Here is a 57671-nt window from a genome sequence, read left to right as displayed (position 1 = left end):
ATCTCATGTGGTTGTGGCGGTTTTTTACTTAGCATGACCGAAAAGATTAGGGAGCTAACAAATATTTCGTACTACGATATTTATAGGGACATAATATTCGGCATAGATATAGCGGAATATAGTGTTAACAGATCAAAGATATTACTGTCATTAAATGCATTGTGCAATGGTGAAGATAGAGAGCTTTTCGAGTTTAATATTTATACTGGTAATTCACTGATTTTTGACTGGCGAGCCGAATCAGCAGTAATAGCTGAGAACAACGGATTTGATATAATTGTTGGTAACCCTCCATATGTCTGCTCAAGGAATATGGACGAGCAAACGCGGGAACAAGTGCAACAGTGGGAGGTGGCTCATTCAGGGCATCCAGACCTCTATATACCATTCTTTCAGATAGGGCTTGAAAACCTAAATGCAAATGGCATTCTTGGGTATATCACCGTAAATACTTTCATAAAAAGTATAAATGGAAGAGCTTTAAGAAATTACTTTAGCAATAGAGGGACCAATGTGATGTTATTAAGCTTTGGAGGTGAACAAGTCTTTGCGGATAGAAATACGTACACCTGTATCTGTTTTCTTCGAAATGGCCCGGCTGAGGTTAATTTTCTTCGCACGACAAGTGATAAAATTGATCACATAGATTTAAATAATCTTCAAACCTTTCATTACAACGAACTCAATCATCAAGATGGCTGGAGCCTTGTAAACAGCCAGCAGCTTGTAGACTTTATCAATACGGTAGAGCGGACCGGAACTCCTTTTAAGGATCTTTATAATACGAAAAATGGTATAGCTACATTGATGAACGACGTATTTAAGTTCAAACCGATAAAAACTGATGAGCAATTTCACTATCTCGAAGACGCTGGAATGATCTTTCCGATCGAGATAGGTGTTTGTAAATCCATCATAAACGCTAATAAGGTTAAGGTAGAGGAAGATCTTGAGCGATTGATCGAGCAGATTATTTTTCCCTACAATGAAAAGACGGAAATTATCTCCAAAGAACAGATGAAGTCTGACTATCCGAAAGCTTATACTTACCTCAAGACAAAAAAAGATTTACTCAGCACTCGAGACAAAGGTAAGCGCAAATATGAGGCTTGGTATGCTTTCGGGCGGAGACAGTCGATGGACATAAATAAATATAAACTTTTCTTCCCCCATATATGTGATCGTCCAAGGTTTGTACTTTGTAAGGACAAGGACCTCCTATTCTATAATGGGATGGCTATAGTGTCCAACGATCTCGAAGAACTGATGGTAATCAAAAGGATCATGGAGTCTGATCTTTTCTTCAAGTATATTAAGAACACAACCAAAGACTATACATCTGGCTACATCTCCATGAGTAGGAACTACCTCAAAAATTTTGGCGTAGTCCAGCTCGATGAACAGCAGAAGGCTGTTTTTTTAGCTTCCGACGATCCACAATTTATGTTAAATGAGATATACGGTATTATGGATCTAGTATAGGAGGGGGAGGATTAATGACTATGCGAGCTTTACTAACTTTTCTGGTCTCTTAGTATGATTTTCTTCCCCTGATAATACGGTGATTCCCGCAAGCGGTGTATTATTGAAGCCTTAAGTTCCATTTTTTTGTAGAGCGAGGTTAAAGAGATCAAAAGTTCTTTAATAGCACCGCGGACGCTATCATCAAATAGCGGTCCCATAAGTGATAGTAGTATCTCACCCTTGCCTATGTTACCGTGGCAAATCACTCCATCTCGTGAAATATTAATCTTTACCTCATTTGATCCCTCAGTATCCAATAGCATAAAATTACAGAACGAATTTTCTGAAAACTCGACTATAAACTCCCTTATAGTCATCGGTTTGCCTTTTTGAGACAAAAAAGGAATGTCAATCTTTTTAAGGTTCTCTGATAGAACAAAAGAAGCGATTGGATCTTCTCTTTGGTATTTTTTTTTGCTATGGCTAATCTTTGTAAAAGGAAGTAACGAGGATAATTTTATTGCTTGGGTTGCTGCCTCAAAATGAGATGAATCAATTTCTGCCACTTGATAAAGCTCATCTGAAAAAAGGCAGTACTCCACGCGTAAGTGCGTCGAGCGAGAATAATACCATAGATTGTATAACAATGTAATAGACTCAACCGCCTGTTTATCAAAGTCACTATAACTGTCCATATCCCTCACAACCAAAATCGCCTTTTTTGTACTCACTTTTAAATCCAATATCTCAAAACCCTTAGAATTGATTGGCACGGTAAAATCTAGTAGCATCACCTCCTCCCGAAGCATCGGATGCTCGATTTTGTAAGTTCTAATCTGCTCAAGATTGTCGAAAATGAAAAATGTATGGGATAGCTTCAGTATAGAAAAGATATTTATCGCCCTTATCATTACATCTGCCAGCTCATCCCTAGATAGTTCAAACTCATAATTTCCACCATCTTTCTTGCACCAGCAGAAGATCCGTCCACCGTCCAGCCTTGAGTTATGGTGATAGGCAATGTTTCGCCACTGACTAATCCTGATCCCGTGTACCCCGATGATCAACAACTCATCCATGATTTTGGTATTCAAGAGCTCATCAACCAATATGCCTAGATCTTTTCCTTCGATCTCAGAAAAGGAAATAGTCTTTCTTGACCTTATCCTATTGATCTGTACTAAAACCCGTAAATAAGGTTTGATCATACCCTCAATAACCTGTCCAATCACCTTTAGAGATTCTTCCAGGAAATCCTCTATTTGCAATGTCTTATAATTTAACTGATTATTGTGTAAGCTCCAAAATCTAGTCAACACCTGTAATAATCTTGGATTCTGTTCAGCAGTCTGCAAGAGACAACTCTCCTCATCACGGTCTTTGGCCTCATTATAAAATTTCAATAACGAAAAAATCGAATCGGTGACATGAGGGTCTTTGGCCTCTAGGGAAAGGAATGCTAACCAATCCGTCGCCAATGTAGTCATGGAATATTTTTTCAGGATATTTTGATCACTAAAAAAAGGAGAGAGACTGTCCAGTATAGAGGCCTGGATATCCTCGGCGGTCATCCCGAACTTGTAAAAATGGGAGAGGGGATCAATCTTTTGGAGTTTCTTAAGTTTTCGCTTATGACTTTTCATATAATAGAGCGCTTATTGCCATAAAGATATTAAATCCTAAACGAGTCTCATCTCATAAGGTACCGAAAAGCCACGTCATAAAAAAACAAATTGTTAAGGATGCATAGCACACATTCCGGAATGAGGCAATATCTTGTAGAGACAAATGGCTCAATTCATAGATTGATAGAAAATAAGAATTATATAATAGTTAGAAGATTCAGTACAAAGGATGATAACCGCCGGTTAACTGCTGCGTCCAACCTTAGCAATCTTCCTAGGACATGGTAGGTATCGAGAACCATCTTAAAATATACATCACCCTAGTGGATTGATATCAAAGATAAATACTGTAGGCCTGTCGGCGCTTTTGAATAGCAGACTTTTCGATCTTTACTTTCGCACCTTTAATGGTAACATAAATGTTAGCGCGACAGAGCTGAGAAGTTTTCCACTTCCGGGGTTAATGTTGATTTCAACACTCGGTCAACGTATCATTAACTGCGAAAATGACAGAGTGGAATACGATATTGATAAAATGATTTCTGAAATATTTAATTTAACCTTAGATTTATCTTTTACATATGGATAAGATACAAGAAGCACAGGATATTCTTAAGGCATTTAAATTGCCAGAGCAGCAGCAGAATAAAGTTTCAGCACTTTCCCTACTTGCATTATGTGATATAAAACCAGGTGATGATTGGGGAAAGGCTAGACGGTCGAATAAAATACTTTCGACTGACCTGATGGAATTTGTCAATCAGTATTATTTTGGCTATAAACCTGGTTCAAGAGAATTGTTCAAGACTCAGGCACTTAATTCTTTCGTCGAGCATGGAATTGCAGAAATGAATCCCGATGATCCTGATCTCCCACCTCGGAGTCGAAAGACAAATTATGCCATCTCAACGTTAGCACTTTCAACCATCAGAAAATTTCAGACGGAGGAGTGGGAGGTAGCTTTAGATAATTATCTTAAATATCGTAAATCAATACACGCCGGTCCTACTCCAGAAATATATATTAACAAATTATTAATCAATAGTTATAAGTCGATTCTGAATGACCAGATAGAGCTTGGTAGATTCAACGTATTTATCGGTGCAAATGGTTGTGGCAAAACAAATATTTTAGAAGCGCTTGCAACGGTTGGTGCTGAACGTGTAAACGATGTTACTTACGAGGGGCTTTATAGTAGGGGAGTCAGAGTTGCCAGACCAGACCTTATTCTGAGTTCCTTTTTAAATGATGATCAGCAAAACAGTATTGAGATTGCATTGCAGATTGATAATGATGGACAAGTTGAGACACATAAGTGCTCCCTGACTCCAGACAATCTAAATGATATCTATACTCGGTGGATAAACTTAGCAGAGGATGAAGATTACGGAAATATCATTCTTGATCGATTTCAGGAACTTACTAAATCAAATCCTGGACTATCGGGCCGAGATCTCTTGGACAAACTAAATGAAACTATAATCGAAAAGCCATTGCGTAAAACAAATAGTTTCGATAATCTGCTTTCTGAATACGCAATATTTGACCTCAGTACAAAATCCCTCAGGGGGATTACCCCAGCTGAAAGCAAGAAAACACCTCTGGGGATTAATGGTGAAGGACTAGATCTATTAATTGCTACTTTTAACAAGACAGAGCGCTTACAATTAAATAATGGTATCAAGTTTTTTGACTGGCTCGGAGAGATCATCGCGGATCGAGAGGATAAGTTCAAGCTTAGTGGCCTTAAACCCGCAAGAAGCAAGAGTACACTTTATTTCCGTGACAAGTATATGAGAAATGAAAACAATGTGTTCTCAGCTGAGAATTCCAACGAGGGCATACTTCACGTACTATTTTATTTAGCACTATTCATCAGTACAAAGACTCCTAAGCTTTTTGCCATCGATAACATTGAAACGGCTCTGAACCCACTGTTATGTCGTACGCTTATACCTGAGCTGGTTAAGCTTTCTAAAGATACTAAAAGGCAGGTGCTCATTACCACGCATAACCCCGCTATATTAGACGGACTCAACTTACTAGATGATGAACAACGTCTATTTGAAGTGTTTAGGGACTTGGATGGAAGGACTAGAACAAGACGGATCAATTTCAAAAAAGATCTGTCCGATAAAAAATTCAAACTGTCAGAGCTTTGGCTGAAAGGCGTAATGGGCGCGATACCAAAACCTTTTTAACATATGAGGATCGGTATAATATCAGAAGGACATGCAGATAGGGCAGTTATTACTAATATTTTATGTGGACATATTCCCATGGAAAGAGGTGATATCATTGCGTTAAGGCCATCATTAATTACAGATGAGACAGACAAAGTACATAGAGCGGCCGAAACTTTTTCTTCATGGACAGTGGTAAAAACTGAATGTGAGGAAAGACAGCTTGTTGACGCATTCCTTGCATTCGAAGGACAAGATTATATTGTGATCCACATTGACACTGCGGAGGCTGACGAATATGGTGTTAAACGGCCTGAAAAGACTGAAACCTATTGTGAAGAGCTTTATTCCTTGGTTAGGGCTGAAATGGATAACTGGCTTGGCGAGGAGGATAGTGATAATATCTTATATGCTATTGCCATCGAGGAGATAGAGGCATGGTTGCTAACAATGTTTGTTGCGAGAGACACTGCTAAAATAGGGGATCCAAAAAAACAATTTGATAGATTACTGGGGAAGTATGAGATAGATACTACGAGTAATTATGAGAATTTTCTAAAGATAGGCAAACCATTATCCAAGGAAAAAGAGATAAAAAAAGGGAAATATTTAAACTACAACTGTAGCCTTCGGGCATTTTTTGAAGAGATAGATGCAAAAATCATCTCAAAAATTTAATTTAATTTAATGAAAAGACAACCAACGCCTCAACATCTTACATGGTTTTTGGATATGTACAGAAATGGGCAACTAGTACTTAACCCACCTTATCAACGAAAAAGTGTCTGGGCCCCAAAAGATCGTGCATTCTTTCTAGATACCATCTTTAGAAACTATCCAGCCCCACCTGTATTTGTACATCGTGAGATTGACGATAAAGGATATACTACATTTAACGTCGTTGATGGTAAACAGCGGCTAGAAACCATTATAATGTTTGCTGAGAATAAAATTTCGATTAGCAAAACCTTTGGAGATGAAAATATAAATGGTAAGAAATTCAAGGATATTCCAATTGAATATAGAAGGAAGTTCTGGGATTATGTCTTGGTAGTTGACTTCATTGAAAGTATAGAGGGTACTAACATTGATGAAGTTTTTGATAGGGTAAACAGAAATTCAAAGAACCTTCAACCTCAGGAACTTAGACATGCGCGTTTTGATGGGTGGTTCATACTGGAATCCGAGAAAGAAAGTGAACAGGAATTTTGGTGGAAATTGAAGGTGAGTACGAAAGCTCGAGATAAGCGCATGCGTAATGTTCAGTTTATTTCGGAATTATTAGCAGTCCTTTTGGAGAATGACATACATGGCTTTAGCCATGAATATCTAGATGAAATATATGCAAAATATGACAGTCCGGAGGAAACTGAAGACTTTCCAGATACTGAACTTTTTGACCAACGGAAAGAACGGATAAAAACTATAATTACAGAGATGAATGAAGTGAATTCTTGTATCGATCTCTATTGTCAGACTTCCAATAATATCTATAGCCTTTGGGCATTTCTTGCTCTCAATGAGTCCGATCTTCCAGATGTAGCCACCATCGCGAATAAATATCTTCACTTTATGGTAGGTGTACAGCATGAGATTGAGTATCCAACGCGGGCTGAAAAGCCAATGACGGTTACTATAGAGGAAGGCCGAAATTTAGCGCAAGAAAATATCTACTTAGTAAATTCAAAAGGCGCCTCTACCGATTATCCCCAGCGACTCAATCGGATCACAGCACTTAAATCAATTCTTTAAAATGAAAGTAATTCAGTCCATTGAATCAGCATATGAATTTCAAAAGGAATTGAATATAGTGCTGAAAAATCGAGTTGATGAAATTATGGGACTGTTGCGCAGAGATAACATTTCTTGGCACTATTTCAGCCGTATCAAACAGCTAGAGAGTTTTGCTTTAAAATTGGAAACAGGTAGATTTGAACAACCAACTAAGTTAGAGGACTTTTTCGCGTGTACCTTAGTGGTTGAGAATCTGGATCAGATCAATAGAGCAAAGACACTTTTGGCAACACGTTTTGAAATTGTCTCTCAAAAACCAAAGGAATCCGCTCAGACCCACAAGTCTCCCTTTTCTTTTGAGTTTGATGACTTAAGGATTTATGTGAAATTGAAAAGCCCAGAATATTTGCCGCCTGAGCCGATTGAGGATATTATTTTCGAAATTCAGATAAAGACTTTCCTACAACACGCATGGGGATTAGCTACACATGACCTTATCTACAAAGCAGATGAGATTAATTGGTCGAAAGAAAGAGTTGCTTTTCAGATCAAGGCCATGCTCGAACAGGCGGAGGTAGCAATAAGTGGTATCAATGGGTTGGTGATGCTTCCTGAAATTCTAAAGGAAAGCCATGAAACCACCTCACTCAAAGAGATCATGCACTTCTATAAAGTGAATTTTAAAGATGAGGAACTCCCAAGAGATGTGGTTAGGCTATGCAAAAATACGCACTCACTTTTACAGGCACTTAGGCTTAACTCAACTGATCTCGCCAATATTCTGAGTACTGAAACCAGTTTGGGAAAGGGGACAAATCTTAGGAATTTATCGCCTTATTTACTTATTGTGCAGTCAATCATAAACCAAAGAAAATTGCTGGTTGAACGATTCTTTAGTGGAAAGAAACAGCGATTCAAGGTTCTTGTTCCGAAAGAACTAAGTTTAGATGGGATTAAGATAGGGGCTGGAGAGAATATGGTTAAATTGTAATCACGTGCGCCAAATATTGTAAAATCAAATCATTAAAACTGACTGATCATTATTGAGGCTTGTTCTCAGTTTCGCTATCCCTGAATACGCTAAATGTATATCGCATAAAGTGTATATTAAACTGTTAGTTTCTTAAAAGTCATTATTGTTAATAAATATTATCTTAATATTTAAATTAAATTCCTTTTTAGTCTGTATATTAGACCTGCGATTAATGAATATACTATGCTAATATTGAACGAAATAATTAAAATCATAGCCTGGTGGAGGTTGGGTGAAAGTCCCGAACATTTCAGTGTATTTGTTACTCGCGGCACCATCAGGCTCCTTAAAAACTATATTTATGCGAGTAGCAAAAAAGAACAAAGTCAGAACTCAAAAAGTCGTTAGGTCACTAAAAGTCCAACCACAAATCCGTTTCAATCGTAACAGCAGAACCATCTATCCTCAAATCATACTCTCTGGAAATTGGTTGAATAGTTTAGGTTTTGCTCCCAATTCACATGTATGGATAACCACTAGTAACAGGAAACTAGTCATTATACCGATGAGTTATCGCTGATGAAATTAATTCCAGGATATATCTTTATGAACTAAAACCTCATAGAGATATATCCTAAATAATAAAAATTTATCCACCTTTGATATATGTAATTAGTTGTGTTTTATTGAACAGGGACAGCAACTGGTAGCTCATCTGACGGGATGTGCCTATATATTGCTCCATTATCTAAATCCTTCAAATGGCTCAGTTGTTTGTTTTTATCATAGATAATTTTTAAAGACATGGTTTTCTCCCCCTTGAGTATTACAACGCCATTTAAAATTTCTGCATCGTAGTAACCAACCCTGGTGATCATCTTCGGAATTTTGCTTTCCAAAACAGCCTTACCTGGCTTTGTTTTTTTTAGTGTCAATGGCTGCAGGCTATAATCACCATTAACTTCGGTCTGTCCGTAAGTAAGCTTAATCAATTCTTTAAAAACGGTGCCAGGTTTAAGGGTTGTATCTGCATTCATTTTCCATTGGAATAAAATCGGTAATGCGTATTGCTGCAGTGACAGTGTATCCCTGGAAAATTCTATCATACCTGATTTGGGCAGGGGAGGTGGAATAGGCCTTGTTTTTTTCTTTTGACTGTAGCCGCTGAAGTGAAGGCACATCAAAGCTAAAAAAATGACTAAGTTTCTCATGGTTAATTTTTAGGTGTTCCCAATGGCAAAGTAGCGGTAAATGTTCATATTTTAAAATTGATGACTTAGATATAGGTAAAAATACCTGTTTTTAAAAAAAGAGGATTTCTACCTACAAAAATTCTTTTTTATTTCCATAACTTTATGATAGATCTAAGGAGAATAACAACTCATTAGAAGTATTAACGCATAAATCTCAAAAAATGAAAACGCCTCTCTCAGCCATTTTTCATGATGGTGATTCTATTTTCGCTTTTTCTCAGACATTCATTAAAGCAGTTTGTCCGGTTTTTTCCGGATCAGCTAAAGGCCTTTGCAAGGAGCAGATGCTGGCAAGCTTTTATTTGTCATTTGTTTTTAACGGTTTTTTATGCGGGCCAATACGCCAAAAATGCGCCTATTACAAATAAAACCAATCATAAAACATTTAAAACTTAAAAACAATCATCATGGCAAATCCAACAATCAACCAGAATGGTACTGCAACCATTACACCTTCACAGAATTGTACAATTACAACTTCTAACGGAGCTTCGAGTACCATTAACACGGTAAATACTTCAAATTCAAATAACCTCATGGTGGTTATTTCCGGTGTGCCTACATCACCAGGTGTAGCTGTATTTGTGAATGGTCAACCTTCTCCATATTTAAATGGCCTGTTTACGATTCCTGCAAATTCACCTGGATTTGCAGTTGTTATATTCGGTAACCTGTTGGGAGCTGTGATCACGATCCAGAACAACACCAGTACAGCGGTGCCTGCAAGCGCTTCAATTACCTGTGTAACTGCTTAAGTATTAAACTTTAGTAGTTGAACTTTTCAAGAAAGACGGTAAAAGGAGGAGTATGTATCCTTGTTTTCTTTCTGACGATGTTGAGTTGGACCCTGGTATCAAGTCAGAGTCCAACAAAACAACAACAGAAAACAATTACGCTATTGCCCTTTCAATACACTCAACTGAAGACCAATAATGGTACATCTTGTGTGTATTATATGCGAAATGCAAGCCTTTCCAATATTGCAGTCGCCGTGAATACCGGAGCACCCGATTCCATTAAATACGACAATGGGTCACTTTTTAACGGTATTCATAGATTAGCACCAGGGCAACAAATCATTGTAGTTGGAGACTTTAAAGGAAAACAGCTGAATACCATTAACCTGTCTGCACAAAATGTAGCAATTACCACGATGCTCTTTTGTCCTGGTCATTGATTTTTAATTATCCCTATTAAATCAACCTATTTTGAGCCAGATCACCAGTGGCGTTACTTTTAGTAATGCAAAATTCGGAGGAGGAAGTTTATATGTTGCCGAAGCACAAGGCAGCGAATTTGCCGCGGTATTGTTACCTGCTGGCTCAACATATACAGAAAGCCTCATTGATTTGCCCACTGCTTTTCAGCAGCAGGTATATTTCCTTTTTAGCAGGGTAGAACTGTCGAATACCGTCGCCAGCGACTACCAAAAGTATCTATCGACCTTTAGAACAGGGACAGGCATCGCAGGTTATCTCGGCCTCGCCTGGATTCTGGATACGACTTTACCGCTTTCTACCAGCAATACTACCGTCATCAATCTGGTTCAATACACCCCGGGAAGTAGTTTTGTGGTGGCGATAACCACCAATCTCTCTATCGGGAACAATTTCGCCACTTTAAACATAGACAATAATACCGTTGTGTTCTACAGTCCGCTGGATGCACCAACAAACCTGGAATTTGCCTTTAACAACAGGTATCCGAACATCAGTTTCGCAAATAAAACCATTGGCACCCAATCCCTTTTCAACAGCAATATGACCATTCCATTTGGTGTTGCCGGGACCGGAAGTTTCAGGTTTTCCCTTGGATTCAATCTCAAAATGGATTTCCAGGGATATGGACTTCAAAATAACTATTACTACCTCAGTGGCAGTGCATTGAACGTTTTTACGTATCCAATACTTAAGCCAGGTAGTAATGTGAATGAATATGCAATCACACAGGCTCAGATAGACTTGCTGGACATCGGCAATGCTGCTCAGCTCAACACTTATTTTGCCCTTACCGGTAAAATATATAACAGCGATTCAGGCAATAACAGGGCCGCTATATTCCCAAGTTACAACGCCATTAACACGGGATATCCCATTGGATTGGTCCCTTTTATAGATTTAGTAGTAACGACTGAACTGATCAATAATCTATATCCGACCACCAATACGGCGAGGTTTGTCATTTCTCCATCGCCCCGTAATGCAAAAGATCAGGTGTATTATATGGTTCCTGAAGGGGATTTTTACCTCGACATGAGTGCCAGTCCGACTGCCATTCCTGATGAGAACGGGCAGTTTGATTTTCTGCCAGGGCTTTCAGGTACAGAGGTGATCACTTTCAGTCCATATGTGAATACCGGGGGAAACCCCGTTGGGGATCGGTTAAGGTTTATTAGTCGCCAGCCCGCATATGCACCCAATTTCCCAAGTGAACCGGTTTCTTTGGCGCAACCGGGCACAGACAACCCGGTGCTGACTTCGGAATACCTGACTTCCTGGGCCAATATTGTTTCTTCCAGTACAGCAAATGTCCAATATGCCTGTCAGCCGCAAGGCGCTTCCTTATATGCAAAAGGACATGGGATTGCTTCGGAAGACAGCAATTCCAGTTTTCTTGGCTTTTTTGAGCCCTCAGTTGATATGCCTCAAAATGACAGTTTTTATGTACCTATGGTTCCATACCTGGGAATTCCGGCAATTTTGCCTCCCGGAACCGGTGATATTAAGTCCTTTGAATCGAAAGTGCTGAGTGCCGAAAGGAAAACCAAGATTACAAACAGCTTTTCAGCGCCCAATGCCAGTAAAAGCAGGGCCAAAAGGGCAATGCTTTCTGCCGGGGCTAATGGCTCAGAAGGTTATACGCCATCAACTACTCCGCAAGGCCTGGTGGCCAATGTGATGGATACGGGGAGCTGGAGCTTGCTCAACCTCGCTCAGAATACTGTAGACGAAAACCCAGCTGCACATTGGTATGTGAGTCCTGTTGGTCAGGTTCCTGATCCTGCACCTGAATATCAGCTGAGCTTTATCAACCTGAGTTCGGAACTGCAATCTGCCTTTCTCACCAATCAGCAATTTGTGGTGATGACGAATAATCAATACCTGGGCACCTTGTTTTCTACGATCCAGGATCAGGAGGGAGGCACAAGCGCAGAGGCGATCTTCAACAACAAAATGTCGATTGAAGACTGGCCATTTGATTTTAATGTAGGCACCAAAAATACTTACGCCGATTACAACAACGTACTCCTTTTTAAATTTTGTCAGGGGACGGTGTTGGATAGGGTGAAGAACCCGAAAGACTGGACGCAGGCCAATGCTTTCAATATTGCTCCGGATGCCTTAGATGGCTCCTATACTCAATTGGTTGCCATTTCTTCCTGGCTGCAAAGTTACCTGCAATCTGCCGAAGACGCTTATTACGCTGCTGCAAATGGAGCACAAAGCGCTGATGAAGTGAATTATTATGAAAAATTCCACCAGATCATTAACGATCCCAACTGGAATGGCATCCTTGCCCTGAAAGCGGACATCAATCTGCAGGAATTCCCGCAGCAGTTAAAAGGGCTGATCAGCGGAATCAATCTTAAAAATTTCAATGCACACCATGTGGGCGTAGAGGTAAACAGGGTAGATGCAACCGGTACGATTACCATGGGACCAGTCAGTTCTATTTTCGGGCTGATCAATTACATCGATCCGGCTTATGGGGTACAGGTGGCACAAGGATTAAGTGTAGACAAGCCGATTCCGCCTTTGGTGAATGCCACCTATGATTTTAAAGTACTTTCCTTACAGGTATTGTTCGAGAATACGGCCATTAAAAGCTTCTCCAGCAAGATCCAGCTCACGATGAACAACCTGTTTGCCGACAAGGTAGCCTATACCAATAACCCATACGGTGCGGCAAAACTCAATACGGTGGTGCTGAATGGTACCTATCAGGATCACAATGGAACAGCGGTATATGTGTTTGACAATAAAGATGATAACCTGTTTTACTTTGACAGTAACTTACTGCAAAATGTAGAGATTACCAAAATACAATTCAATACCTTAACCACTGATCCTTTAGCGGTTGATATTGAAACACGCTTTTTGATGTGGGGATTCCTGAATTTTGGCGTGATCAGTTGTGTGCCACCCCAACCACCGCCACCTCCGGTAGTGGATCCGGATACCTTAACGCCCTATGTTTTCGACGCCTGGTCTTTTGGAACCAGAGATGACGACGATGCAGATTATCAAAAAGGGCTGAGTTATGCGGATCTCTATATTGAGATGGGCTTTAATCTGAATAATCCTTCAGTAGTGAGTTATGCTTTTGATGCGAGTCAGATTTCTTTTAACTCTTCGCAAAGCAATACCCGGGACAGTAGTTTATATCCAAATTTCGCTTTGTCGATCTCTAAATTAATGAGTGGTAATGAAGATTCATTGCCTTCCAGTCAGGGTTTCCTGACCCTTGGTTTACCTGGGGTAAATGCGAATGGGCTTTCCGGCGACTGGTATGGCTTGCAGATGAACCTTAACCTGGGAAGTCCGGGGGAACTGGCAGGCAACCTGGGATTCAATGCCAGCCTTTTACTCGCCTGGAGCCCGGGGGAACAAAAAGACTCCAACAAGTACAATATCCTCATCGGCATAAAATTACCGGGTACTTCCAGCAATGCGAAATTGCTCAGTATCCAGGGCCTGTTAAAATTAACCATCGACAAGCTGCGCCTGCAATACATCCCGGCTACGAGTATCGATGCCCAGGGTTCTTACCTGCTTACTTTATCGAACATCGCCTTGAAATTCCTGGGAATATTGAAGCTTCCACCAGGTGGCAGCACAAATTTCCTGCTTTTTGGGAATCCAAAGAAGGGCGCTACCTCCAGCAGTCTGGGATGGTATGCCTCCTATAATAAAACGCCTTAATCAATCAGAATGTAGCCAAAAGAAATACTTTATGACAAAAATACTGTATTGGAACATAGAAAAATTTTCGATCAATAAGATCAACGATCCTAGTACGAAAAGAAAAGATAGATCCCTCCCCAGTGGTATAGTTGCCTCAGGGAACCGTAGTGATTTGATTTTAAATGTGATGCAGGCAAATGCGCCGGATATCTTTGTGATCATTGAGACGACAACTGGTGCTGGTGCAGAGGGTACTTTAATCAACACAGGAGGTAGTCAGGCGGCATTGGATTTGTTGCAAAAAATACGCGCCAAATTTGGAGTAACCTGGATGTTGGTTCCTCCTTTAATTATTGGTCAAAGCACTTTAAAAGAGGGGGTTTGCGTATTTTTTAACAGTAGCAGCAATCTGTTTTTTACGGGTCCTTTTGGCTGGGAAGGTGGAGTTAATCCGGCAAATGTAATAGGAGGCGGTGCTACTGTTGCCTATGCTGCGCCCTGGGATACCGCTTTACCTGCCGGCAAAACCCCAACAACGGCTGGGATTATTAATGGTGGACTGCGACAAAATCAACTTGCCGGACAATGGCTATATGATGATGGGGCTGCACCTGCGGTAAAACTGGAATTTCCGAGCGCTGGTGAACGTCCGCCTTACCTGACCACATTCTGGGATGCCGGCAGCAATAGAAATATAAAATTGCTGGCTTATCATGCCCCTCCACCAGAAACGAAAATCTCTGCTGCAGGGGTCGATTCCTTAAGCAAGATCAGAGAAATCACCACCCTGCTTGGGGCGCAGGATGATGTGATCATCATGGGTGATTTTAATGTCAATCTATCAGAAAAAGTTTTGGCAGATGAGGCTTATGATACCCTTATTGCTGATAGTTATACCAGGCAGATTAACCCTACTGCAGCATCCGGTTTCCCTGATCAGGGGTATATCTGTACCACTTTGTATGGTACTTCCGGAAAGAATAAAGCAGAGCCTACGGATACCAGGGGATATCCCGCATATGGATATATGACGCAAAACAGTTACGACAATATGCTGACCCGTTATGGGGATGCAGTGAGGGTGCCGGTTTCAAGTAAGATCACGATCGTGAACCTGGTTGCAGGTTCTCCTTATACTAAACCGACTACACCTGCTTATGCCGGTGCAAAAGGAACGTTGGTTTATACTACTGCAATGGAAACGGATCGCACAGCTGCAGATCCTTTAGCACCAGTTGCCTTGCTGTTACCTCCAGATCCAGCACCCAATGGGAACGGTGGATATGCGCCAAACACAAAAGGTGTCGGACCAAAATTCCGGGAGTGGGAGAACTATGGTGTGGTAAGAAGCACCAGCGACCACATGGCCTTAATTATTGACTTTTAGTTTTTTTAAGAGATACTATTATGAGTTTACAACCACTTGCCGACGAATTTAAGCAACAAGCCAGCCAGAATAACGGTAACATCACGGTGAATGCAGCTTCATTTACCAAAGCAGGACTTAGTGTCCCTGCAGATTTAGACCTTATGCTGACTGCCGGTTATCAGCTTGCTGCAAACAGCAGTCTGTTAATTGACACCAGTGGTACCACCATAAATGACCCGGTAGGGAATACCCTGACGATTACAGGGGTGGCCAGTGTGCTACAGGTGGAGGCTTCCAATACGGCAGTTTCCTTTGTCGTTACTGATGACGGCCTGGGAAATGTACAATTTGTAATTGTCATCACCTTAAGTAGCTGGACTTTTGCCACAAGCTGGCCATTTATGGTAGGCGGTATTTATAGCGATTTACCTTATACTCATCCAACCTTTATTTTTTCATCAGCGCCTCAAAGCCAATATGTATGGCAGCAAAACGAGATCAGCCTGGTGGCAGGTCAAAACTTTGCCGGTCTGATTCAGCTCACCGGAATACTTGCGCCCCTCGTAAATTTCCTGATTGGCTGGATTAATGGTAAGCAGATCGCCTTATCAGGCAAGCTCGATCCATCAAAGGTAAATAATGATACCATTCTTTATCCGGAGATGGATTTAAAGGTGGAACTGGATGTGCAGGTGATTCCCTTTAGCTTTCTGACGGTGAAAAGCCCGGCGATAGGCTTTAAAATTGAAACGGTAGCCGATACAGAAATTGCATCCAGGATGATTGCGCTCGATGGAGCTGGATCCACGCTTGCGCTTTATGAAGAAGAAGCCGAAGAAGATGGTGATATCGTACAGCTATCCAGTCTTTATTTTGAATTGCAGCTTTTATTGGGAACAACCATCCAGATGGATTTCAGTACCAGCGTAACGCCTGGTCAGAACACTTATTTCCTTGGTGTAACTCCTGATCCCTCCACACCCCTGACACCGCTGAACCTGTTTTCTTTGATGGCAGGCAATAACTGGTTTACCATTTTGCCACCTACACTGCAACAGTATTTGAATGCAATTGCCTTTAAAGGTTTTGCAACTACGGTGAGCTTCAACAATGGTTTTACTATTGAAAGCGCTTCGGCAACAGTAGGTTCTACGCAGCCATGGGTGTTGTTCGAAAATTTTATCATCAATGAATTTGATGTGACCTGGCTGATCATCGGACCAGGACCAGGTCAGATCAACTCGCAACTGATCCACCTGACTGCCAATGTGGATTTCTTCCCAACCATATTTCAAGGCGGATTTGATGTGGAAATTACTTCCGACCTTACTTTATCCGCTTCATTCGAAGGTTCTGTAACCTTTAATGATTTAATTAAGGCGATTACCAAAGGAGCCATAGATATCCCTTCAAGCCTGCTGCTGGTAGAGTTTACCAGCTTTGGGATGGCGATGGACATCAACAATAAGTATTATGAGTTCTATGCCAATACCAATATCAACCTTAATTTCATCACCAATATTTCCGTTACCAATGGTAGCCTGAAAATCACTTCTTCTACGCCAACCAGCGGCGCAGGCGAAAGCGTGTTTACCGCTGCAGTGAATGGTTTGTTTGCGATAGGAGTCCTGCAGCTCAATGTGGATGTGAACTACAGCTCTGCAGCTGCCGGTGGATGGAACCTGAGCATTGCCATGCCTGCGGGGAAAACCCTGGATCTCGGCGCACTGATCAAACAATTGTTTAATAACATTGATTTGCCGGATAGCTTCCTGCCAGACTACCTTAAAATCACCCAGTTCTCCCTGGTGTCTTATGTGCCAAATGCGGCCACAGGAACGAGTACTTATGAGGTGAAAACAGCGATTGTCTGGAAATTCCTCTTCCCGATCATCAATCAGCCGATTAATATCCTTGCTAATATACGCTTGAAATATACAAGTACGCCTTCCGCAACCGGCCCTGCGGTAACCACTTACGAGGGTGCCATTGCCGGAACCGTGACCTTGGAGTATTTCAATGCAGAGGTGAATATTGGCTACGACTTTTCAAAAAATAATCAATTGCTCTCGATCCAGTGGGAGGGATTCATCACCGAATATAACGTTACTGATGCCTCAAAAACCATCACTTTCCGCATTGAAAAATGGTCTGTAGGCAGCCTGATTACCTCATTTATGAAAATGATGGGGGATCCTACTTTTGAACTGGATTCGCCATGGGATTTACTGAACGACCTGAGCCTGGACGGCTTCTCTGTGACCTATAATCTGGATACAAAAGACATCAAGGTAAACTACAAATTCGGAAAGAGCCTCAATTTGATATTTATTACCATCAATGGCATCAGCCTGACCAAAAATTCGACCGGTGTATTCATTGCATTTGATGGATCATCGCCGGTTCCTGGTGTGAACGACAGTAATTTGTTTAAACCAGAGAAAGGCGGACAGGACATTAACAAAATGCCTGAAGTTCCGGGACAGGGTTCAGAGTATTTCGGACTTTACCTGCTGGCCATGGGACAACACGTGGAGCTGACCAACAGTGCTTCTTATCAATCGATTAAAGAGGTGACCGATGCCATGCAAAAGGCATTTACGGAACCGGAACCGGGAACTATTCCGATAGGACCAGGCTCTGGCAATACGCTGCTTAATTTTAATGAAGACAGCAATTGGCTGATCGCCACCAGTTTCGGGGTGTTAAATGTAGGCACCAAGGATAAACCGGTCTGGACCGTGGACGCGCAGATTGTGTTCAACGACCCGAACCTGTATGGTCTCCGCATTGCCTTAAGTGGTGATAAAGCGAAAGTGCTGAAAGGACTCGTATTTGAGATCATGTATAAAAAGATCTCCGATTCTATTGGAGTATACCAGATGGACCTGACGCTGCCGGATGCATTGCGCAACCTGCAATTTGGGGCAGTGAACATTACCCTTCCCTGCATCAGCCTGGAAATCTATACCAATGGCGATTTTAAAGTCGACATCGGGTTTCCGTACAATATGGATTTTTCAAGGTCCTTTACCCTTCAGGCCATTGTGCCGCCGGGAATCCCTGCCATGGGTTCAGGTGGGTTCTATTTTGGCAAACTGAGCAGTGCCACCACCAATTTGGTGCCTGCAACGAGCTATGGTAACTTTAATCCGGTACTGGTATTTGGAATAGGGTTACAGGTTGGGGTTGGCTATAGTGTTAATTATGGTCTCCTGAGTGCAGGTTTCAGCCTCACCTTATTTGGCATCATTGAAGGGGTAATTGCCAGTTATCATCCCTATCAGGGTACATTGGCAGGGCAGGAGCAAAACCTGCAGACGGTCGAAACTTCTTACTACTATTACCTGAAAGGTACGGTGGGGATCATTGGTAAATTATATGGTTCTATCGACTTTGGAATTATCTCTGCCAGTGTAAATATTACGATCACGATTTACGTACAGGCGATCTTTGAAGCCTATAACAAAATACCACTAGCCATTGTGGCTACTGTTGACGTCAGGGTTTCTGCAAGTCTGAACCTGGGTTTCTTCAAAGTGACCATTCATTTCAGCTTCAATGCAACGATCAGACAAGACCTGACCATCGGCACAGACAATCGTGCGGCTGCACCATGGAACAAAGACCTGACTGCAGCATCAGCGGCATCAGCGCTTGCGATGCCACAGTATAGGATGATGACCAGTAAAGCTGGCAGGCCAAGGCTTCAGTTTAACACCATGCTGGCCACTACATCTGATGATGTATTGCCAACACTTAATTTATACTTTGTACCGCACCTAACGGTTTCTGCGCCTAAAGGAAGTAGCAATCTGAACAGTCAGCAGGCACAATATGTAGCTACGTTGTTCATTGATGCACCGGATCCGAATGGTCCGAGTGATGGCACGACTTCATTTGAACGGTTGAGCAGTGATTTCTTCCGCTGGTTGGTGGCCAATTATATAGATCCGAATGCAGGTCTGACTACACGTGCGGAAATTGACGCACAGGGCATTTCAAAACTGGATCTGGACAATTTAATTGCGTTGCTGTCTAACGAAGGCAATCCTTTCCCGATTCCTACAGCTGATATCCTGACCTTCCTGCAAAGTTCATTTGCGGCAGTTAACCTTCAGAATTTGGGTGAAGATCTTGCTTCTGCGGCAATTTTCCCGATGTTCTATGACCTGAGTTTAAATGTTCCTGGTATTCCATTGAGCATTGATTTCAGCCAATACAATATGGCGACTGCCGAGTATCTTGAGGAGGTGAAGAAATGGTTTGCTGAACTGGAAGTGAGCGTTTCCGAAGAAAGTAATGCGGCGCCACAGGCGAAAATGATGGACGGCACAGAGCCAAGCTATAGCATGTCGACCTTTGTTTTTGAAGATTACTTTGTGTTGATCGGAAAACAACTCGCCGGATATGGATCTGATGCGATGAACAATTTTACTTACCAAATTGACAGTGCAGATGATAAAGTGGCGGTGGATCGCAGTTTGCAGACCATGACGACATGGGCAAACGGCCTTACGGCAAATGGTTATTCCAACCATGTGGTCTTGCAGGACATTGCTGTGGCCAACCAAAATCATCCGATTACTGCTGGAGTTTCCCTTCAGATCACAGGGCATATGCACCTGATTGCGAGTGGTGATACCTTTAGTTCTGTGGCGATGCTGTATGCGGTTACCTCAGCGATGCTGATCGTTCAGAACGGTACAGTACCAGGTTTACTCGCGCCGGGACAGGTTGTGAAGTACAATGGTAATTCTTATACTGTAAAAGCAGGAGATACGCTACAAGCAGTAGCAGCCGGGTTAAATACGACGCTGGCCTTACTTTCTGCAGACCTGGTATTCCAGGAAACAGCGGTAACGCAGCCTGGAGGATGGTTGATTATTGGTGCGGTAGTTTATACGGCTAAAAACGAGGATACCTTTACTTCAGTAGTAACCAACATTTATAAAAATGTGGATGTTGCCGGACTATTGATGCAAAACCAGGTGACACCGGGCTTGTTCATCGCCGGGAATACTTTTGTTTATAATTCGGAACCGTATATCATTGTGCCGGGAGATACCCTGGCCAGTATGGCGGAGAACCTTACCGTGTCAACTAAAACTACGGTTACTCCGGAAATTCTGGCTGCAGATCCTGTGGTACAGTCGCTGAATATTCAACCCCTTGGACAACTGTTAATTCCGCCGTTTAACTACAGTGCTGTTATTTTTGACGATCCGGCCCAGGCTGATACTTTGCTTAACCTTTCTGTGACTTACAGCACTACTGTGGCATTGATGGCTTCCAATTATTCAAATCAGATCATCACTGACCTGTTTTACAATGGAGATGGGTACAGCAGTGCCAATATTCCGGGATTAGAGATTCTGGATGTGAGCAGTATTCTGGCTTATTTCACAGAAAATGGTTGCTACGGACAATTGTCTGGTATGGCATCCAGGTATCAGCTGCATGGCATGCGTTTGCCTACTGATTTACCGGGACTGACCTTGTCGGCAGGATCACCATGTCCGACAGACAGTGATTGCGCCCTGTTCTCTTTAACCGGACAGGAGTTTGTATTGCCTGCAGATGTGGCCAAAGGCTTTGAGATTCAGCTGATCAATTCTTCGCTGAGCTGGCTTCAGATTGATGGAAAATCTATAAATGACCCGGGAGGAAATATGCTTTCCGTGATACTGGATGATCCGGATATTGCGCAGATCAGTACGTTGCTGAATTATGCGCAGCAGACGGGGATCCAACCAGAGGTGCTTTCATTGACGCCAATGAAACCTTACGATTTATTGCCATTACAATATACCTTCCAGACCGTTACCAAATGGCAGTCGTCCGGAAAAGTAGTCTTGCCGTATGGCAGCATGGGCAACCAGAACGATATCTCTCCATTGATCTGGATGTTCCCTTCAGGAATGCTTGCCCAGCTGGCCTTGCCAAAACTGGCGGGATCGATGTTTGGTGTTCAGATTGGACAATACAATGATGCCAAAGGCCTGATGGATTACCGTTCTTCTTCTTATTACGGCTGGAATACCATGGTAGAGATCGATCTGAAAAGATTGACAGGAGAATCCACCGCTGTGGTGAATGCGTATACTTACGAGTTGATGGGTGCCGATGAGGCTGGTGCAACGATCTTACAAAGATTGCTTCAAGCGCTGGATCCGAATTCCGGCAACAACAACCAAGGTATGGTCACTGATATTCAGTGGTTGTATGAAGCCGATGGCGGATTGATGTCGGTAGGCATGGACAGCATGAAATCATTTATTGTGCAGGCCAACCTTTCTACGGAAACGAATCCTTCCAATCAGGCGATGAAAATGGCAATGTTGGCGATTGAAGAAACAACTTTAGACACCGGAATCCTGAACAGCACCTACGATTTTATCCGTTTGTTATGGGAATGCAGCATTACCCGTTCAGGAGGTTATTACTTACTTTACAACGAGATTGAAGGTAATAAAGGTTTCCCGGACAGCATATTTGGTAAAGGGGATACTGCTACCATCCGCCTGATGGTGAGTTATAGCGATGTCTTTGCCAATAAGCCGGGCAATTACATGAACTGTGCGGTGACGGGAGATAAAATTGATGTTTCTTCTTGTGTGGTTTATGCGGAAAGTGCGGAGCAAAAAGGACTGACCGTTTATGCGCAAAATACCCTGGATACCCCATTAGTTATCAGTTCGAGGTATAATATCCTGCTCAGTGAGTTTGCAGCAATCAATGCCAGTGTGGTCTTAAACACCAGTATAGCACCGATACCGGTGATTACGTTTAGCGGATTGGTGTATGAGGTAGGCAGGATCAGTACGGTGAACAATCTGGCAACGATTTCGGCCTATTACAGTGTAAGCGCGACAGATCTTCAGGCTTTAAATCCGCAGATCGCCGATTGGAACAATTTAGCATTGTGGCAATTGGTCAATATTCCTGTGCTGAATTACACGGTTAGCAGCGCTGCCGGAACCCCGGGAAATACTTTTGGAAGCATTGCCGCTTATTACTTTATAGACATGTCGGTATTGGGATGGGCGGTCCGTAATGTGACCAATTTCTTCGGTACGAGTACACCGTTGACCATCAATGACCAGATTTTACACAAGGTATCCAATGTGCCACAAGGAGCGGCTTCATTTGAGCTTAACCGTACCAATCCTGTGTTACCGGAGGGTTATAAAGTGACAGATCCGGATTATGCGAAAATATACCTGGACAATTTGTACAACCTGCTCAGCTACAACGTGATTGAGAACGCTGATTTTGGGCCTAGTGAAATTGGATTGCCAGCTGGTCCGGTGACTTCTCAGAGTCAGGATCAGCTGTTAGGAAAAGCGGAAGCGACACCAATAGAAGATGAATTATGGGTGTATAATCCGGTGATTCCATTGGCGCAATTTGCCAAACCGAACGCATATATGGAGCTTCCTCTGGAAAATCCAGTGGGTTATCCGGCAGGTTATCCTCAAAAAGAGGACAACCCTTATCTGGGTATTGGCGGACAGGCACAGGTGCATTTTGACTGGGTAGATTACTATGGCAACAACACGATTACGCCATTTAGTGACCCAAGTCTGGATCCGCAAACGCCATTGAACAATCCACCGGTGCAGATTGCTTATACGGATGAGTTAAAAGGATTGGGTAAATGGCCGAGTCTGGAGATGAGTTATCTGTTTGATAATGATAACAATACTGGCGCTGAGCTGGCTTTAAACTTTAACTTCAATTCCCAAAGGTATGTGCCGCTGGATGTCCCTGCTGATCAGCAGCAAGACTGGAAAGCAAATGCCAAAAACGACCTGATCATTTATACGAATATTTATTACCAGATCACGCAGTTGAGTCCTAAGGATGGGCACAATACGCTAAGCATCAACCTGAGCACTTCGCTGACTCCGAATAAGGATTATGCGATTGCCGGAACGCAGTTTAACCAGTTGCTTCAGTTTGTAAAAGACGCTTATACTTATCTACTGGCCAGATCAAATGAGCAGGACGCAACGCCTCCGGTGATGAGTCCTATTGTGAATCCGATCAATCCGGCTGATATTGATACGGCATCCATTTTACTGTTAACGGTTGATGTGGAATTTGCCAGGGATCTCGACTTTGTAAACAATGACTTTAAGGATAGCAGCCTGGTAACGAACTCGGTTACTGCGGTGAGGCCTCAAACGATCATTGCGCTAAAAGAGACTGATCCAAGCACGCCATCAGGTACTCAGGATGCGCAAACGAGTCCGAATGGCCTGAATGAATTTGCCGCGAAATTTGAGCTGGCTTTCAGCAATCCGGGTGTTTATCAATTGAAAATTGCGATTGGTACCAATCCGGATCAGGCAGGAAGCAGCAGCAATCAGGCGGTATATGTGGTCCGTATGGGCCAGGAGGAAGGACAGGGAATCTATTGGTCGGCTTCAGAAGCTTGTTTCTATCAGCTGACGCCTCAATCTATTGAAAACCTGGATACCAAAGGTAAGGTGCCTACAGAAGTGACGGATAAATTAACACCATTACTGAATGTGGTCTATGACAACCGGACAGATTTTGATGTACAGCTGAAAACGGTACTTACTGCGGCAGAATTTGAGCAGTATCACTATACGATTTATGTGTACAGTTTGCTTCCGGTATTTTATGCACCTAAACCATTAAATACCAGTCTGGTTTCTAAAAACGGAGTGCCGATTCAGAAATATGTAACCGGTAAAGGGTTGGTAGACAGTTCTGTAGAATTGAAGAATTTTGCAGGGATTGATATGGACAACTGGGCTGCGCAGTCACTCAATGTGATTGATGTATTCCTGACTTCAGATTTCTCCGTGCCGGGATTCCTGGTCGACCAACTCAAAGCAGCTGATGAAAAGGTCTGGTTGGGCGAGCAGCAGATTGATGCCGATACTTTTGTGGAAGCGATTACCAATGCGAAGAAGAGCCTTGCGGATACGATTTCCAATGAAATTGAATCTGTTTTAACCGCTCCGGTGATTAGTGATGATCCGGAGAGCCTGGCGAATGCGAAAGAACAGTTTAAACAGCAATTGCTGAATCAGCTGGGAAATGCGTACAATGTGAGTGCTTTGGTACAGACGAAAGTGACTGCGACCTCTGATTTTACAGGTTTTGCCAATAATACCACGCCTCCAAGGTTGTATGGTGTTCCTATGGTAGATAATCCTGCATTCCAGGGGGTATCCTCGTTAAAACAGGACATGGTGACGCTGGATGATAATCTGAAAAGCATGTACAGTATTTCTACTGCTAAAGTGCAGCTGAATGCGAAAGGTGCAAGTTCTGAGGATTCTTATTTAACGTTTAGCTTCTCTACCAAGAATGCGAAAGAATACAGCAGCGTGGAGCTCAACCTTTCTTATGTGGTGACGCATATAGAGTTTCAAATCAGTGATGTTCCTGGAATTGAAGGGTATAAAGGCTCTAACTGGCTGACCTTTATTATTCCAGCCGATGTGAACACTCCGGTAAGTCCGGGGTCAGATCTTCAGGTCTTACAACAAAACCTGGGGCTGGTAGATATTCCCATCGTGCTGCGTAATTATCCAACTCCGCCAACGCTGACCACTCAGACCGGAACTCCGGTTGATGTTTCGGGAGATACGGAAAACGCGAAGTTAGAGAAGGCTTCGCAATGGGATTATACTTATTCTTACACGGAAGATCAGGCTGCACAAGACCGGATATTCTCTGAGATTGAGTTCAACACGATACCTTCGCCTCAGGCAAGAATGATGGTCGGTGCTTCGCGTGATCTGTTTAATGATATGGCACAACTGGTGACGGTATGGCCGCAGATATTGGATGATTTTAACAAATACCTTACTGCGATTACTGCTGCTTCTACTTCTGCAGATCCTAATCTGGACGATGCATATTACGCATTGCAGGCCTTAGTGACCTTAACGAATAATCTGGCAATTGCCTGGAATGATTATACGAGTGTAGTTTTAACCGCCGGTGGTGATACCGATACGAAACGTGCCTTTGATTTCATGATCGTTCAAACGGATGATAAGGACAATGATAACCGTTTACTGGTTACTATTGTACCTCAGGATGAGATCTCTGAGCAGGATATATTGAACTATACCGGAAATAATCAGGATATCGCGGTGACGCTGCCAAATATGCCTGTGGTGAGTATCCCTGACTATACGACTGTTCCGGCAACGGATGAGAGTGGTAAGTTGATTCCTAATGCGTATTGGTATCAAACGACAGGTGAAAACCCGGTTTATCTGTCCTGGATAGATTCCTTGTCGGTCTCTTCAAGAAAAGTGAATGTAAATGAGTTGAATATTTTAGAGTTCCAGTATGCCTGGGCTGGATTGTCGATCATCAGAAATGAAGATCTGATCCCGTACAACCCTACAAATCCTCAATTTATATACCGTAGTCCATTGGTGAAGTTCTCTAATAAGCTGGTGCCGATCCTGAACAATGATTATCTCTTTGACATTGCAGAGCTGATGGCGGTACCAACGGTACCACATTCGCTAGGGGAGTTGCTGGCTAATTTCTTTGCGGTGTTTTTTGCGAAGGATGAACTCGATCAGCAGCTGATTAAATTGAGTGCGACCTGGAACTATCCGATATTGCAGAGTGAGTCGATCCAGACGGACCCATTGGTATTACCGGCAGCGATCCAATTGCCAATATTGCTGGCACCGCCGTTTAATTTTGCCATCCCGGCAGATTTTACGATTCCGGCGGGAGGTTGTTCGGCTACGGTAAGTCCGACAGATTCCTTCGTATGTAAGTTATCTGCGGCGATCAAGACCTGGTATGAGCAGAATAATCCTACTACAGCCAATGCCTGGATTCAATTGGACGTGTCTGTTTTCTCTTCATTAACGGAGGTTAAACTGCCATTGATTGAATTGAAGAACATCATTTTATTTTATAGCGATATTAATGATTTGAGCTAAACCGGGCTTGTTTTATAGGAAGTACCTCTCCCTTGCTGATGCAGGGGAGAGGTATTGTTTCCATGATATATTTATTGGTCTTCCAATTCAGCAATTCTTTCGTTTTTTATCAATTGTGGTGTTGGTTAATGCCGCCCATAAATTTTCTTTTCTACTTCCCATTCAAAATCTAAATCAATTAAGCCGTGAATTACATTATCAACCTTAAACTCTGGATAACGTTGATATTTACCTTCAGCATAAACGCTATTCGTTAAGCTAATTTCCTGTAAGTTTAAGGGTAGCTTGTCAAATGTTAAAACATGGTAATAATACTCCCTTACGTTAATAGTTAAACAATAGGTTCTATTTGCTTTAACAGGGATTTGAAAATACCCAAAATTGTATTTGCCGGGATTGCCATTGTTAAAAGTATAGGTGCTAATCAATTTTTTTTCATCAGCATCCCAAAACGATAAACGCAAATTGCCCGATTGAGGATTTTTAATGCGTATACCTTTAATTCGTCCATTTTTATGGGATTTGAATTCAATTCCCAATTCAAAATTTGGTTCCCCATATTCCACTAGCCTATATTGAGTTGGATATTGAGCAACTGATTTAGCAAAAATACCTTCCTCACCGCTGTAACTGATGCCGTTTTTTAAAATCGTACAAGCAACAGATAAACAAGGAATAATGAAAGCAAATATTATTTTTTTCATGTCATTAAAAGTTCATTGACGTTATATAATCCAGCTAATAAAAGTGAAATAGAATGAATAATCTTTTCATGATTACCTAATTATTGTAAATATTTTCGAACGATTATCTCCGGAAAAATAGTGTATTGGCGCAGCCACTTCATCAACTAAAACTCTGGTTTCTCCAGCAATGGTTAGCGTAATTTTTAGTTTATCTAAATACCAATCGTCGGCTCCGGTTCCTCTGCCACCGGTGTGCCTTAAAACAATATCTTCAATGTCATCAAAAGTAAATGCTGCGGCCGTAATAGTTTTTGTTACGGTTTTTTCGGTGAAATTGCTCCATTTTTCACCATTGTTGATATTGTTTAGCGCAATGTTTCTTACCGGTCTTATTTTTAGTCTAATTAATACGTTTAGGTTGTCGTTCCCACCTCGCAAATCATCTCCGCCAGTTAAGGTTGCTATTTTAAATACTGGTCTTGCATTTGTAGCATTAGCTGATGTATTTGTAGAGGAACCAGAGCCTACATTTGATAATGACCCTTTAAATACTTGTCCTTCACTTCGTCCATCGCCACCTTCGTAAACAAATCTAAATAAAGGACGACCAGGTACAGGACTAGGTAAATCAGCAAATCTGTACGTTTTTAGCACTCCATTTTCCTTTATCCTTGCCGTGGCTGTTATTTTCTCTAAATTCCAGTTATCTTTTTCAGAAATGTTAAATATGGTGGTAGTTGGTGTTCCACCATTTTTTCGGTTTCTATAAACGTGAATTTCTCTAAGCTCATCGACAGTAATATTAGCAGGCAAAGGAACCGTTACTCTTTTTATCGAATTATTTGGCCACGATTGTCCTTTGTTTGCATTTAATAAAATTACATCTGCTTTGTTTCTGACTATAATTCGTATTTCTACATTTTCTTGAAAAGGTTTCATTTCAAGGTTATCCGCGCCTGTTTTAAAATCAATATCTAATTTATTACTGCTTGGTTGTTCAACAATAACCGATGGACTACGCAGTGTACGGTCTGCCACAACCGGTGTAGAAATTGATGTTCTGCTTACTGTTGCATTTGGAATAGGCATAAAATTCCAAGTTACGTTGGTTGTATTGGCATAATTTGCAGGGTTGCGGTCTGGAGTTTTATATTCGAAACCAATTAAAGTTCCTCCGCTATTTATATCACGCATTTCTGTTGCCAAAAACACTTCTAATGTGCCAGTTATTTTATTTGGATGAATACTGTAAATATTATCTTTATCACTATTGATTAAGAACTGTTGGAAACGTTTATTTGCGCCAGACCGTAATGGTTCCAGCTTTATTGCTGGCGCTGTTGTTTCATAGGCGTCTAAATCGGAAAAGGTTAAATATTTTCCAGTTTGCACATTTTTTATGGTATATATTTTTGACGTTCCTGCTACCGCTGTGATATCAAAATATTGAGTGCGACAAGAAAAATCGGCACAAGCATCGGCCAACATTAAGGTAGCAGATAAATTGTATTGAATGTATTTGCCGTTATGTGCTTGTCTTATAAAATAGCGCCCAGTTTTTAGTTGTGCAAAGCTGATGATTGGCGTAATTAAAAGAAGAATCAATAATTTTTTCATCGTATTATTTGCTGAAGTGAATTCTTATATCCTTAATTATACTATATTCCACACCTGATGCTCTTCCATGGTTGTCGTTAGGATTACCTTTAGCAGTAAATGGTTTGGATGAAAAATACATACCAGCATTTTTATAATTAATTAAATCGTGATCGCTTGTTTGAATCTTTACATTCGAAGCATAATCATCGGCTAAATCACCACTTTTGTGAGCAACGGTAAGGTTTGGTACAACTTCTACAAAAATATTTCCGTTTTGTAGTGCATAATCACTTACCATAAAAACATCTTTTATTGCAGACCTATTTGAGGCTACTGTGCTTGAAATAACTGGAACTGCTCTGCCAGAATTGAAAATAAAATCACGCATACAGTTCACTTCGGGACCTTCTAACATTGGTTTAGAAAATATAGTAGCTTGGTTTTTAAAACTGGATACTGTCGTCCCGTTTTCGCTAATGATGGGGCAGGCTGCATACGTGCCATCGGGTAATTTTTCTAATAGCCTGATTTTTACAGTACCAGCCATTTTTTTACAATCGTTGTTGTGTATTTGCAATGAGAAACCACTAAAACTAACGTTTTGTGCATTTGCAGATTTTATTGTGATAGATAAGATGTTATTTTGAAAAACCCTGCCAAAGGTTGGGTAATCACCTGTGCAAATTAAAGTGCTTTTAAATTCATCATCAAATACAATGTAAGCGATATGGCCCGGAGCAACTTTTAAAGATATATCGCGTTTATTGGTAAAAGGATATGTAAATGAATTAACAACATTTGCATATTTCGCCACTCTGCCACCAAAATTTGGTTGTTCGTAAATTTCCACTCTATCAATATGCGTAGTTGTAGGTAAGGTAATAAGCGCACTTGGCAATGGTCTTTTACCAATTGGTGTAGCTACCCGTGGATCTATTTGTGCACTTGCCTCTATAGAGATAATCAGAAGGCAAAAAATGATTGGCAATTGTTTCATGACTTTGGATGTTTAGATTAAAATATTTTGATTTAAGTTGGCATTATGGTCCAGGGTTATTTAATTTTTATAAACTCGACCCTACGGTTATTGGCTTTATTAATTTCGCTGGTGTTTGGCATTGCGGGTATGCTTTCGCCTTTGCCATCGGTTTGCATACGAGTTGCATTGATGCCAAAATCTCTACTCAACATGATTTTTAAGGCATCTGCACGTTGTTTAGATAGTTTCAGGTTATCCTTATCATCGCCATCGCTATCGGTGTGGCCGATAATTTTAATTTTAACTGCCGGATTTTCTTGTAGGATCACTGCGATCGATTTAATTAAACCATAAGATTCGGGTTTGATAGTTGCCGAGTTTACATCAAATAAAATACCTGAGGATACAAACTTTCCTTCGTTAATTAATTTGTTTCGGGTATCTGGATTCCCAACCGCTAACCTTAAATTATTGATATAGTATTTATCTTCTTCTTTTTTAAAATTTCCGGTTTGAAACAAAATGCTGTTGTATTTTTTACCTTCTACAAATGCAGTTGGCAAATCCCATATTTTTTCCTGGTTTAGGTAAATGCGTAAACGATTTTTTTGTCGCCAAATGCTAACGTGAACGGTTGGCTTAACATCGCTTATAAATTCATTTTGCATGGCTTTATTTTTGTCGCCATAATTACCATTGGTATAAACCTGATAGTTTGTTGTGCCTTTGCTATTTGAGGTAGACACCGATTTAGGATGGATGCCAACTTCTATACCATTTCTACCCAAGCGGTTAAACTGTTTCCATTTCACATAATCTGCATTTGGGTTTGCCAGTTCGGCAATAGCAAAACTTAATGGATTGCTGTAAAAATTGAAGTTAGCGCTACTGGTTACATCAAATTCAAATGTGAAATTATCGGGCAGGTTATTGATAAACTGGGGCATAAATACACCGTTTTTGCCTACATTAAGCCAATGTTCGCCATTTAGCTCTACAATTTCGCCGCCACTATTGGTGCTCCATTTGGCGGGGAAATCGCCTAAATTATCTTGACTAAAATTTTCGACTATTAAAATTTTATCGCCTTGTACAAAATCAAATTTCCTTAAGATATCAGAATTTTGTTGTGGCTCAGCGCTAACATCGATACCCGCATTTACGCCTTTATTTAAGCGCTCACTTACCTTTCCTTCGGCATTGCGTTTGATCTCCCGGGTATTAATTTGTGCATGGCTTACCGTACAAATTAAAATCAGCATTGCAAATAATTTAGTTGCCATGATTTGTTTGGTTTTAGGTTAATATTTAGTTTACTATGATGTTAATGGGGCATATGGTTTAGGTTATAAATGAATTTTTTAATTACATAGAGCAGTTAATTGCTTTATTGATTGAAGGTAAAGCATGTTTTTTTCCATTACTGCTTTTGGGGTATTACTTCTGTTATTTACCTCGATGGTTGTCATTTTATTTTCTATATTTCTTAAAAAGCTTATTTTGATGAGGTAACATGCAGCGTTTTGACTATGCTTTCTTCTTTGTGCAGCAGTTAATGAGGTATTTCCAGTAAAATGTAGTGCTTCACATTTTTTAATATCAAATTCTAAACGGTGCCTTACAATTTGGTCTTTGGGGTCTGATGCAGCTGCCATCATCGCTATATTTGACCCGCCACTTTTAACGGCCCTATTGGCATCAGCCATTTTTTTATTGATACTTTTTTCTAGTGCTATTAGCTCTTTTTTTAGATCACTACACAATCCATCACTTTCATTTAAATTTTGCTCTTTCATCTCGAGATCTCTATTTTTGTTGTTCACTACCTCATCATTCATCGCGGTAGCCATTTCTTTAAAATCTTTAAAACCGGCACCGTTAAAGCAGAAATCTACTTTTTCTATTTTCTCAATACTCATAAAAATTGAGCCCTGTTCCCTTGATAAGCCCAGATAAGTACTTTCGTTTATTTGATAAAAACCGATGCCGTACATGCCAATGTAATTTTTGATTGTGCCATCATTATCGAAATATTCATTATACATATAGATATACATTTTAGGGTTTGCTGTAGTTGTAGAACTGTAGTAGGCATAAGTCGCTAAACTTAAATCGGTAAATCTTCGTCGGTTACCGGCTGGGCTACCATGTTTTTTCCATAATTCTGAAGTGATTTGCGGAGTAGCCTTGTTATTGGCCATCATCCACTTACGGCCTTTACTTTCGTTAAAGTAAGTTGCGCTTTTACCAAACTTATCCGAAATGGTGAAATTGAGTTTTTGGCTATTTGGATTGGCACTTTCTGTGGTTATGTTTTTACCAATACTATAGCCAAACATTCCGTTAGCTGTATTGAGGTAAAAGAAACCTTTAAGTACGGCCCCATTATCGGCTATGCCTTTATACCAAATTTTTAAATTGAAACAGTTATTGCTGTTTGCTTGTAAACGAGTAGGTATATGGTTTTTAAATACACCGTTTTTGCCTAAATACCCACCTAAATCTATTTTTGTTTGGGCAAAATTGTCTTGTACAAAAATCAGTATTATAGCACTATATAGTATTAAGGATGATATTGTTTTGGGCATAACTTGTTTGTATAATAATAAGTATAGAGATCACTTTTAAAAATCTGTGAAAAAGCATAGTTGGCATGGTTGAGGTATTGGTTAATTTGCACCTTCTACACTCAAATCTAATGGTTAAAAAAAGACAAAAAAATAGCAGATATCTGTCATTTTTAATTGCTTATAAAAAAGATTATTTTAGATATATCTAACCTACGCTATGGAAAATTTAAAACCATTAACTACTGAACAGTTTGAAAAAAATGCAAAATCGGATAAAGAATTAGGAATTATTGATTACGAAGCTTTTTTTGAAACTCAGATAAAAGAAGCTCATAATTTTGCCATAGGGCCGTATTATTGGTTTATTGGCGATAACGCCAATATGCTAATTACTGTCGCTAGCAATAATATTGGCGAGCTTAGTCCTTTTAGCAAATCTGAATGGGAAAATAAACCTGCTTTATTTTTTGTGGAAAATATTCATCCCGAGGATAGCTTCTATGTGTTATCTGCCATACAATACGCAATGGATAAAATTATTCAGCTACCTCCGGATAAACAATCAAATATTCGTATCAATATATATGCTCGAATGTTAGATGCTCAACAAGTATTTCGGTGGGTCTTGATACAAATGCCTGGTTTGTATGTTAATCATGGCAACCTTACTACTTGTGGATTGATGATGGTTACTGATTTAACACACTTTAATTTTAATGGAAGACCTATTTTAATGACACTTGTGAACGTAATAGATGGCAAAACCGAATATTATCATTTGGCTCTGGGGGATGGGTTAACAATTAAGAATGTTGAATTGCCTAATATAACTAAGCGAGAAAGACAGTTGTTGAATTTAATGATTAGAGGACTAAATAGTCCAAAAATTGCAAACGAATTATGTATTTCCTATTCTACAGTAGAAAATCATAAAAGAAATTTACGTAGAAAAACGAATACAAAAACATCGGTTGAGTTGACACACTTTGTGATGAACAATAATTTATTATAAGGTTTCATTCAAAAAAACTCCCTTTTTAGTATTGCTCAGCCGGGATAGATCACTATCTCGCAGGAACCCCGGCAAACATTGCTATAGCAACACTTGCCGGGGGGGGATACTAGATATACACAGGCCTGGAATAAGGAGCCTTCCCTGACATCAGGGAGCTGTGCAATTGGTACCTATCAAAGGAGTATAAGTAACCTGCGACTGGGTAGTATGGAATTTAAAATAACATCCATTGTTGTAATACACACCCTCCATATATCCATTTAGATAATTATTGGCATGTTGTAAATCTATTTCCAGTACTTTATTTTGATACAGTAAGGTAATCTGGTTGTTAAGAATCGTATGGCCGATATAGGTACGATCTGCGCCAAACTTGGTAAGTATACTGTTTACCTGTGCCTGTGTAAGGGCTTGCTCTGCCATGCCCCGATACCAATACAGGCCAACTGAGCCACTTGTTGCGGTTTTACAATCCTGGCTGGTACAGGTTTTATTAATCATCGAAATCATGTGCGTATTAAGCTGTGTTACGGTTTGGTTCAATGCCTCAACATCCGGGCTGATACCCGCATGTAAAAATAGCGTACTGCCCGATTTTTCAAGTATATTCTTGGTTCTAAGCCATTTGCCGAGCTCAGTGTTGGCGTCGTATAAGGCGGTGTAGGTTTCGCCCATGGTTTGCGCATTAGTCATATACTTGGCATTTACGTAACGGTAATCGCCTATCAGGTTCATAATGTCGTGATTGCCGAGTATGAAATGAACTTTGCCCCCAGCCGCAGCCGCTTCCTGCTCTAGTTTATAGATCAGCCACAGACATTGCGTTACATATTTTCCTCTGTCAAAAACGTCACCCATGATATAGAGGTGACCCGAGCCATAGGACCAGTTATAATTATTATCCATAATGTTCGCCTTTTTCAGCATCATTATAAATCCATCAATACCCCCTTCTATATCAGAAGTAGCAAAATATTTGGCAGGCAGGGAGGCAGATTCGGCCGGCTCGCGGCTGATTAATTGAGGCTTAAGGTTCAGGGAAAATGAGCCTCCTCCAGGCAATTCTATATTCAGGCTCACCTGATCACGGCTGGCGTAAGTTTGGGTAGTATAGCCTGTTTCCCTGTCAATGGATTTTACCAGATATTGATTGTTCCTATAAAATACATAGGGACCATCAGGATCCGATACGGGTGCGGTAGCGTTTTTGATAGAACAGTCGAAAGACACATCGCTGCTGCTGGCATTTTGATTGTGGACTTCAATTGCAATGACATTATCACCGGTATTGAAATGGGATGAGGCGATCTTATAATTAAAAAAATTGTTTTCCTGAGCTGTGGGAATATAACTGCTGGTGCCGGTAGTGTAAGTAATGGTTCCTGTCTGAGGCAATAACGATGTTCTCAACACTTCGGATCCGTTCAGGTATACTACTGCAGCATCATCATGAATCATGGAAAGAACTACCGAATCCGTTAGCGCGCTTTTATCTGCAATATTAATATGCTTTCTAAAATAATAGGTAATAAACCCTGATTGTAAAACAGTAGCCTCATCGCCGTCGCCAAAGCCAAACTGTCCTGAGCCTGTGTTCCAGCTGGCATCATCGAAAGTAGGGGATCGCCAGGCCGATCCCTGGTTAGAACCGTTGCTCAGGTACTTCCAGCTTGATCCGGAATCCAGGATAGGCCCTGTTACGAGGGGCGTTGTAACGGCAGATGCTTGTTTTGTTCTAATTTCAGAAGTGCTGTTTAAACTCGACTTCTGACAACTGATGATAGCTAGGGCAGTAATGGTCAAACTGGCAAATAGCAAACGTCTTTTCATTTTTTTGTTGGTTTATGTGAATAGGGATTTTTTGTATGCAGGCAACTTTTACAGGTAACGCGCCTTATACTAATATAAAGTTTTGAATTTTAATTCAAATAACCTGAGTCCGGTTAACAATATTCATCAAATCTTCATAATTGAGATGTACGTTTGTATAGAGAGCGTTAATTTAATAGCCCGTATCCGTAACTGGTGCGGGTTATTTTCATTTTGCTGGGGTAATACCTTGAAGCCATGTAACCAAAGCCATACCTACCTCTGCCGGTGAGTCTTCTTGCGGATAATGCAGGCCCTTTACCACTATTTTCGTTGTATTGGGCAGACTGTTGCAAAACTGTTTTGCATCAGGAGAACTCATTCCCGGATCGGCTTCAATGTACAGCTTTGGTACCTTGGTTTTCTTTAGCCATGCGGTATACCTGGTGGCTACTGCGGTAAATGCGCTGGGTTCTCCGTAAAAGGGGAGTTGGCGGGCCCAGGACAGCATAGGCCGGCGTGATTCTCCCGGTACAAGAAAAGGCCTTCGGTATTCGTCGTGTACTTCTTTTGTCAAGGGAATGAGGTGCGATAGCGGAATGTTGACTTCAAGAAAAGAATTTTGCTCAAGTACCATTTTTTCGCCTTCAGGTGAGCGTAGCGCCTGAAAGATCTCTTTGCCTTTTGGAGGCATCTGTTCCCATTTATAGGGAACGGTAATAGATTCCATAAACGCAATTCCTTTAACGGCTTCAGGATGCCTGCTTGCCCAGTCGAATGCCAATGCCGAACCCCAATCGTGTACGACAAACGTTATTTTCTTTTTAATCCCAAGCTTTTCATAAAAAGCATCCAGGTAGCGGCTGTTTTCGGCGAAGGTATGTGATTTCGGATCTGAAATCTTTTCTGAATCGCCCATTCCGATTAAATCGGGAGCAATGCAGCGCCCTAAGTGCGATACGTAAGGGATGATGTTTCTCCACAGAAAGGATGAGGTCGGATTTCCATGCAGAAATACAATAGGATCACCAGTTCCGGTTTCTACATAGGCGATGTCTTTCCCCAGTACGTTAACGTGTTTTTTTTCTGCTGCCTGTGACAGGAGGGTGCTGGTAACTGCGATAATTAATGGTAAATGTTTCATGTGCTCATAATTTAATAGGACAAAATTATGCTGCATGCGAGACCAAAAATTGTACAAAATCAAGTTTTACCGGCTTGCTGAATTCACCACTTCGGTACGCCCTTTTTGAAGAACTGACCAGGACTTTCGCCTGTGAATATCTTGAAATCCCTGTTGAAATGGGCCTGATCAAAGAAACCGGTTTCCAAAGAAACTGCGGTAAGGTCCTGATGCGGCTGGTAAGTGCTGATGACTGATTGGATCCTGACGATGGAGGAGAAGTGTTTAGGAGAAATGCCTGCCTGTGCACGGAAGCGCTTTTCGAAAGAATCGATATTGATGTTCATCGCAGCGGCAAGCTCTTTTATTTTGTAATTGCCCTTACTGGATTTGATCATATCTACGGCCTTACTAATCATGGGGTCTTTATCGTTTGTTTTAAGTTGTGTGATCAGGAAGTTTTCGACCATGACGATCCTCTGGGCATGGGTTTGAGTCCTATCCAGGCTTTCTTCAAGTCGTTGAACCTGTTCGGCAGGAAATACGTTGTCAAGATTTACATTTAGACCCGAGAACTCGTTTAAAGGCATGTTTATGAATGCTGCGGCGCCAGCCTCCTTGAAAAGCACGAGCAATACGGCCGATCCAGCCGTATAATGCAGTGGTCGCGCCACTCTGCATATGCCTGTAATGCCAAAGCCCAGATTCGTATCGTTGAGATGTATTGCGCCTTTAAAACGCAATGCCATAACGGGCGCAGTACCAGGCAGGAGCTGACGGGTTAAATCACCTTCACTTTCTGTAACCAGGAAGCGGCTTACAAAAGGCTTAAGTACATCTGAGGGAAGAAATTGATGGACTTTCATTTCAAACGCATTATACAACCAAATATAACCGCTTTTTTGTTTCTCCGTGTTGATTTTATCAGATGTCTTATCATCAGATGTGATAAAATTGGAGTTTAGGTATTACTTTTACGATAAATGTGCACTGGACTTTGAAGTGTACAGGTCAGCAAACACATCTTTGATTTGTTTAACGGGTTAAGGTATAAATGAAAAAGGAAAAAGAACAAAGGTCGAAGGTCAAAACCTACCATTTTGTACCCAATAAATATGGGAGGGAATTGTTGTTGGATATTGGTCGGGTGGAAATGTTAAATCATTACGTGCTTGATCCCACCTTACACCAACTTAGTTTTTATGAAATTCTATTTATAGAGCAGGGAAAAGGTGTTTTTTCATTGGATGATCACAAAATGGCGATCAGTCCCGGCACCATCATTTTTACCAGCCCGGGACAAGTGCGGCATTGGGACATTGAAGAAGCGGTAAAGGGTTATACGTTATTCTTTGAAAAAGAATTTCTCCATCTGTTTTTTTCAGATCATCTGTTTCTATACCGGTTTCAATACTTCCATCAATATTCGCGGCCTGCAGAAATGCAGATGCCGGAAAAAGATTTTGCCCGATGCCTGAAACTCGTGCATACCATCGAACAGGAGTTTTCCAGCCTTCAGAATGACAGCAGCCATTTAATAAGGGCTGTTTTGTACCAGTTGCTTGTTGTCCTTAACCGTTATTATGCCAATACCTACCATTTGCAAACCGACACCTCTATACATGCGGATTTTTACAGGTTCCGGGCTTTATTGGAAAAGGAGTTTACTGCCCATCACGATGTGCTGAGCTACACAAAAATGCTGAATATCAGTCAGGGATACCTTGGGAAGCTCTGCAAGCAATATAGCGGACGCTCTGCACAGCAGATGATCCATCAGAAGTTGATCTCGGAAATAAAAAAAGCTTTATTTTATAACAAATCTGCCAAAGAGATCACCTATGAGTTCGGTTTCTCGGATCCCTCCAATTTTAACCGGTTTTTTAAAAAGCTGACCGGCGCTACACCACAACAATATAAGGATCAACTGTAATTGACCATTTATAGTTCAAAATGACCATTTTAAAAGGAGGGCTAAGGCTAGTTTTGAAAAAAAACTAAAATGATCAGGAACTTATTCAGCCTCCTTTTCTTGCTTTCAATAGCAATGGCGGCATCAGCACAAGAACTATACGTGAACCCCCGGATTGGCAACGATGTAAATTCAGGAACAAAAGCGAAACCATTAAAGACCATTGCTGAAGCGGCAAAGCGGGTAAATGTAAATGAACATCCGGGCTCAACGACCATCACGCTCACAGAAGGCGTACATCTGTTAACAGAAACCGTTGTATTCACAAATAATAAGTATACGGACGAAAGTCGTCTGGTCATTTGTGCGGAAATTATGCCGGACGATCAGGACTGGACACCTCAGAAAATGCCTGTTGTGGTCACAGCTGTACCTCTTAAACCTGGTATAGGTGGGGAAGAGGCGAGAGGACTGCAACCAGAAGTTGACCATGTAACGATTGAGGGTTTAAGATTTACAGGGAGTCCGGATTATGCTTATATAGATGATCAAAATCTTCGTCGTTCCTATCCGATTTGGCGCGATGGTAAAAAACTAGACGATCTTGTCATCACGCAATGTCTGTTTGCTGGTAACGTTGATGTGTTACCGCTGCATGTTGGGGTAATTGCCAATGGCTACGGTCTGGTGATTGACCATTGCGTGTTTTTCAACTGCAAAATTCCGGTGGTATTCTGGCAAAGCGAAAATGGGAGAGGCAGGGGTAACGCTATGCGTTATTGTCTGGTTTATGGGGGATATTTTAGTGGGGTATGGACAACCAGGAGTACCGATGGAGACTTTTTCGAATTTCACCATAATATTATAGCCAATAGCAGCACGGTCTGGATAAGAGAAAAAGGAAGTACAAACCGATACAAAGCTTCTGATTGCCTTTTTACCGATTATATGAACCTGGCTGGATTTGGAAGTGGTCCGTTGGGTGGCAACAATACCACTTCAACCGATTTTCTGGAAATGAAAAACGTAAGAACCACAGGAACCGTTCAAATTGAAAAAGATCAAAGCAAACGAAATTACCTTCAGTTAGCGGAAGGTTCAATTGGTGCAGATTTAAAAGCAGGACTTTTTAAAAGGAAGAGGTAATTAAAGGTATTTACAGGAACCTTACCATTAATGCCACCGTTCGCGTATTAAACTTACTTTGCAGTTGATGGAATCTTTTTTAATGCGTTTGATTCGTTTTCAGGAAGGTGATTTGCTGAGATATGGCGGTTTATTATTTTTTATATTAAACTATGACTAATTTTTTAGCTATAATATGTCTTTTGTAAGGTTTGTTTTGCGAAAATGCTGTTGTAATTGTCGTTAATCTAATGAGTGTCATTATTTGGTCATGTTATATTAATTAATAGTATATTAATTTGAATTTAGTAAATTCAATTAATCAATTTATTTAACAACCAAAATTAATTTATTATGAAGAAGAAGATTTCATTAGAAAAATTCGAAGGAAAAACATTAGAGAAAGAACAGCTTTTTCATGTTTTAGGTGGTGCTGCGTTTTTCAACACCAAGTCAAATGGTCATACGACTAAGTCTGCGGGTGATGATGCGGATACAGAAACCAGCGACACGGATGAAAGACCAAATGAAGAAGCATAATTCATTGAGTTGATTATTTTGAATCCATTATTAACGATTGTTAATAATGGATTGTTTTAATTTATAAGAGAGATTGATTCATGATTGTTATAAATAGTATTTCAAAAGACCATACAACAACCGAAGTGATTAGGTGGCTAATTGCCCTTGGTGTTACGGATTTCGTCCGGATTGATTCAGATGTTGAGGATATTGAGTTTGTAGGGTATAATGGTATTGATTCGTTTATCATATCTAAAAATGGGATACCTATAAATCTTTTTGAATCAAAGTCATATTGGTATAGAAGAGGTGGTGCAATTTCATTTTTTAAGTCGAAATTAAAAGACATGAAATTAAGTCAGGATCTAAATCTGGAGAAAAAATTAATTGGAAATATCTCTTCCGAAAATCGGGCACTTAATGATTATATCAAACAGTTTGTAGCGCATAGATCTCCTGTTAGTTTGGGTTCATATAGCAATTCAAGTTTGAATAAGCTGCATGTCCTGGATTTAGCCAGGCAGTTCGGCATAAAAACGCCCGGCACATTTGTAATTAATACAAAAAAAGAACTTTCCCGGAAGCTCATGGAAAATGGGCCTTTAATTACGAAGGCGATTTCAGAAGGGGTAAGTATATATAATGTCAATCATAGCTATTATTCCTATACCGAAGAAATCAATGAGTCTGATTTAGTTAACATTTCAGATGTGTTTTTTCCTTCCCTGTTTCAGAAAAAAGTAGATAAAAAATTTGAGATAAGGGTTTTTTTTCTGGGGGATAGATTTTATTCAATGGTGATTTTATCGCAGAGAAATAAACAGACTGAGGTTGACTTTAGAAAGTATGACGAACGTAAACCAAATAGGTTTTTACCTTTCAGGTTGCCTGCTGAAATTGAATTAAAATTGGCCGCACTTTTTAAAGCCCTTGATTTGAATACCGGGTCGGCTGACTTTGTTGTCGATAAAAATAACGAATACTTTTTTTTGGAGATAAATCCGGTGGGTCAGTTTTCCATGGTTTCATACCCTTGCAATTACTATCTGGAGAAAGAGGTTGCGAAATTTTTAATCAATTAAACCTAAATTATGCTGTCGAAAGAACCGCTACACATTGATCCCTTACAGATGGAAAAGTGTCCCATATATTTCAGATATATATATTTTAATAAAATGATTCCGCTGGAAGTGGAAAGGAAGCTATTTCAACGTTCGCTAAAGAACGGCTCTGTACTGTATAGTAGGGAAAACTTAAACAGACCTATTTCAAAAATAATTAAGCTTTAATTAAGTTATGTCATCTTATATAGATTGCGATAGTTATTTTCTTGTTTTTGCAGATTGTATTCCAACCAGGGGAGCGAAAAACTCAACAATTTGCGATTTGACACGTACCACATTAGAAGTCTTTCCCAGTTCCTTTTATCCCTTTTTTGAGATTTTCAGAAAAAGCACTGTTAAGGAAATATATATTGACCTCGAATTGGAAAGTCATATTGAATTCACAAAGTTCCTCGACTTTTTACTCGAAAAGGAATATGGAATGTTTGTGGATGATTTAGATTTATTTCCGGAATTAGAGAAAAGGTGGGAATCTCCTGAGCTAATTAATAATGCTATTGTTGACGTCCGCCTGCGAAAGCATGATTTTGGGGTCATATTTGATCAGTTGAATAGCTTGGGTTGTGTTTATGTCCAGTTGAGGTGTTTTGAAAGCCTTTACACCATTCAGGAGTTGTCGGATGTGATTAAATTAGCTGAGGATAAATCCATACAAAGTATAGAATTAATCATTAAATACCATACTTCTTTTACAGATCAGGATTATGTTGATTTGTATAATGACCACGTTTTAATTTCTTCTCTTTTTGTGCATTCTGCGCCGGAGAATAAGGTCCTCATCGCAGATTTTGGGTATAAAGGCGAAGATCAGATCCTCAAACAAGAGATTCATAGAGAAATTCATTTTTATACTATGCCAATTACGGGTGCAAGTCATTGTGGTATTATTGACGCTAAGTATTTTTCTATCGGTGACGTCCAAAGTTTTATGCACAATATTTCCTATAATAGTTGTTTGAATAAGAAAATTTCAATAGATGAAGAGGGTTTAATCAAGAACTGTCCGTCCATGACTCATGATTTTGGATCTATTGACGATAATATTTTGATAGATGTTGTTGCCATTGAAAGTTTCAGAGGTGTTTGGGGGGTAAATAAGGATTTGATAAATGTCTGTCGGTCCTGTGAATTTAGAGCAGTATGTACCGATTGTCGTGCGTATATTGAGTCTCCGGATGACTTTTTATCCAAGCCATTAAAATGTGGTTATAATCCTAACGATGGTACCTGGACTGATTGGGCAGAGGGTAAGGAGCATGCAATAGTGCATTATGGAATTGATATTTGATTTATTTGAATAGAATGGCATTAACTCCCCGCAAAATAATTTTATATATTTTTTTAGTTTCACCATTGGTCTTATTATCTATGTCTGCACATGCTCAGGAACAAAAGAAAAATAGGTTTAAATGGGATTTAAGTAAAAAGCTGCAGCATCTGAAGAATAGGGAGGATTCGACAACCTGGTCTAAACATAATTTTGAAATTGATTTAAAGGACATAGAATTTTCAGGCAAGCCTATGATGGAGGGGATTTTTCCCGGACCAAAATACAGCTTAATCGGGGATTCTGCTTTTGTGGGAAATGGTACTGTGGCAAATTATCCCGGGATTAGTTTGAATGACAAGAAGATTGTTTACAATGGCTTTTACGTTAATAAGTCTTTCATTAATCAAGATTATCTTGGAGCGAATCCAAATGAAGTTTTCTTTCTCGTGGTTGTCCTGACGGATTATATAGCTGAAGATGGTTACTCACATATCGAGTCAAGTGTAAGCTCAAGAAATCATCCAGATTATATTGGGCAGGGTAGCATTAAAACTAAAAATAATAAAGTTGATTTCATTTCATTTCTTACGGCAGACAGGAATAACTATGCTGTTGTAAACTTTCGTCTTTTCGATTTGAATTTGGGCAGGGTTGTTTTGATTGCACCTCAGAAAGATGGCTCTCTAAGGTCTATGCAGTTGAAGTCAACCATATTGACATCTAAAGAGGTTAAGCTTTACGTTAAAGACCTTTTGACTCAAAAAGAGGTTGTTTCTTTCTTTTTAGAAAAAGGCAATATATAAAATCTGTTTTTTATTGGCCAAATCCGATAAAATTCAATAAGGTTTTCCATTCAGGATATCACAATAATTTGTCTTTTGCAGGCGGTATTCCGTTTTGAGTATAAGGTTAATAAAATATGATTACTATTATTACATAATCGTTGACTAGTCAAGTGTTTTTTTGTAATAAATCCACCTCATTAAAACACTAATGAACCTCGCCAAAGTACAGGCTGTGATCTCCCGCAGGTTCGATCGCTTAAATATTCATGGCATAGGATTTAATGATTTTATGATCCTTTACCTCTTGTTGCAGTCGGCCGCTGGAAAAATGAGAAGGATAGATCTGGCAGATCAGATTGGCAAATGCATCAGGTGGGAGCGGAGCAATAAGAAAACAGTTGGCACATGGGCAACTAAATCTTGCTGAGTATAAAGGGCAGTTGTTGTTTGGTAAAGCGATGTTGAATGAAGCCTTGAACAATATGCGTTCTGACAGATTTGATCAGTCTATTGAACAATTGATTAGTACAATAATTTAATACATTTTTGTTTATTCCTATGTCATTTATAACTTTGGATGATGAATACCGAAAATTTATTTTCCTACGGAACCCTACAGAACGAAAGTGTACAAATAAAAAACTATGGCAGAGTACTCGAAGGAAAGCTGGATAAGCTAACCGGATACGCACTGTCAATGATTGAAATTACTGATGCAGAAGTAGTAGCCTTAAGTGGCGCTGCATATCATCCTATGATTAAACATACAGGTATTGTTCTTGATGTCGTTGATGGGATGGTTTTTGAAATTTCAGCAGATGAGCTTAAAAGAACTGATGAGTATGAAGTTGACGATTATAAGCGCGTACAAGTAGTATTAGCATCGGGAAAAAAAGCCTGGGTATATATAAATGCATAAATTCCATTTCTACCAGATACTTTTTCTTGCCCGATATTTTGAACGTAACCATTAAATGGTTGTTGTCTTTGGCGATTTCCAGCCGTTCCAAAGAAAGGCTTTTTGTATTTAAAGTATTTTCCAGTTCCTGGATCTGACTGAAGTCCGGATCACGAAAGGTGACGCTTAAGAGCTGTTCCTTTTGCAGTTGAGCAATCATCCGCTCTACCTTGGTGACCATTAACAATACGCCAAGTGTGATGACGGTAAGACATAAAGCCAGTGCATGATAACCGATCAGCTGTTAAGATCATTAAATAAAAAAGGGCCTAAACCGGACAAAATCCAGTTTAGGCCCTTATAACGATCGGCTTGAGGAGCTTATTTTACAACGAGCTCAACGACGGTCCCGTTTTTTATGGATTCTTTGACACCTGCATCATAACCGATATATTTAGCGATAACAGTTCCCGCTACCGGCTTTGCATCTCCTGGGGTGAAAGCAGTTTCGGTTGCTTTTAAGGCGGTAATGTTGGCCAGCTCGGGAGCCGGAGTTTGTCCGGTAATGGCTTTGAAAACCAGACATTTATTTGCCTTGTCATAACTTTCGCTAAACTGATTGTCCAGATAAGTGGCGCCGTCTGTAGCGATTGCTTTGCCAGCTACCCTTAGCTCTGTTGAAAAACCAAGACTTAAAATGCTGAGGTTACGGGCATTAATATGCTGTCTCATATCAGTTAATAAGACCGGCTTTATGGTCGCTTGCCTGTTCATATTTGGACCATAGTATCCTTCCAGCCCGATACTGTCCCGGTGGTAAGATTTGATCAGAAAGTCAAAATCAAAATCTTTGTCTTTCTTTAAATCTGAAAGAAAACTGGAATTTAAGAAAGTAAGAGAGGTATTGAAACTCCCATAAATGTTATAGGTATTGGTGCCTTCGCTGAGTTCAATCCTACCTGAAGGACCTTTAAGGGTTAGCGGGAAAAATTTATCTACACTTTCCTTAAAACTTATATTTGCAGGATTGGTGATTAAAATGTTTCTTAAAGTGGCATCAGCCAGTCCGCCAAAAGCAGCAATCAGACTGTTAATTTCTACCGCATCAGCCGGCCTCAACGCAATTGCTTTTCTAAGTTGCTGGATCACGGTAATCGGCGTGTAATTTAACTTGTACAGGTTTGCATTACCATCTTTCATAAACGCAAAGCCAACTTTTATTGATGCTTTGTTCTTGTTCATAAACTGAGTAACCCAAACAGAATCATTTGTCAAAGCTGTTTTAATCTGGGTATTATAAGCTTCTCTTCCCGGAGTTCCTTCCGGAACGGAGTTGTCTATCGCTTTTTCGCAGGAGATCAGGGTGGCCATCAGCATGATAAGGATGCAAAAGGACCCCAGGCCTGAATATTTATATGGATTCATTTCTTTCTTTATTTAAGTGTATAGTTGGATTTAAACCAGTATAGAATGGGCTATTCATATTTCTTCTTTATCGCTAAAAGACTGGCTTTTACCTCAGGGCTTTGCAGATAGATCCGTAATTTATTTAGGTCGAGACCCAGGTTTTTATAATACTCATCTACGTAATTGTATTTTCTAATCGCTTCTGGCCCCAGGAGGTAATCTTTTTTGATGTCTTCGGGTGTTTTCCATACCATGATCTGAGTATAGGTAGCGAAATCTTCCATCTCATTTTGCATACCATAAGGAATGAGGAATCCTTTTTTGTAGGCATCCGTTTTACTTACCCGGGTGTATCCATCTGTTCCTTTCAGGTAGTTGGCTGCAGCAGCGAGGGCAAACGGAACCGGGATATCATTCCTGGTGTTTACATAGTGGGTAAATTCATGGTAAAGAAAACCGATTAATCCGGCATCTCCGGGATTACTGAAAGTTGCACTTTCGTAGATCATATTCAGAAATTGCTGATCCGAATTTTTTTTACGCAATAGTTCCCCGAAATTGTTTAGTCCACCCAGGGTAAGCCTGTTGGGCTGGATGTTTCCAGCTTGTCCTACCGTGCTTTCTCCAAAACTTTCCGCTCCGCCGTAGTTAATCCCGCTGCCAATCAGATAAATGGTTAATGGGGTTTCCTTTGTCACAAAACTGTTCTTTATGGCTGTTTTTTCCAATGCCTTAAAGTAAAGCTCCTCCATAATCTCCATGTAAGGCAGTATATCTTTGGTATTGGCAGGATCGGCAACGGCATTTCTTGCAAATACATTACGGTCCCAGTTGTACTCAAACAACACATCAAATTTGTCAAAGAATTCTTTCTGTTTTTTGCCCAGTGGGGTAGAGGTATCAAAAACCTTTGCTGGCTCTATTTCGGCGTTTAGCTTTTCTTCCTTATTACAGGCAGTAAGCAGTACACTAATCATCATAATTAGCGCGCTCATGATCTTAACTGAATAATTTTTCATCGTCTTAATATTTAAATATCCGTAAGGAAAATCCTGGTTACTGTACATCTTTATTAAATTGAATTTCTTCCAATGGCATCTTGATCACATATTCATTCGCATTGGTCCCAGTTAATTTATAATCGGTTCCATTCATGTTATGGGTAACCGGTAGCTGATGTCGTTTGATGTCAAACCAACGCATACCTTCATTGCCAAAACGCATCCGCTTGATTTTTAACAGCAGGCTAATGGCCTTTTCTTTGGTATTGGCGGCTTCAAGTTCATCCGTTCTTTCTTTCAGCTTATCAGGTGTGTACTGCATAGACTGATTGTTGATCAGAGAAAGAAGATCAGCTTTTGCCACATCATTTAGCAGCTGATTTTTTTCAATCTGGGCTTCAGCACGGTTAAACAAGGCTTCGTCGACTGTAATTAGCGGCATGTTCATATTTCTATTACTCTGGGTAGAGAAGTAAACGAACTTAACCATGATGATGTCATCGTACAAGGGACTGGTACGGATCGTGCCACTATGACCGCCCTGATCCAACATAAACGAGCTCAGGGTGTATGGATAGTATCCTGAAAAGAAATAAGCAAGGAGTTGATAAGTGTTGTTTCCCATCATCAGATAGGAAGGGTTTACGGGATCAAAATAGGTTTTGCTAAACAGGTCCGGATCTTGTGTACCCCCCCTGATTTTCGCAATGTTAAGAGGTAATGCATCCGCCTGTACAGCAAGGTCTGCATACTTTGTCGCATTGTCCCATTCTTTCTTGTTTAAGTACAAGCGGGAAAGTAAGCCATAAATGGCTCTTTTGCTAAAATAGAACTTGCTGTTGAAAAAGGGGTTTTTATCGTCCATCAATTCCAATGCACTCAACCAGTCCTTTTCAACCTCATCATATAACAATTTAACAGATGCTCTGGGGCGGTTAACAATGGCTTTTGAATTATACTCCCCGATATAAGGCGCGGCCAGATCGGTCGCAGCAGTGGCGGCATCATATTGTTTGCCAAATAAATTGGCCAGCATAAAATTGCAATAAGCCTTAATAGATTTTGCATGAGCGATGACATTGTTCAAACGTGCTGCCTCACCTGCCTTGGCTGATTTAAGTTCTTCTGCCTTCGAAATGAGCAGGTTTGCATTGTTGATCCTGAAATAATACCGCAGAAAGGCGGAATTTGGGTTAAGACCATCTGCAAACATCTGGTTCTTATCGACACTGTTTTTTAGGATTTCAAAAGTAAACAGGGGTTTGATTTTTTCATTGGCATCGCGTACCACATGGCCGGCGATGTCTTTGTATACATAATCATCTGTCATGAAATCGGTGAAATGATGATCAGAGCCTGGTTCAATGGCAATGATTGCTTTTTCCAGATCTTTTAGCTGATCCAGTGACGTTCTGTTGTCGATATCAGCTTCCAGGAATTTTTTACAGGAGGCCAGCGGAGCAATGGCGATGAAAAGTATAAGTGAAATTTTCTGTATGTTTTTCATGATTAGAAGCTTGCATTAAGTGAGATAGTGAACGTTTTAACCGGTGGAATGTTCAAGCCATTCAATAAGGTCTCCGGGTCTTGCCCTTTCAATCGTTTGGAGGTCCATATTGCGATGTTTGATGCTTCAGCGCCCAGCGATAAATTTTGCATTTTCAACCTTTTTGCCAGTTCATTGAAGCTGTATTGAAAGTTTAGATTTCTGAATCTCAGATAAGAAGCGTTAACGGTACGCATGTCATTATAATTGTAGGCCGTGAAAATAGAAGTGTCAAAGAAACCTGCATTGTTGTAATTATCCCGGTCATTTTCGGTAATCAGGCGGGGGATAACGGTATGGCTTTCATTTCCGGGCGCTGTCCAGCGGTCAGCGAAATCTCCGGGAATATTGGTGTCATCCCTGAACAGGCTGTTCATTGTTCCACCACGGTAGAAATCAGCCATTCTTACTTTATGTCCGGCATTAAAAATAAATGCAGCGCTAAGACTCATATTTCTGTATCGGATAGTTGGGGTAAAACCTCCTGAATACAATGGATCCCGGCTACCCTGATATTCCAGGTTTCTGATATCAGTATTGGTTTGTAAGAAGGACTTCACAATGTTTCCATCTTTGTCATAGTACTGCGGCAGTCCATCAGAACTTAATCCCGCCAGACGGAAGGCATATAGTCCAAGTACAGGTTTACCTTGCAGCGCATAGCCATTGGAATTGGCAATCTGGTAGATGGTTGGGTTGCTTCCGGTTAAATCTGAAAGTACGGAGTTCTTGTTGTAGGCCGCATTAAACATGACATTTAAGGATAAATCTCTTGCCAGGGTAACCGGACGCAGATTTATGCTAAGCTCAACACCTTCGTTTCGCATATTTGCCCAGTTAAAGACTTTGTTGGTATAACCTAAAGATGGGGCTACCTGTCTGTTTCCCAGTAAATCGAAATTGTTTCTGCGATAGTAATTAAAGCTGAGGTCAATCGCTTTTAATAAAGTAAGGTCTACGCCGGCACTGAAAATGTGTTCCTTTTCGAACTTAAGGTCTGTATTTTCCGGTTCAATAATCCCTACCGATGTTGTATTAAAGTCGGGATATACCCTTGTAATATTCGTGTAATAAGCGATCATATCCGGTCCCCTTACACCATCATTACCTCTCAAGCCATAAGAAGCCCTGAGCTTTAAATCAGATATCTGATCGCCAAAGCCTTTCATGAAAGACTCCTTACTTACGTTCCAGGCAATGCCTGCCGCCCAGGTTGGTGTGAATTTACTAAATGTGACGTTTGTGGCGTCTTGCCTCAATGAAAGGTCTAAGATATACTTATCTCTAAAGCTGTAGGAGGCGTTTCCGTAAAAGGCAACGGTATGTCTGTTTTGTTCGGTGTAATAATAATTGGTTCCTGCAAGTAAATTCCTGCCATTGTACATCCGTCTTTCATCTGCCGGAAGATTGGTGGCCTGTATCAGTCGCTGTGTCGCAAGGTAATTCGGTATGGTTGTTTTACTCTCACTGAGGTAACCATAACCCCTGTTAAAATAACCATTCTGTTCATTGGAAGTGGCTTCTGCTCCTCCAAACAGGGTGATTTTATGTCCACTTTGGGTGTACAGGGCATCCCAGTCTAATTGCAGCCTTCCGGTAACAAATTTTGAAGTAGAAGTTTCCCGGTCGAGGATACCACCTTCTGGTAAAATACTTACCGGAGGCAGGTAGCCGGGATTAGAAGGGATTTTATACAGTCGCGGATTCCGGTCATTTTGTGTCAGCATAAATCCATTCATATCTACAATACCCATTTGCCTGAACTGATTGGCATAATTGGAATATTCGGTCTGAATTTCATTGCTTTCATTGTTGACTGCACGGGTATTAAAAATTCCGCTTAAGCGCAATTTGTCCGAAAATCTATACTTCAAATCCAGTTGTACCAGGAAGTCGGCGCTGGCGAGTTTAATGTAATTGTTATTGATTTCATTGATGATATTGAAATCAGTATATCCTTTTTTGTAAAATTCGAAACCACCATTCTCGTTATAAGGACGCATGGCGCGACTGGCATCTCTTGCATAGATAAACGGATTTACCTGTGTACCCGGGTTCCGTTGGTTCCGGTTGGAGTATTTGAGCATAAGATCTGCCGATAATCTGTCCGTAATCTGATAACCTGAAGTTAGGTTGACGGTGTATCGATCTACTTTTTCCCCAATGGTTTTGCCCATGTCATTATAATAACTAACGGATAACCTGCCTGTTGCTTTTTCTCCACCATAGCTCGCACTCAGAGAGTGTTGTTGCAGGAGCGAGTTTTTATAGAGTTCGTTAAACCAATCGGTATTCGTTTCCTTTAGGCCCTTGACCTGCATTCTGTACTGTTCATCATTTAGCTGTTTCGTATTTCTCAGGTATTGAAGCTTCGAATAGGCACCAGAATTTTCTGCAGAAAAACTCATCAATGCATTTTGATAAATGTTGAAAATTTCCTGATTAAGCGTAGTCTGGTCTTTTGAATTCAGCACATCAAAATCGGTGATGGAAGGTTTCATCGTAAAGGTTGCATTGGAAGAATAGTTAATGTTTAAAGCACTGTTCTTCTTTGCTCTTTTGGTAGAGATGATAATTACACCATTCACTGCCCGTGTTCCATACATCGCAGTTGCCGTTGCATCACGTAAAACGGTAATGTCTTCAATGTCTTCCGGATTTACCCCGGAAAGCGCACTGGCCAATAGATTTCTGGCACCACCGGAGTAGAGTTCTGAGGGCGCAATATTCAACGGGGCTTCCAAAGGAACACCATCGAGTACCCAAAGCGGTTCATTGATTCCGGAGAGTGAAGAACTACCCCTGATGCGGATCTTGGGGGCTGTCCCAAATACAGCGGAGGCTGTTTCAACCGTGACACCGGCCACCTGGCCCTGTAACATTTTATCCAGTGTTCCCATACTGGCCACTTTCATGTCTGCTACTTTAATCTTGGTCACTGATCCGGTAAGGGATTCTTTTTTGATTTTCTGATATCCTGTCACCACAACATCATTCAGGTTTTGACTGTCTGGCTGAAGGCTGATGTTGATCGGACCGGATCCGGCACTGACTGTTCGTGTGGTATATCCGATATAGGAGATGGTCAGACTGGCTTCGGCACTGGCCACTTTGATGGAAAACTCTCCTTTTTGGTCGGTAAGGACATAGTTTTTTGTTCCTTTTTCGACCACGGTTGCACCTGATAAGGGCAGGCCTTTTTCGTCGGTGACTTTTCCTTTAATGTCGGTACTTGCCTTAGTCTGGATATTTACTTTTTTTGGCGCGTCATTTTCAAGGATGACAATACTCCGTGACTCGATCGTGTAGGTGAGCCCCCGGCCTTCAATAATCTTCTCTACCACTTCCGCTACCGGGGTTTGATTAAAGTTAATATTCAGCTTTTGACTGTTTTTAAGTTTAGTAGTGGATATAAGTACATCATAACCGGTTTGTTTACGGATTTCCCAAAGAATGTTCTCAACGGAGATGTTGTTTTTTCTTAAAGTTACCTTTTGCCCAAATGACGCCGCACTGAGTTGTAACATGGAAATGATAAGGAGTATCGTAGTTAACTTCATAATTAGTAAAGTCTTGTGGACGAGACCATAGTGCACACAGAAAACTCTGGTATAATTTTTATACATTTGATAGTCTTTTTTAGGGATCTGCCTGACATTTTGCTTTGAAGAGCAGCTCACCTGGTTTAGAAATTATTTGATTTTCTTGAAGAAATAAGACAGATTAGGGCTCCGGGTCGCAATCGGAGTCCTAAATTTACCTATAGATCATGCAAAAAGGGGCTTAGGTAGAATCTTTCATCGTTTTGGTTAGTTTAGGTGTTTAATTGGTTAGTTATTGATTTCAGTTACTTTTATTTTCTTGCCTTCCAGTTTGAACTTTACGACTCTGGTTCTCTCCAGCATTGCCAATACATTTGATACGTTTTCATATTTGCTGATGGTTCCAAAGAAAACATGTCGCTTAACGGAGGCATTTTGATAATCAACCTGTACATCATACCACCTGCTGATTTTTAGCATCACGGTTTCCAGGTCTTCATAGTTAAACATGAAGAACCCATTCTTCCAGGCAATGGCATATTCGGTTTGAATGCTTTCTATTTGCAGGCCATTGTCGGAAAGGGTTGCCTGTTGTCCGGGTTTTAACAGCTCATTTTGATGGTTGAACTTAACTTTAACGGAACCTTCAATCAGCGTAGTTTTAGTGTTGTTCTCTTCAGGATATGCCTTGATATTGAAGTGCGTGCCCAGTACTTCCACTTCCTGACCTTTGGTTTCGACAATAAAAGGATGCTCCTGATCTTTGGCAATCTCAAAGTAGGCTTCTCCGCTTAGGTTCACTATGCGTTTATCCTGCCCCTTGAAAGTAGAGGGGTAGCTCAGCGTTGATGCAGAATTTAACCAGACAGAGGAGCCATCGGATAATTGTACTTTCCAAAATCCTCCGTTAGGAGTGCTGATATTATTCCGGGCAATAGTTTCACCTGATATTGGGAGATCTTTCATCTGGTAAATGACTTGTCCATCGGCAGTTTTAATGATGGCTATACCTTGCTCAGTTGCCAGATTTCCATTTTTCGCATTGGTAAGTGAGATTTGCTTGCCATTGGCCAGTGTTAAATAGGCTTTATTTCCTCCAGGCACCATTTGTTTTTGGGCAATAGGATTGGAAGTAGGGGCGGTAGATTGGTAATCATATAATATAGTAAGGCCGACAAGAATTAAGGATGCAGCAACGGCGCTTAATTTTTTCCAGACCGGAATAACTTTGGAAACAGCGGGCAACTCGTTTTTTATCCTGGCCTGAATTTTTGTTAAAAGCTGAGCAGGGTCTACATCTGAATGCTGATGTTGCAGTTGTTCATCATCAAAAGCCGCATACCATTGTTCGTACACGAACTTTTCTTCGTCGGTAATCGTGCCTTTCTGCCATTTTTCGGCTAGTTTTAGAATATGATCAGGAGTTTCTTCGCTGTGCATTTTAGGTGACTTTTATCTATAGTCACAATTTGATGAGCTAACCCTATATGGTTCCTTAAAAAAAAACAATTATTTTTTCAGAAGGAGCATAAGGAGTGGTATACTCACTTTCAGACTGGTTTTAAGGAATACCAATGCGCGGGTGATATGAGCTTCAACCGTTTTTTCGGATAGGCCCAGCTCTGTAGCAATCTGTGAATTCGTTTTATATTCTTCACGGCTCATTTTAAATACAATACGGCATTTTTCAGGTAATTTGTTGATACTCATGGTCAGTTGATGCTGGAGTTCTTTTTCTGAAAACCACAGCTGGGTACTGTCTATAGCCGGTTCCTGCATTGCGATATGTGTTGCGATCTGACTGGCTTTGCGCAACTGCCTGCTCTGGTGATTTATAATCTGATATTTTACGGCGACACTCAGGTAGGTATTCATGCTGTATTGAATATCAAGCGTAGTCCTTCGTTTCCAAAGGCTGAAAAATACATCCTGTAATACTTCTTCAGCTTCGATCTTATCGTTTAAGCGATTAACGGCAACTGTATATATCTTATCCCAATACCGGTTATAAATTTCGGTATAGGCCCGCTCATCGCTGGCCTTTAGGGCTGCGCACAATTCGGCATCAGATAGTTGGTTATAAGCTTTCATACAAAAAAGCCAAAACAAACAGCTCCTTTCGAAAAGGAATCGCCATGACAGTTTAAATTGGCAAATGCCTTTTTAGACTCCTGATGATTCATTCCCGAATGTAAATTCCGCTTGGTCCGGCTCGAAGAATGGTTGGTTTGTTAATTATCGATGCTAAATATATTATAATAAATTTAAAATATCAAAAGCAAAGTCGATAAAAGCAGGGCTGATAAAGAAAAGGATAGGTTAATGAATAAATAATGTTATTATTGCATAATCATTGACTAGTCAAGTATATGTTTGTAGTAAACCCCGCTTTAAAAACACTAATGAACCTCGCCAAAGTACAGGCTGTGATCTCCCGGAGATTCGATCGCTTAAATATTCATGGCATAGGGTTTAATGACTTTATGATTCTTTACCTCTTGCAACAGTCGGCCGCTGGAAAAATGAGAAGGATAGATCTGGCAGATCAGATTGGTCTCACTGCTTCGGGCATCACCCGAATGTTGTTGCCCATGGAGAAAATAGGACTGGTAGCCCGCGAAGCAAATGAACGCGATGCAAGAGTGAGTTACGTTGTACTTACCTCAGTTGGAAAGCAGTTATTTGAAGAGGCTGAAAAGACAGCAAGTGCGCTGGCCGGTGAAATTATTCCGGCCTTAAAACCAAAAGAAATGACCCTTTTAACTGATTTGTTAACCAGCCTTGGTGGCAATATTACATAGTGTATCAAATGCAAACTTTACATTCCCTTATCCCGGCATCAATATCAGTGGCCGTTGAAAACGCCTTGGTGCAGACTTTTAATACGACAGTATTACAAGAGGTGATTTTATTGACTGGGGGCTTATCTGCGGCCAAAGTGTACAAGATTGCAGTTAATGACCAGTATTACGTTTTGAAAGCTGATCCTGTGGAAGTTATCCATGACCATTCCTGTATGGAAGTTGCGGCTAAGGCTGGCCTTGCTCCAGCAATTCATCACCTAAATAAGCATACAGGTATAACAATTACTGGTTATATTCAGCAGACTCCATTGCAAAATGCTTTCAAATCTCCTGGCATCTTGTTAATGGAGCTTACAAAAACGATCCGGGCGATCCATGAGCTGCCACTTTTTTCGAAGGAAAGTAGTTTACTGGATACTGTTGATGGACTTGTTGGTGAGTTTAAGGCGTCACAAATGTTAACAGGCCCTGCTTTTGACGTTTGCTTTACCTATTATGAGGCGATTAAAGCACATTACCCATGGCATGATACCGATAAGGTGTCGAGTCATAACGATCTTAATCCAAATAATATGGTTTTTGATGGAGAGAAAATATGGATCATAGACTGGGATGCCGCGTTTAGAAATGACCGTTATGTTGACCTTGCCATTACGGCAAACTTTTTTGCAGCGGCAGATCAGGAAGAGCATCTCATGCTGGAGACCTATTTTGGTGAGGGTCTAAAGGAGTATAACAAGGCAAGGTTCTTTATCATGCGTCAGCTATGCCGTATCGTTTACGCGATGCTCATGTTCAGATTGGCAAATGCATCAGGTGGGAGCGGAGCAATTCATGATTTGGATATGCAGGGGGCTACTTTGGCTTTAATAAGAACACAGTTAGCAAATGGGCAACTAAATCTTGCTGAATATCAGGGGCAGTTGTTATTTGGGAAAGCCATGTTGAATGAAGCCTTGAACAATATGCGTTCTGACAGGTTTGATGAATCTATTCAACAATTGATCAATACCATAAATTAATAGATAGCGGTCACAAAATTGGATTTCATTTTGAGCTGGCTTTTATTTTCGCCAGCTCCATTGCTTTTTTCATATCTGCGATACCATAACCAAAAGGCAATTGAGGATTACCGGCCCGATCGGCAGATTTACGGATGATTTCCATTAGATCCTGATTGGTTAGCTTGGGGTAGGCTTGCCATAAACAGGCGACTAACCCGCACATGATCGGACTGGCATAGGAGGTACCACTTCTATTTTCGGCAGTGCCGGAAGTATTGATGACGCTCGTATAACCACCCATGGCCATTACATCTGGTTTGATCCTGCCATCGGCAGTCATCCCCCAGGAGGTAAAGCCGCTTGCGCTGCCATTAGGGTTGGTCGAACCTAAGGTGAGCACGCCAGGTGAATCAGCAGGAGTACCTACCCATTTCTGCTCGTTCCCCGCACAGTTCACAATAAAAATTCCTTTTTTGAAGGCCATATTTGCCGCCTTACTGGCCAGAGCGGTTTTACCATCCATATCATTGGCAGTATAGCGTTTGGTGAGATAGGAATAGCCGTCACTATACGATAGAGAGGAGTTCACCAAATCTACTCCTGCACTGTCTGCAAATTCGATGGCACTTGTCCAGTAATCTTCTTCGACCGGAAATTCGGTGTCACCATCTTCTGTTCGAAGCAGCCAGTAATTTGCTTCAGGTGCGGTACCTACATAGGTTCCAGGTTTGTTTACGGCCATACATGAGGTTACCCAAACACCATGCGTATCGATGCTGTATGGATCGTCATTTTCATACACAAAAGATTTTGCACCTTTAATGTGTATGTTATCAAAAGCCGGATTGTTTTTTAACTGCAAAAAGCCCGCATCAATAACAGCAATATCGATTCCTGCACCTTTAAAGCCCTGCTGATGTAACACTTCTCCCTTCACGGTACTGATATTTAGTCCGGCCGATCCATAATCAATTGAGGTACCCGGATCGGTATAATTTCCTGCCTGTGGTCTATCCACATATTTGGGGGCATTTGAATTTTGCTTCCTTTTTCCCACATATACCAATATGACTTCTTTTACGAAAGGTAAAGCTTTGTATTTGTCGACCAGAAACTGATCCTGAAGGGTGACGGTCACCGTATTCAACCACTTACTCTGGGCAACAATGGTCCCTCCAATTTCGGTGATCGCCTTAAGGTATTGCCTGGATATAGGCAAGTCAGTCTCATCAATGGGAATATTTCGTTTGAGACGTCTTTCAATGGCTTTTCTTGAAAGAAACGTTTCAGGGCTACCAATTGAAAAATCAGATTTTCCCTTATCGGTTAATACCAGTCTGAATTTATAGTCATTTCCATCAGTTACGATGATCTTACATTTCGCTTCACCTTTTCCATTCAGAAGTTTGGCATAAACGTAGGTAATACCAGCTCCCTTTGGCCATACAATTCCTGCTGTGGTTACTTCGGCAATACGCGGATTATCTACCCGCCATTCTACAGCAGCTGAAGTGTTTTCAGGGAAGTTTTCAAGAATGACCGACAATTCCCTGCCAAAAAAGCTGTCATTTGCCAGAATAGCACTGTCCAAACTCATGCGAACGGAAGGAGTTGGTGGTTTTGGTATTTCAGTTTTTTTACATGCAGATAAAAAAATAAGGAATGCTAAGCAGTTTATTAGTAAGTAGCGGGTGTATGATTGCATTTTTAATTAAATGATTTTCCGCCATAAATTTAGGATTAATATTTAAGTAAAACTTAGTATTTCTGGTCGGGTGGCAAGCGTTTCACTCATTTCTATCAGGTACTTTTTTTTACCGGATACTTTGAACATGACCATTAAATGGTTGTTTTCTTTAGCGATTTCCAACCGTTCCAGGGAAAGGCCTTTTGTGTTTAAAGTATCCTCCAGTTGCTGAATCTGATTAAAGTCCGGATCACGAAAGGTGACGCTTAAGAGCTGTTCTTTTTGCAGTTGAGCAATCATGCGTTCTACTCTTGTTACCATTAATAATACGCCAAGTGTGATGATGGTCAGACATAAAGCCAAGGCATGGTAACCGATTCCGGTTGTCATACCAATTGCGGCAGAAGTCCATATTACCGCGGCTGTGGTTAATCCCCGAACAGAAATCTTGTCTTTAAAAATGACACCTGCGCCGATAAAGCCGATGCCGGTGATGATGTTTGCCGAAATCCGGTCGTCGGCTCCAGCGCCGTGACGGGAAACGATGGTGAAAATTGTAGAGCCCAGGGAAATTAGAATGATGGTACGAAAGCCGGCAGACTTATTTTTATATTCCCGCTCAAAACCTATTGCTCCTCCACAGATGATGGAAACGATCATCGCAACCATATCCTCGAGTTCTACTGTAAAATCCATAAATAAATCTGTAAGTTATTATTTGCTATTACAAACCGATATCGGTCGGTTTTGTTTGAGTTGGCTATGCCAACGCTTTCAAATCCTGCATGCAAAAGGTGAAT

General features: G+C 40.8%; 40 protein-coding genes (1 of these 40 cut by a window edge). 22 read left to right on the top strand and 18 right to left on the bottom strand.

Annotated features, from left to right (window positions below; translation table 11 throughout):
* A protein-coding gene (locus BLQ87_RS13185; protein ID WP_074607375.1) for an HsdM family class I SAM-dependent methyltransferase crosses the window boundary here: on the top strand, nucleotides 1–1482 show its 3' portion. Its footprint begins 369 nt before the window's first position; only the last 1482 of its 1851 coding nucleotides appear in the window; the start codon falls outside the window, past its left edge; the stop codon is at nucleotides 1480–1482.
* A 32-nt stretch (nucleotides 1483–1514) separates the two neighbouring features.
* Here the strand turns inward: BLQ87_RS13185 and BLQ87_RS13180 are convergent, their stop codons facing one another.
* Nucleotides 1515–3107 (bottom strand): hypothetical protein, encoded by a 1593-nt coding sequence (locus BLQ87_RS13180; protein ID WP_074607374.1) that lies wholly within the window; start codon nucleotides 3105–3107, stop codon nucleotides 1515–1517.
* A 563-nt stretch (nucleotides 3108–3670) separates the two neighbouring features.
* Here BLQ87_RS13180 and BLQ87_RS13170 point away from each other — a divergent pair.
* The 5 genes from BLQ87_RS13170 to BLQ87_RS34255 all read left to right on the top strand — a co-directional run bounded on the left by BLQ87_RS13170 (nucleotide 3671) and on the right by BLQ87_RS34255 (nucleotide 8559).
* A complete protein-coding gene (locus tag BLQ87_RS13170; RefSeq protein WP_083361842.1) occupies nucleotides 3671–5290 on the top strand; it encodes an AAA family ATPase in 1620 nt (539 codons plus the stop codon).
* 3 nt (nucleotides 5291–5293) lie between these two features.
* Nucleotides 5294–5950, top strand: coding sequence for a hypothetical protein (locus BLQ87_RS13165; RefSeq protein WP_074607373.1), 657 nt, complete (start codon nucleotides 5294–5296; stop codon nucleotides 5948–5950).
* Between the two features lie 9 nt (nucleotides 5951–5959).
* The gene (locus BLQ87_RS13160; RefSeq protein WP_074607372.1) at nucleotides 5960–7024 is read left to right on the top strand and encodes a DUF262 domain-containing protein; all 1065 of its coding nucleotides are present in this window, start codon (nucleotides 5960–5962) and stop codon (nucleotides 7022–7024) included.
* Nucleotide 7025: 1 nt separating this feature from the next.
* Complete coding sequence (locus BLQ87_RS13155) at nucleotides 7026–7997, top strand: nucleotidyltransferase family protein (protein WP_083361841.1); 972 nt, start codon at nucleotides 7026–7028, stop codon at nucleotides 7995–7997.
* Between the two features lie 343 nt (nucleotides 7998–8340).
* On the top strand, nucleotides 8341–8559 hold the full coding sequence (locus BLQ87_RS34255; RefSeq protein WP_074607369.1) for a SymE family type I addiction module toxin: 219 nt from the start codon (nucleotides 8341–8343) through the stop codon (nucleotides 8557–8559).
* Nucleotides 8560–8662: 103 nt separating this feature from the next.
* Here the strand turns inward: BLQ87_RS34255 and BLQ87_RS13145 are convergent, their stop codons facing one another.
* On the bottom strand, nucleotides 8663–9190 hold the full coding sequence (locus BLQ87_RS13145; RefSeq protein ID WP_074607367.1) for a hypothetical protein: 528 nt from the start codon (nucleotides 9188–9190) through the stop codon (nucleotides 8663–8665).
* A 449-nt stretch (nucleotides 9191–9639) separates the two neighbouring features.
* Here BLQ87_RS13145 and BLQ87_RS13135 point away from each other — a divergent pair, with 449 nt between their 5' ends.
* The 5 genes from BLQ87_RS13135 to BLQ87_RS13115 are packed head-to-tail and all read left to right on the top strand — an operon-like array spanning nucleotide 9640 to nucleotide 26463.
* On the top strand, nucleotides 9640–9987 hold the full coding sequence (locus BLQ87_RS13135) for a hypothetical protein (RefSeq protein ID WP_074607363.1): 348 nt from the start codon (nucleotides 9640–9642) through the stop codon (nucleotides 9985–9987).
* Between the two features lie 17 nt (nucleotides 9988–10004).
* Nucleotides 10005–10409 carry a hypothetical protein gene (locus BLQ87_RS13130; protein WP_143010433.1) on the top strand — a complete coding sequence of 135 codons (405 nt, stop codon included), beginning with the start codon at nucleotides 10005–10007 and terminating at the stop codon, nucleotides 10407–10409.
* A 31-nt stretch (nucleotides 10410–10440) separates the two neighbouring features.
* Complete coding sequence (locus BLQ87_RS13125) at nucleotides 10441–14154, top strand: hypothetical protein (protein WP_074607359.1); 3714 nt, start codon at nucleotides 10441–10443, stop codon at nucleotides 14152–14154.
* 31 nt (nucleotides 14155–14185) lie between these two features.
* Entirely contained in the window at nucleotides 14186–15523 is a 1338-nt protein-coding gene (locus tag BLQ87_RS13120) for an exonuclease/endonuclease/phosphatase family protein (RefSeq protein WP_074607357.1), read from the top strand.
* Between the two features lie 20 nt (nucleotides 15524–15543).
* On the top strand, nucleotides 15544–26463 hold the full coding sequence (locus BLQ87_RS13115) for a LysM peptidoglycan-binding domain-containing protein (RefSeq protein WP_074607355.1): 10920 nt from the start codon (nucleotides 15544–15546) through the stop codon (nucleotides 26461–26463).
* Nucleotides 26464–26588: 125 nt separating this feature from the next.
* Here the strand turns inward: BLQ87_RS13115 and BLQ87_RS13110 are convergent, their stop codons facing one another.
* The 5 genes from BLQ87_RS13110 to BLQ87_RS13090 form a co-directional block, all read right to left on the bottom strand.
* Nucleotides 26589–27167, bottom strand: coding sequence for a DUF4082 domain-containing protein (locus BLQ87_RS13110; RefSeq protein WP_074607352.1), 579 nt, complete (start codon nucleotides 27165–27167; stop codon nucleotides 26589–26591).
* A 72-nt stretch (nucleotides 27168–27239) separates the two neighbouring features.
* Nucleotides 27240–28766 carry an RICIN domain-containing protein gene (locus tag BLQ87_RS13105; RefSeq protein ID WP_074607350.1) on the bottom strand — a complete coding sequence of 509 codons (1527 nt, stop codon included), beginning with the start codon at nucleotides 28764–28766 and terminating at the stop codon, nucleotides 27240–27242.
* Between the two features lie 4 nt (nucleotides 28767–28770).
* On the bottom strand, nucleotides 28771–29745 hold the full coding sequence (locus BLQ87_RS13100) for a hypothetical protein (protein WP_074607349.1): 975 nt from the start codon (nucleotides 29743–29745) through the stop codon (nucleotides 28771–28773).
* Nucleotides 29746–29801: 56 nt separating this feature from the next.
* Complete coding sequence (locus tag BLQ87_RS13095) at nucleotides 29802–31010, bottom strand: OmpA family protein (protein WP_074607348.1); 1209 nt, start codon at nucleotides 31008–31010, stop codon at nucleotides 29802–29804.
* 78 nt (nucleotides 31011–31088) lie between these two features.
* The gene (locus BLQ87_RS13090) at nucleotides 31089–32315 is read right to left on the bottom strand and encodes a hypothetical protein (protein WP_074607342.1); all 1227 of its coding nucleotides are present in this window, start codon (nucleotides 32313–32315) and stop codon (nucleotides 31089–31091) included.
* Nucleotides 32316–32514: 199 nt separating this feature from the next.
* Between BLQ87_RS13090 and BLQ87_RS13085 the strand changes: the two genes are divergently transcribed.
* Nucleotides 32515–33309 carry a helix-turn-helix transcriptional regulator gene (locus BLQ87_RS13085; RefSeq protein ID WP_074607341.1) on the top strand — a complete coding sequence of 265 codons (795 nt, stop codon included), beginning with the start codon at nucleotides 32515–32517 and terminating at the stop codon, nucleotides 33307–33309.
* A gap of 150 nt (nucleotides 33310–33459) precedes the next feature.
* On the opposite strand, the gene BLQ87_RS13080 is transcribed toward BLQ87_RS13085, so the two are convergent.
* The 3 genes from BLQ87_RS13080 to BLQ87_RS13070 form a co-directional block, all read right to left on the bottom strand.
* Nucleotides 33460–35142 carry a metallophosphoesterase gene (locus BLQ87_RS13080; RefSeq protein ID WP_074607340.1) on the bottom strand — a complete coding sequence of 561 codons (1683 nt, stop codon included), beginning with the start codon at nucleotides 35140–35142 and terminating at the stop codon, nucleotides 33460–33462.
* Between the two features lie 208 nt (nucleotides 35143–35350).
* Nucleotides 35351–36265, bottom strand: coding sequence for a haloalkane dehalogenase (locus BLQ87_RS13075; protein WP_074607887.1), 915 nt, complete (start codon nucleotides 36263–36265; stop codon nucleotides 35351–35353).
* A gap of 83 nt (nucleotides 36266–36348) precedes the next feature.
* Nucleotides 36349–37110, bottom strand: coding sequence for an AraC family transcriptional regulator (locus tag BLQ87_RS13070; RefSeq protein WP_074607339.1), 762 nt, complete (start codon nucleotides 37108–37110; stop codon nucleotides 36349–36351).
* Between the two features lie 188 nt (nucleotides 37111–37298).
* On the opposite strand from BLQ87_RS13070, the gene BLQ87_RS13065 reads away from it, so the two are divergent.
* The 8 genes from BLQ87_RS13065 (at nucleotide 37299) to BLQ87_RS13030 (ending at nucleotide 43901) form a co-directional block, all read left to right on the top strand.
* Nucleotides 37299–38177 (top strand): AraC family transcriptional regulator, encoded by an 879-nt coding sequence (locus BLQ87_RS13065; protein ID WP_074607338.1) that lies wholly within the window; start codon nucleotides 37299–37301, stop codon nucleotides 38175–38177.
* Between the two features lie 69 nt (nucleotides 38178–38246).
* Nucleotides 38247–39302, top strand: a complete 1056-nt coding sequence (locus BLQ87_RS13060) for a hypothetical protein (RefSeq protein ID WP_074607337.1) — start codon at nucleotides 38247–38249, stop codon at nucleotides 39300–39302.
* A 333-nt stretch (nucleotides 39303–39635) separates the two neighbouring features.
* Nucleotides 39636–39821 (top strand): hypothetical protein, encoded by a 186-nt coding sequence (locus BLQ87_RS13055; protein WP_074607335.1) that lies wholly within the window; start codon nucleotides 39636–39638, stop codon nucleotides 39819–39821.
* An 80-nt stretch (nucleotides 39822–39901) separates the two neighbouring features.
* A complete protein-coding gene (gene gwsG, locus BLQ87_RS13050) occupies nucleotides 39902–40885 on the top strand; it encodes a grasp-with-spasm system ATP-grasp peptide maturase (RefSeq protein WP_074607332.1) in 984 nt (327 codons plus the stop codon).
* Nucleotides 40886–41099: 214 nt separating this feature from the next.
* Nucleotides 41100–42215, top strand: coding sequence for a grasp-with-spasm system SPASM domain peptide maturase (gwsS, locus tag BLQ87_RS13045; protein WP_074607330.1), 1116 nt, complete (start codon nucleotides 41100–41102; stop codon nucleotides 42213–42215).
* Nucleotides 42216–42229: 14 nt separating this feature from the next.
* Nucleotides 42230–43000, top strand: coding sequence for a hypothetical protein (locus BLQ87_RS13040; RefSeq protein WP_143010432.1), 771 nt, complete (start codon nucleotides 42230–42232; stop codon nucleotides 42998–43000).
* A 190-nt stretch (nucleotides 43001–43190) separates the two neighbouring features.
* Complete coding sequence (locus BLQ87_RS33765) at nucleotides 43191–43409, top strand: hypothetical protein (protein WP_176832993.1); 219 nt, start codon at nucleotides 43191–43193, stop codon at nucleotides 43407–43409.
* A gap of 150 nt (nucleotides 43410–43559) precedes the next feature.
* Nucleotides 43560–43901: a gamma-glutamylcyclotransferase family protein gene (locus BLQ87_RS13030; protein ID WP_216857819.1), complete on the top strand. Its 342-nt coding sequence runs from the start codon at nucleotides 43560–43562 to the stop codon at nucleotides 43899–43901.
* Between the two features lie 360 nt (nucleotides 43902–44261).
* On the opposite strand, the gene BLQ87_RS13025 is transcribed toward BLQ87_RS13030, so the two are convergent.
* The 6 genes from BLQ87_RS13025 to BLQ87_RS13000 form a co-directional block, all read right to left on the bottom strand.
* The gene (locus tag BLQ87_RS13025) at nucleotides 44262–45305 is read right to left on the bottom strand and encodes a hypothetical protein (RefSeq protein WP_074607325.1); all 1044 of its coding nucleotides are present in this window, start codon (nucleotides 45303–45305) and stop codon (nucleotides 44262–44264) included.
* Nucleotides 45306–45355: 50 nt separating this feature from the next.
* Nucleotides 45356–46306 (bottom strand): substrate import-associated zinc metallohydrolase lipoprotein, encoded by a 951-nt coding sequence (locus tag BLQ87_RS13020; protein ID WP_172664906.1) that lies wholly within the window; start codon nucleotides 46304–46306, stop codon nucleotides 45356–45358.
* A 37-nt stretch (nucleotides 46307–46343) separates the two neighbouring features.
* Nucleotides 46344–47795 (bottom strand): RagB/SusD family nutrient uptake outer membrane protein, encoded by a 1452-nt coding sequence (locus BLQ87_RS13015; RefSeq protein WP_074607320.1) that lies wholly within the window; start codon nucleotides 47793–47795, stop codon nucleotides 46344–46346.
* A 2-nt stretch (nucleotides 47796–47797) separates the two neighbouring features.
* On the bottom strand, nucleotides 47798–51394 hold the full coding sequence (locus BLQ87_RS13010) for a SusC/RagA family TonB-linked outer membrane protein (protein WP_074607318.1): 3597 nt from the start codon (nucleotides 51392–51394) through the stop codon (nucleotides 47798–47800).
* Nucleotides 51395–51664: 270 nt separating this feature from the next.
* Complete coding sequence (locus BLQ87_RS13005) at nucleotides 51665–52816, bottom strand: FecR family protein (protein ID WP_074607316.1); 1152 nt, start codon at nucleotides 52814–52816, stop codon at nucleotides 51665–51667.
* Nucleotides 52817–52885: 69 nt separating this feature from the next.
* Nucleotides 52886–53467: an RNA polymerase sigma-70 factor gene (locus tag BLQ87_RS13000; protein ID WP_074607314.1), complete on the bottom strand. Its 582-nt coding sequence runs from the start codon at nucleotides 53465–53467 to the stop codon at nucleotides 52886–52888.
* Nucleotides 53468–53745: 278 nt separating this feature from the next.
* Here BLQ87_RS13000 and BLQ87_RS12995 point away from each other — a divergent pair, with 278 nt between their 5' ends.
* Together BLQ87_RS12995 and BLQ87_RS12990 are read left to right on the top strand one after the other, a co-directional pair.
* On the top strand, nucleotides 53746–54177 hold the full coding sequence (locus tag BLQ87_RS12995; RefSeq protein WP_074607312.1) for a MarR family winged helix-turn-helix transcriptional regulator: 432 nt from the start codon (nucleotides 53746–53748) through the stop codon (nucleotides 54175–54177).
* A gap of 8 nt (nucleotides 54178–54185) precedes the next feature.
* Nucleotides 54186–55202 carry a phosphotransferase gene (locus BLQ87_RS12990; RefSeq protein ID WP_074607310.1) on the top strand — a complete coding sequence of 339 codons (1017 nt, stop codon included), beginning with the start codon at nucleotides 54186–54188 and terminating at the stop codon, nucleotides 55200–55202.
* Nucleotides 55203–55227: 25 nt separating this feature from the next.
* Here BLQ87_RS12990 and BLQ87_RS12985 read toward each other — a convergent pair whose 3' ends face one another.
* A complete protein-coding gene (locus BLQ87_RS12985) occupies nucleotides 55228–56781 on the bottom strand; it encodes a S8 family peptidase (protein ID WP_172664905.1) in 1554 nt (517 codons plus the stop codon).
* 150 nt (nucleotides 56782–56931) lie between these two features.
* Complete coding sequence (locus tag BLQ87_RS12980) at nucleotides 56932–57567, bottom strand: MgtC/SapB family protein (protein ID WP_074607301.1); 636 nt, start codon at nucleotides 57565–57567, stop codon at nucleotides 56932–56934.
* Nucleotides 57568–57671: the final 104 nt, after the last annotated feature.

Origin of the sequence: Pedobacter steynii (assembly GCF_900103665.1) — a bacterium.
GTDB lineage: Bacteria > Bacteroidota > Bacteroidia > Sphingobacteriales > Sphingobacteriaceae > Pedobacter > Pedobacter steynii.
Note: the sequence above shows the minus strand (reverse complement) of the source record. Positions and strands in the feature narration are given on the sequence as shown.

What these genes read in the sequence shown, in the direction of transcription:
- BLQ87_RS13010 (WP_074607318.1), bottom strand. Translation starts at nt 51,394, where the DNA reads ATGAAGTTAACTACGATACTCCTTATCATTTCCATGTTACAACTCAGT.
- BLQ87_RS13030 (WP_216857819.1), top strand. Translation starts at nt 43,560, where the DNA reads ATGATGAATACCGAAAATTTATTTTCCTACGGAACCCTACAGAACGAA.
- BLQ87_RS12980 (WP_074607301.1), bottom strand. Translation starts at nt 57,567, where the DNA reads ATGGATTTTACAGTAGAACTCGAGGATATGGTTGCGATGATCGTTTCC.
- BLQ87_RS13160 (WP_074607372.1), top strand. Translation starts at nt 5,960, where the DNA reads ATGAAAAGACAACCAACGCCTCAACATCTTACATGGTTTTTGGATATG.
- BLQ87_RS13145 (WP_074607367.1), bottom strand. Translation starts at nt 9,190, where the DNA reads ATGAGAAACTTAGTCATTTTTTTAGCTTTGATGTGCCTTCACTTCAGC.
- BLQ87_RS13110 (WP_074607352.1), bottom strand. Translation starts at nt 27,167, where the DNA reads ATGAAAAAAATAATATTTGCTTTCATTATTCCTTGTTTATCTGTTGCT.
- BLQ87_RS34255 (WP_074607369.1), top strand. Translation starts at nt 8,341, where the DNA reads ATGCGAGTAGCAAAAAAGAACAAAGTCAGAACTCAAAAAGTCGTTAGG.
- BLQ87_RS13115 (WP_074607355.1), top strand. Translation starts at nt 15,544, where the DNA reads ATGAGTTTACAACCACTTGCCGACGAATTTAAGCAACAAGCCAGCCAG.
- BLQ87_RS13085 (WP_074607341.1), top strand. Translation starts at nt 32,515, where the DNA reads ATGGAAAATTTAAAACCATTAACTACTGAACAGTTTGAAAAAAATGCA.
- BLQ87_RS13020 (WP_172664906.1), bottom strand. Translation starts at nt 46,306, where the DNA reads ATGAAAAATTATTCAGTTAAGATCATGAGCGCGCTAATTATGATGATT.
- BLQ87_RS13155 (WP_083361841.1), top strand. Translation starts at nt 7,026, where the DNA reads ATGAAAGTAATTCAGTCCATTGAATCAGCATATGAATTTCAAAAGGAA.
- BLQ87_RS13015 (WP_074607320.1), bottom strand. Translation starts at nt 47,795, where the DNA reads ATGAAAAACATACAGAAAATTTCACTTATACTTTTCATCGCCATTGCT.
- BLQ87_RS13100 (WP_074607349.1), bottom strand. Translation starts at nt 29,745, where the DNA reads ATGAAACAATTGCCAATCATTTTTTGCCTTCTGATTATCTCTATAGAG.
- BLQ87_RS12995 (WP_074607312.1), top strand. Translation starts at nt 53,746, where the DNA reads ATGTTTGTAGTAAACCCCGCTTTAAAAACACTAATGAACCTCGCCAAA.
- BLQ87_RS13055 (WP_074607335.1), top strand. Translation starts at nt 39,636, where the DNA reads ATGAAGAAGAAGATTTCATTAGAAAAATTCGAAGGAAAAACATTAGAG.
- BLQ87_RS13105 (WP_074607350.1), bottom strand. Translation starts at nt 28,766, where the DNA reads ATGAAAAAATTATTGATTCTTCTTTTAATTACGCCAATCATCAGCTTT.
- BLQ87_RS13000 (WP_074607314.1), bottom strand. Translation starts at nt 53,467, where the DNA reads ATGAAAGCTTATAACCAACTATCTGATGCCGAATTGTGCGCAGCCCTA.
- gwsS (WP_074607330.1), top strand. Translation starts at nt 41,100, where the DNA reads ATGTCATCTTATATAGATTGCGATAGTTATTTTCTTGTTTTTGCAGAT.
- BLQ87_RS13135 (WP_074607363.1), top strand. Translation starts at nt 9,640, where the DNA reads ATGGCAAATCCAACAATCAACCAGAATGGTACTGCAACCATTACACCT.
- BLQ87_RS13170 (WP_083361842.1), top strand. Translation starts at nt 3,671, where the DNA reads ATGGATAAGATACAAGAAGCACAGGATATTCTTAAGGCATTTAAATTG.
- gwsG (WP_074607332.1), top strand. Translation starts at nt 39,902, where the DNA reads ATGATTGTTATAAATAGTATTTCAAAAGACCATACAACAACCGAAGTG.
- BLQ87_RS13080 (WP_074607340.1), bottom strand. Translation starts at nt 35,142, where the DNA reads ATGAAAAGACGTTTGCTATTTGCCAGTTTGACCATTACTGCCCTAGCT.
- BLQ87_RS13060 (WP_074607337.1), top strand. Translation starts at nt 38,247, where the DNA reads ATGATCAGGAACTTATTCAGCCTCCTTTTCTTGCTTTCAATAGCAATG.
- BLQ87_RS13070 (WP_074607339.1), bottom strand. Translation starts at nt 37,110, where the DNA reads ATGAAAGTCCATCAATTTCTTCCCTCAGATGTACTTAAGCCTTTTGTA.
- BLQ87_RS12990 (WP_074607310.1), top strand. Translation starts at nt 54,186, where the DNA reads ATGCAAACTTTACATTCCCTTATCCCGGCATCAATATCAGTGGCCGTT.
- BLQ87_RS12985 (WP_172664905.1), bottom strand. Translation starts at nt 56,781, where the DNA reads ATGAGTTTGGACAGTGCTATTCTGGCAAATGACAGCTTTTTTGGCAGG.
- BLQ87_RS13005 (WP_074607316.1), bottom strand. Translation starts at nt 52,816, where the DNA reads ATGCACAGCGAAGAAACTCCTGATCATATTCTAAAACTAGCCGAAAAA.
- BLQ87_RS13180 (WP_074607374.1), bottom strand. Translation starts at nt 3,107, where the DNA reads ATGAAAAGTCATAAGCGAAAACTTAAGAAACTCCAAAAGATTGATCCC.
- BLQ87_RS13165 (WP_074607373.1), top strand. Translation starts at nt 5,294, where the DNA reads ATGAGGATCGGTATAATATCAGAAGGACATGCAGATAGGGCAGTTATT.
- BLQ87_RS13025 (WP_074607325.1), bottom strand. Translation starts at nt 45,305, where the DNA reads ATGAATCCATATAAATATTCAGGCCTGGGGTCCTTTTGCATCCTTATC.
- BLQ87_RS13120 (WP_074607357.1), top strand. Translation starts at nt 14,186, where the DNA reads ATGACAAAAATACTGTATTGGAACATAGAAAAATTTTCGATCAATAAG.
- BLQ87_RS13090 (WP_074607342.1), bottom strand. Translation starts at nt 32,315, where the DNA reads ATGCCCAAAACAATATCATCCTTAATACTATATAGTGCTATAATACTG.
- BLQ87_RS33765 (WP_176832993.1), top strand. Translation starts at nt 43,191, where the DNA reads ATGAACCTCGCCAAAGTACAGGCTGTGATCTCCCGCAGGTTCGATCGC.
- BLQ87_RS13040 (WP_143010432.1), top strand. Translation starts at nt 42,230, where the DNA reads ATGGCATTAACTCCCCGCAAAATAATTTTATATATTTTTTTAGTTTCA.
- BLQ87_RS13095 (WP_074607348.1), bottom strand. Translation starts at nt 31,010, where the DNA reads ATGGCAACTAAATTATTTGCAATGCTGATTTTAATTTGTACGGTAAGC.
- BLQ87_RS13075 (WP_074607887.1), bottom strand. Translation starts at nt 36,265, where the DNA reads ATGAAACATTTACCATTAATTATCGCAGTTACCAGCACCCTCCTGTCA.
- BLQ87_RS13065 (WP_074607338.1), top strand. Translation starts at nt 37,299, where the DNA reads ATGAAAAAGGAAAAAGAACAAAGGTCGAAGGTCAAAACCTACCATTTT.